The organism is Flavobacterium sp. ov086 (assembly GCF_900187965.1).
Classification (GTDB): domain Bacteria; phylum Bacteroidota; class Bacteroidia; order Flavobacteriales; family Flavobacteriaceae; genus Flavobacterium.
The window spans coordinates 1-43,110 of sequence record NZ_FZNL01000036.1 but is presented as its reverse complement, the minus strand read 5'-3'; the positions used below and the strand labels follow the sequence as shown (position 1 = coordinate 43,110).

The following is a 43,110-nucleotide window of genomic DNA, read 5'->3' as shown; positions in this document are numbered from 1 at the left end:
CTTTTGAAAAAATACCCGATCAAACTAATTTAATACTCCACTCAGACCAAGGATGGCAGTATCAAATGAAACAATATCAATATTTATTAAGACAAAAAGGAATCAGACAAAGTATGTCAAGAAAAGGAAATTGTCTTGACAACGCTGTAATAGAAAATTTCTTCGGAATAATAAAATCAGAACTTTTTTATCTTAAGAAATACAGTTCAGTTAGTGAATTAAAACAAGAAATAATTGAATATATAAATTACTATAATAACGATAGAATAAAACTAAATCTAAAAGGAATGAGCCCGATACAATATCGAGCTCATTATTATCAAACTTAATTATAAATTCGTCTAAACTTTTGGGTGCAGTCTAAATTTTGGGAGCTTTTTTGTTTTTATAAAGTTGTTATCGCTTTTTGAATTCTCGAAATAGTTTCTTCTTTTCCAATGATTTCAACAATATCAAATAGGTGAGGACCTTTAAGAGCTCCAACCAAACTCAAACGGAAGGGCTGCATAACTTTACCCATTCCAATTTCGTTTTTAGTTAACCAATCTTTCACGATAGTTTCAATATTTACTGATGTAAAATCTTCTATATTTTCAAGAACCGAAATTAATTCTTGCATTAATGTTGGAGTTTCTTCTTTCCAGTTTTTGCTTGCTTTTTCATCGTAAGATGTTGGAGCCTGGAAAAAGAAATCACTTAAATCCCAAAATTCAGAAACAAAATTTGCTCTTTCTTTAATTAATGAAACAATTCTTGTAACATCAAATTTAGAAATATCAACACCTTTTTCAATCAAAATAGGAGTGAAGTCCTTCGCTAAATCAGCATCATTTTGTTTGATTAAATGTTGGTGATTGAACCATTTGTTTTTCTCAGGATCAAATTTAGCTCCAGATTTATGAACTCTATTTAAGTCAAAAGATTCTACAAGTTCATCTAAAGAAAATAATTCTTTATCGGTTCCGTCATTCCAACCTAACAAAGCAAGGAAATTTATAACTGCTTCTGGGAAAAATCCATTTTCTCTGTAACCAGATGAAACACCTTCTTCGGTTTTCCATTCTAGTGGAAACACAGGAAATCCTAATTTATCACCATCTCTTTTTGATAATTTTCCGTTTCCAACGGGTTTTAAAATCAAAGGTAAATGTGCAAATTCAGGAGCATCCCAACCAAAAGCTCTGTATAATAAAACGTGAAGAGGCATAGATGGCAACCATTCTTCACCACGAATTACATGCGAAGTTTCCATCAAATGATCATCAACAATATTTGCTAAATGATATGTTGGCATTCCGTCACTTTTAAATAATACTTTATCGTCAAGAAGATTCGTTTCGAATTTTACATCACCACGAATGATATCTTTTAAGTGTAAAGTTTCATCAGTAGGAGTTTTAAAACGAATCACATAATGTTCTCCATTTGCAATTCTTTTAGAAACTTCGTCAGTAGAAATTACAAGAGAAGTGTCTAACTTTTCACGATTATGATGGTTATAAATAAATGTTTTTCCTTCGGCTTCATGTTGTTTTCTATGTGCATCTAAAGCTTCCGGAGTATCAAAAGCATAATATGCCCAACCGGAATTGATCAATTGATCAGCATATTGTTGGTACAATTCTTTACGATCACTTTGTCTGTATGGACCAAATTTTTCATTTTTTCCAACCGTTTCTTCGGGAGCAATTCCTAACCATTCGAGTGCTTCCATAATATAAGCTTCGGCACCGGGAACAAAACGAGTTTGATCAGTATCTTCAATTCTTAAATAAAAAACACCATTGTTTTTTTTGGCAAATAAATAATTAAATAAGGCAGTACGAACTCCGCCAATATGTAAAGGTCCTGTTGGACTTGGTGCAAAACGCACACGAACTTGCTTTGACATTTGTTTAAATTTTGATGCAAAGATACAATTCTAATTAGAGAATTAGAAAATGAGTTTTAATTAGATAATGTCTTGCTTTTAGCTTAATTGACTAATTTTCTCATTGATTATTATCTAATTAAAATTAGTACTTTTATGGGTTATAAATAAAAGAGATTCATTTTGAAAACAACATCTGGAATATATCAAAAATTAGAGGCATTTATAAAGAAATATTATATGAATGAATTGATAAAAGGAGGACTTCTTTTTATTGGTTTTGGATTATTGTATTTTCTGTTCACCCTTTTTGTTGAGTATTTTCTTTGGCTAAAACCGGTAGGAAGAACATTATTGTTTTGGATATTTATAGGAGTAGAGGTTTTCCTTTTGTTTCGATTTATTTTGTTTCCAATTTTTAAGTTATTCAAACTTCAAAAAGGGATTGATTATAATCAGGCTTCCAAAATTATTGGAGATCATTTTACAGAAGTTAGTGATAAACTAACTAACTTTTTACAATTGTCGGCTTCTGAGAATTCAGCAGAAAGTTCAGAGTTGATGTTGGCTTCAATAGAACAAAAAGCAAATTCATTGCAGCCAATTCCGTTTGGGAATGCGATCAATTTTAAAACTAATAAGAAGTATTTACCATTAGCAATAGTTCCGATTTTACTTTTTGTTGTGTTTTATATTTCAGGAAATAGCAATATAATATCTCAAAGTTTAAATAGAGTTGTACATTTTAATGCTACGTTTTTACCTCCGGCTCCTTTTAAATTTGTAGTTCTAAATCCTAATTTGCAAACAGAACAGAATAAAGATTTCCTTATCAAAATGGAATCTGTTGGAAATGTAGTTCCGGAGAATGTGATGATTCATATTGGTAATGAAAGTTATTTTATGGAATCTTCTCAACCAGGAAAGTTTGAATTTAAAATTGAAAAGCCAGTTGAGAATGTTGCTTTTTCTTTTGAAGGAAATTCAGTTTCATCTGATGAATATGAGTTGAAAGTTATCACAGTTCCGTCGATTGCAAACTTCGAAATGGTGTTGAATTTTCCATCTTATCTAAAGAAGAAATCTGAAACAATTCAAGGAACCGGAAATGCAATTGTGCCAGAAGGAACTTTAGTGACCTGGAAGATGAATACACAATCAACTCAAGAGATAGTTTGGAAGGATGAAAATGCTGCTTTTAAGTTCAATAAAGCCGAAAACGAGTTTAAATTGGCTAAGAATATCAGTCAAAATACAGAATATCAAATTCTTACCTCGAATAATAAGGTTAAAAATTACGAAAAACTGGATTATCAGCTCTCAGTTATCAAAGATCAGCACCCGACGATCATTGTTTCGCCAGCACCTGATAGTTTAAAGTTAGATAAAAATTATGTTTTAGGTAGGTTAGGTGACGACTATGGTTTGTCTAAACTTCAGGTAGTTTATTACGAACACAACAAACCAAACACTGCTAAGCGTGGAACGATTCCTGTGAAGTCTGGAGTATTTGATCAGTTTGTTTTTAATTTTCCAAGCAACCTTGCCGTTCAGGAAGGAGTGTCTTATGAATACTATTTTGAAGTTTTTGATAATGATGCACCTCATGGTTTTAAGAGTACAAAGTCTTCTGTTTTTTCTGATCGTGTTTCGACAACAGATGAAATTCATGATATAGAATTACAACAGCAAAATGACAATATCAATAGTTTAGAGAAGTCTTTGAAGAATCAAACAAAGCAGTTTTCTGAGATGGATAAGATTCAGAAAGCAGGAAAAGAGAAAGATAATTTAGAGTTTAAAGATCAGCAAAAAGTAAATGATTTTATCAAACGTCAGAAGCAACAAGACGAAATGATGAAACAATTTGCGGAGAAAATGAATAAGAACTTAGATAAATTTCAATCTGAAAAGAAAGATAAAACAGCTGATGATTTGCAAAAGCGTTTGGATAATGCTGAGAAAGATTTAGAGAAGAATCAGAAGTTGATGGACGAGTTAAAGAACTTAAATGATAAATTACAAAGCGAAGAATTGTTTGATAAAATGGAAAAGTTCAAACAAATCAGTAAGAACCAATCTCGCAACTTAGAGCAATTGGTTGAACTTACTAAACGTTTTTATGTATCTAAAAAAGCAGAACAAGTTGCTGAGAAATTAAATAAACTTGCGGATCAACAAGAGCAGCTTTCTAATAAAGAAAAAGAAAATACTCAGGAGAAACAGGAAGATATTAATAAAGCTTTTGATAAAATACAAGAAGATTTAAAAGACCTTAAAGAAGAAAATAAAACATTAAAAGCTCCTTTGGATATTCCGAATGATGCTTCAAAAGAAAAAGATGTAAAGAATGATTTAGAAAAAGCTTCTGAAGAATTGAGTAAAAAGAATTCTTCTTCGGCTAAACCAAAACAAAAAAGTGCTGCTAAGAAAATGAAAAGTATGGCAGAACAAATGCAGTCTGAAATGGAAGGTGGAGAACAAGATCAATTGGAAGAAGATGTTGCAATGCTTCGTCAGATTCTGGATAATCTTTTAGCGTTTTCTTTATCTGAAGAAGATGTGATGAAACAATTTAAATCTATGAAATTAGGTTCCTCGGCATATACAAAGAATATTAAAGTTCAACAGAATTTGAAACAACAGTTTAGATATGTTGATGATAGTTTGTTTGCAATGTCACTTCGTAATCCTAAAATTGCCGAAGATGTAACTAAAGAAATTGGTAACGTACAATATAATGTAGACAAAGCTATTGAAAGTCTAAGTGATGTTCAGGTTCCAAAAGGAGTTTCGCATCAGCAATATGCAGTTTCTTCTGCAAATAAATTAGCCGACTTTTTGAGTGATTTATTAAACAATATGCAGATGTCGATGTCTAAACCGGGATCGGGAAAACCAAAACCGGGTGATGGACAAGGAATGCAATTACCAGATATTATTCAAAAGCAAAAAGGTTTAGGAGAGAAAATGAAAGCTGGAATGAAACCTGGAGATAAACCCGGTGAAGGAAAAAGTGGAGAAGGAAAAGATAGTCAGGGAAAAGATGGAAAGGGAAAAAGCGGAGATGGTAAAGATGGAAAAGATGGACAGGGAAATAAAAGTGGGGGTAAGGGAAATGAAAATAAAGATGGTAATGACGGAGAAGGAGATGCAGAAGCAATCATGGAAATTTACAAAGAGCAAGTAAAACTTCGTGAAGCTTTACAAAAAGAATTAGCTAAGCAGGGATTAGACTCTCAGGGTAAATCTGTAATCGATCAAATGAAAGCTTCTGAAAAACAAATTTTAAATAAAGGTTTTAAGAATGAAAACTTGCAACGCATCCTTAATATTCAGCAGGAATTATTAAAATTAAATAATGCAGTTCAGCAACAAGGGCAAGATACCAAGCGTCAATCTGAAACTAATAAGGCTGAATTTTCTAATAGAACAAACGCTTTACCGAGTTCACTATTGGATTATTTAAACAGTGTAGAGATATTAAACAGACAATCACTACCTTTGCGCTCGAATTTTAATCAAAAAGTTCAAGAATATTTTAATACAAAATGATCAATTTTAATTACGAAACCGAATTTACTTTAGATAACGAACAAGTTTTTGCCGAATGGTTAAGCGCTGTAATTGTTTCTGAAAGTAAAAACGAAGGAGAGATAAATTACATTTTTTGTGATGATGAATATCTTCATAAGATAAATGTAGAATATCTAAATCACGATACTCTAACTGATATTATCAGTTTTGATTACACAGTTGGTAATGAACTAAACGGCGATATTTTTGTTTCTGTTGAAAGAGTAGCCGATAACGCAAAGGATTTTAATGTTTCTTTTGAAGAAGAATTGAAACGTGTTCTTGCTCACGGTATATTACATTACTGTGGTTATAAAGATAAAAGTGAAGCTGACGCAGAACTTATGCGTTCAAAAGAAGATGAGAAGATTGCAATGTTTCACGTGGAACAGTAATTAAACCACTTTTTAATTTTAAACTTATTTATGTTCCACGTGAAACATAAATAAGTTTTTTAAAGTAAAAATAAGTCAGTTGTTTCACGTGAAACATTTTTAAATTTAAATCTTTTCTTTGAGATTTCAAGAATTTAATTCGAGATGTTTCACGTGGAACGTTTAGAATTTTATCTCTTTAAATAGTTTTATGTGAAATAATTTTGCTGAATATAGGTAAAAGTGTTTCACGTGGAACATAAAGAAAACCGGTTTTTAAGTTTAAATTTGATTTTGAATTTTTAAAACGAAGCTTGGTTTTAGATCTGTTCCACGTGGAACAGATATGTTTTTTGAGATTAGAATGTGAAATTTTGACTGGTATTTTGTGAGTTTGCATCGTTCCACGTGGAACATGTTATTGCTTGCGAGATCAGAATTTAAGATTTGTAGATTGTAATTTGAATTTGAAAGATTTAAATTTTGCGCGTTAGCGCTGTTCCACGTGGAACAAAAATAGTAAAGAAGTTAATTCTGAGAATCGCCTTAAACGGTTTCCAGAGAATAATAAAACAAAATGTTTTTAGAAGAATACGATGTTATTGTAGTTGGTGCAGGTCATGCTGGATCTGAAGCCGCGGCAGCGGCCGCAAATTTAGGATCAAAAACTTTATTGGTTACGATGAGCCTGCAGAACATTGCACAGATGTCTTGCAACCCAGCGATGGGTGGAATAGCAAAAGGACAGATAGTGCGTGAAATTGATGCGTTGGGTGGATACTCAGGAATTGTTTCTGACCGAACTGCAATTCAATTCAAGATGTTGAACAAATCGAAAGGACCTGCAATGTGGTCGCCAAGAGTTCAAAGTGACCGAATGCGTTTTGCTGAAGAATGGAGAATGATGTTGGAGGGAACTCCAAATTTGGATTTCTACCAAGAGATGGTGAAAGGTTTGATTATTGAGGATGGAAAGTTAAAAGGAATCAAAACTTCATTGGGAGTTGAAATTCGATCTAAATCGGTTGTGTTGACAAACGGAACTTTCTTGAATGGTTTAATTCATATTGGAGAAAAACAATTCGGAGGAGGAAGAGCAGGCGAAAGTGCTGCAACCGGAATTACCGAAGATTTGGTTAAAGCAGGTTTTGAATCTGGAAGAATGAAAACTGGAACGCCACCACGAGTTGATGGACGTTCTTTGGATTATTCTAAAATGAACGAAGAAAAGGGAGATGCAAAACCGGATAAGTTTTCTTATTCGGATTTGACAACTCCTTTGACACATCAAAGATCTTGTCACATGACATACACGTCGTTGGACGTTCATGATATTTTGAGGGAGGGTTTTGATCGTTCTCCAATGTTCAACGGAAGAATCAAAAGTCTTGGGCCAAGATATTGCCCTTCGATAGAAGATAAGATAAATCGTTTTGCTGATAAAGAACGTCACCAATTATTTGTGGAGCCGGAAGGTTGGAATACTTGTGAGGTTTATGTGAACGGATTTTCGACTTCGCTTCCAGAGGATATTCAGTTTAAAGCTTTGCGTTCTGTTGTTGGTTTTGAGAATGTGAAATTCTTTCGTCCTGGTTATGCAATCGAATATGACTATTTTCCGCCAACGCAATTGAAACATACTTTGGAAACAAAGTTGGTTGAAGGTTTATATTTTGCCGGACAAATAAATGGGACAACAGGATATGAAGAAGCAGCTTCGCAAGGTTTGATGGCCGGTATAAATGCGCATTTGAAAGTGCATGAAAAAGCGCCGTTGATTTTGAAACGTGACGAAGCTTATATTGGAGTTTTGATTGACGACTTGATTACGAAAGGAACGGAAGAACCATATCGTATGTTTACGTCAAGAGCAGAGTATAGAACATTGTTGCGTCAAGATAATGCTGATTTCAGATTGACACCAATGTCTCACGAAATTGGTTTGGCTTCTGAAGCGCGTTTGCGTCGAATGGAAAAGAAATTGAACGAATCTGAAAAGATGGTTGCTTTCTTTAAAGAGACAAGTGTTTCGGTTGCTGAAACGAATCCTATTTTGGAAGCAAAAGAAACAGCTCCGATTACGCAAGGTGATAAAATGTTTAAAGTTTTTTCGCGTCCGCAAATTGATTTGGAGGATATGATGAAATTTGAAAAGGTAAAAGAGTATATTGAAACAAATGATGTTGATCAGGAAATTTTGGAACAAGCCGAAATTCAGGTCAAATATTCTGGTTATATCGAAAAGGAAAGAAATAACGCTGATAAACTTACTCGTTTAGAAGAAATGAAAATTCCGGAAAATTTCGATTACAATAAAATTAAATCAATGTCAATTGAAGCAAAACAAAAATTGAGCAAGATTCGTCCTGTTACAATTTCTCAAGCTTCAAGAATAAGCGGAGTATCACCAAGTGATATTTCCGTATTGTTGATTTATATGGGAAGGTAGAAAATTGTTTCAGGTTTCAAGTTTGTTGGAATGTGATATTTGAAATCATTGTTCCACGTGAAACTATTTTTAATTTGTTTTTATTTTTGTTTTTAAGACAAGATAAGATGTGTTTTGTTCCACGTGAAACAGATTTGTGTTTGATCTTTTTTGGTAATCTAAAATATGTTCCACGTGAAACGAATTTGAGATAGTTTGTCATTCCGAGGAACAAGGAATCTCCGTTGCAAGATCGACAAAGATTGGTTCTTTGATTGTGGAGTTTCTTGCGAAGATTCCTCGTTCCTCGGAACGACAAAAAGATAAAAGCTATAATGTTGCGATTATGAGAATTCTTAGAAAAGAAATTTTATCGGAAGAAGAAAAAGAAGTTTTACGCGAACTTTGGAATAATGAATATCCAGCAAGATTACATTTGAAAACAAGCGAAGATTTTGAATTGTATTTAAACGGACTTTCAAATACAAAACATTATTTGTTGCTTGATGAATCAAATGAAATAATTGGATGGACTTTTACTTTTTTGAGAGAAGGAGAAGATTGGTTTGCAATAATTATGAATAGTAAAATTCAGGGAAGGGGAAACGGATCACTTTTGATTAATGAAATAAAAAATAGAAATAATAGTTTGAATGGTTGGGTAGTTGATCATGAAAATGAAATAAAAGAAAATGGAGATTTTTATAAATCTCCAATGCCGTTTTATATTAAAAACGGTTTTACAATAATTACAGAGACAAGAATTGAAAATGAAAAAATGTCGGCTGTAAAAATAAATTGGAAGCGCTAAAAGAAAAAATAAATATTAAAAACAATAAGCCCTAAAAGTGGAAATTTCGCTTTTAGGGTTTGCTATGAAATTAAACCAAAATACCTATAATTAAAAAATGGACGTTTTAAACAAAAAACATTTTCTTACTGTAAAAGACCATTCTGTATCTAAAGAAATTTTCGAATTGTATTATGACGAAACTTTAGACATGTTGATTACATCTCCGCAACCAGATTTAGAAAATCTTGGAAGATATTATGAAAGCGAAGATTATATTTCTCACACAGACAACAAACGTTCGTTATTTGAAAAAGCATATCATTTTGTAAAAAATATTGCTTTAAAAAATAAATTGAATTTGATTAATTCAGAACAATCTCAAAAAGGCAGAATTTTAGATATTGGTGCCGGAACGGGAGATTTTTTATTGACAGCCAAAAATGACGGTTGGGAAACTGTTGGAGTAGAACCAAGCGAGCGAGCAAAAAATATTGCGATCCAAAAAGGAATTTCTTTTGTAGGTGAAATTAGCGTTCTCGAAAATAATTCTTTTGATGTCATTACAATGTGGCACGTTTTAGAACATGTTCCAAATTTGGAATTTCAAATTCAGGAATTGAAGCGTTTGCTTAAGCCAACTGGAACATTAATTGTTGCGGTTCCAAATTTCAAATCTTACGATGCAAAATATTATAATGAATTTTGGGCGGCTTATGATGTGCCAATTCATTTTTGGCATTTCTCAAAAAAAGCCATCAAATCACTTTTTGAAAAAGTAGATATGAAATTAGAAAAAGTGCTTCCAATGAAATTTGATTCTTTTTACGTGAGCTTATTATCGGAAAAATACAAAACTGGAAAAATGAATTACATCAGTGCTTTTTTTGTTGGATTAAAGTCAAATTTGAAAGCGGGCAGTACAAAAGAGTATTCATCGCACATTTATGTCCTAAAAAACAGCTAAAACGTAAAATAAGCGCATTTACGGCGCTTTTTTAGTTGTAGTGAGGAGAAATATCCTCTTTTTTGAGAAAACACCTCTAATTAAAGCTATAAAAGCCACTTTTGATAGTGGTTTTTTATGCTTTAATCGGGTTCCATAAATAAAAACAATACCATAAAAAACGAGTGTTTTTTGAAATTTTACGGCTGAATTTTTCTGATTTTAAATTTTGAAATCATAAAGATGAAAATTGTTAAAAATTTTGCTTTTATCAGAAATCGTATTTCTGATTTTCAAAAAAGCAGAATTTCAAAAATGCTGCTTCCCGAATTTTGTTTTAAAAATTCTAAGAACAGAAAAATGTTTTTTTGACCATTTTTTTTGCTTTGATCAATTTTAAAAAGATCACGTTAGAAAAAAGGATTCAACATGCATCTTACACTCTAAAAAACAGCTAAAACTTAAAATAAGCGCATTTACGGCATTTTCTCTGTAAAAACGAGGGTTTGTGTGGTCTTTTTTGAGAAAAAGGCTCTAATGAAAGCTATGAAAGCTGTTTTTAATAGTGATTTTTTATGGTAATATTTTGCCTTATAAATAAAACCAATATCATAAAATTGTAGCATTTTTTAAACTTTATGTTGATGCTATTTATTTTTTTATATTTTTGTCTTTCATACCAATAAAAAAATAGAAATTTAGAAATGAAAAAAGCATTAGTAATTATCGCACTTTCAATTTTAGTTGTTTCGTGTAATAAAGCAACAGAAGTTAAGGAAGTAAAAACAGCTTACGTAGATACTTCGGTTTTAATGAAAGAGTACACTGAAGCAAAAGATCTTGAAGCTAAATACAAAGCTCAAGCGGAAGAAAAAGGAAGACAGCTACAAGCGGAAATTACTCGTTTTAAACAAGACGCTGCTAGTTTTCAAAGTCAGGCACAAGCAAATGGACAAGCATGGGCACAACAAAAAGGTGCTGAATTGCAAAAAAGAGAACAACAATTGGGTTATGCTCAACAAGCGTTGTCTCAACAATTGCAACAAGAAAGTGGTGTTGAAATGGATTCTTTGGTAAGCGGAGTTAAAAAATTCATCAAAGATTACGGTAAGAAAAACGGTTATTCTTATATCTACGGGACAGGAGATGCTGCTTCTATTTTATATGCTGAAGAGAAATATGACATCACAAAAGATATCATTAAAGCTTTGAACGATAAATACAAAGCAGAGCCTAAAACAGACGAAAAACCGGCTGCTAAAGCAGGTGAAGAAGCTAAAAAATAATACCAAACTAACTAACTAAATTAAAAACCTAAATCTGTCAAGATTTAGGTTTTTTCTTTTATAAAAATGCGATACTTTTAGTTCTTCAATACACGCCCAATGCAAAACGTTTCAGAAGCTGCTGCTTACACCTTACAATTCATCAATCAAACGCAAAAATCTATTTTCCTGACCGGTAAAGCAGGAACAGGAAAAACTACGCTTTTACGCGAAATCATTGCTACGACGCACAAAAACACTGTTGTTGTCGCACCAACGGGTATTGCGGCGCTAAATGCCGGTGGAGTTACTATTCATTCCATGTTTCAATTGCCATTTTCGGCCTTTATTCCGTCTTATCAGGAGGCTTCTCAGTTTACAGAAACTGTGAAATTCGAGAATAAAGATACCCTTCGCAGACACTTCAAAATGAACAATGTCAAGCGAAATGTAATCAGAAATATGGAACTTTTGATTATTGATGAAGTCAGTATGTTGCGAGCTGATTTATTGGATGCTATTGATTTTATGATGCAGACAGTTCGTAGAAACACACAAGCTTTTGGTGGTGTTCAGGTGCTTTTTATTGGTGATTTATTGCAGCTTCCGCCCGTAATTAGGGATGAAGAATGGCGAACTTTACGGAATTATTACAAAGGAAAATTCTTTTTTCATTCGCATGTAATTCAGCAAAATCCGCCGTTGTACATTGAATTATCTAAGATTTATCGTCAAACCGATGACGCATTTATCTCGGTCTTGAACAATCTGAGAAACAATCAGATTACACCACAGGATATTCAGGTTTTAAATGAATATGTGAAGCCTGATTTCGACTTGAAAAACAATCCAGGATATATAACACTTACGACTCATAATGCTAAGGCTGATTCTATTAACGAGCAGGCAATAGGCGATTTAGCCGGAAATGAATATGCATATCAGCCTTTTATTGTTGGGGATTTTCCGGAAAAAATATTTCCTGTTGAAGAGAATTTGAAATTGAAAATTGGAGCACAAGTTATGTTTGTGAAGAACGATTTATCTTTTGAAAAACGATATTTCAACGGAAAAATGGGAGTTATAAAATCGCTTTCGCCCGAAGAAATTTTTGTGCATTTCCCTGAAGAAAATAAAACAATTGAAGTAGAGAAATACGAATGGAAAAACATTCGATACAAAGTAAACGATCTCACAAAAGAGGTTGAAGAAGAGGTTTTGGGCACATTTGCGCATTATCCAATCAAATTAGCGTGGGCAATTACGGTGCATAAAAGCCAGGGTTTAACTTTTGAGAAAGCAGCGCTCGATGTATCGCAAGTTTTTTTGCCCGGACAAGCATATGTTGCATTATCGCGTTTAACGTCCTTAAATGGGCTTATTTTGCTTTCTCCGCTACAGATGAATGGCATTTCGAACGATCAGGATGTGATGGATTATGCTTTGAATAAAGCAACTGAAGACGTTTTGAAACATTCGCTGCATTTTGAAACCAAGAATTTTATTCATAACTATTTGATCAACAGTTTTAACTGGGCAGATTTGGCACAAGAATGGCGAAATCATAGATTTAGTTACAACGAAAATGCTGCCGGATCTGAGAAATCGAAACATTCAGTTTGGGCACATAAACGTTTAGAAACTATTGACGGATTGATCGATCCTTCGCAAAAATTCGTTCATCAGCTTAATAAAATTTTCAATAAAGAAACCGTCGATTTGTTTTTCGTGCAGGAAAGGGTAGTGGCGGCGTATGATTATTTCTTTAAACCGATGGATAAGTTGGTTACTGATCTTTTACTAAAAATGGCCGAAATTCAGAAATTCAAAAAGGTAAAAGAGTTTTATGAAGAATTGACTTTTTTGGATGATTTGCAAACCAAAGCAGTTTTGCGTTTAATGAAGGCCAAATTGCTAATAGAAATTGTCGTTGCAGGTGAAACCATCTGTAAGGAAAAATTGTCGTCGACAGCGATTAAAAACTACAAATTAGACAAGGTTGCAAAGATCCGAGAGGAATTTAATATGGCTAACACCGATATTTTTAAAACTGAGGAGCCTGTAGTGCGTTATACTGCCCGTAGATCGGACAAGAATGAACCAAAGGCGGCAAAGAAAACTACCATAGAAGAAACGCATGATTTGTGGCTTGAAAAAAATTCGATACCCGATATTGCCAGAATCCGAAAGCTTACGGTGCAAACTGTTGAAATGCATTTTGTTAAACTAATTCAGGCGAAGAAAGTAGAGATTTCAGATGTTTTGTCCTATGATAAAATTCTGGCGTTACGTGAAGCTTTTCAGTTCTATCAGGAAGAATCCTTGAATCCATTAAAAGAAAAATATGGAGACGAATTTACCTGGGATGAACTTAAAATGTTCAAAGCCAGTATAAACTGATTTTGGTCCCGAGACTTCGGGATAGATTTTAGATTTTAGATTTTAGATTTTAGATTTTAGATTTTAGATTTTAGATTTTAGATTTTAGATTTTAGATTTTAGATTTTAGATTTTAGATTTTGTGTAAAAACATTATGTAAAATAGAGATTTTTTATTGAAAAGTGTTCCACGTTAAACATACAATCTTGATTTTAAATGATCGGGATATTTCTGCGGTAGGATTTTCGTTAATTCTGTCAATATTTAAGCCCTAATGTGGTAATAAAAAATTTTTCGAAGAGAGATTGCGTATTGGTAGAAATTAATTTATTTGTGTATTTTTTGTCCCGCAGGGCAATGTTATTAAATTAAGACTTAAACGCAATCTCTTTGCAATCTCAAAGCAAAGGGCAATTCACAAAACTTTGAGAACTTTATATAGTCCTTTGCGACCTTTGCGGTAAAATTTTCTTTGTCGAGTTACTTACGGGGCTTCGACTCCTCTCAGCATGATAAGATTGCATTTAAAAAAGATTAACTTAGTGACATTTCCCGTAGGGACAACACTTATTAACTAACACTTAAATTAATTAAAGATTTAGATATGAGAAAAAAAATAATATATTTTGGCGTTTTGATTTTTTGCAGTCAATTGGCTTTTAGCCAGGATTTAAAGGGAGAGTATCAAAAATTTGTCAAGAGTTTTATTGCCAATGTAAAAAGCAATAACAAAGAGGGAGTTGTGGCTTTTATTTCTTTTCCGTTAAGGCGGGATTATCCAATTCCGGAAGTTAAAAACAAAGTTGATTTTGTAAAAAGATACGATCAGATTTTTGACACTACTCTTAAAAATGAAATTATTAAATCTGATCCGGCAAAAGACTGGTCTGAAGTTGGTTGGCGAGGAATTATGCTTGGAAGCGGAGATATCTGGATGGATACAAACGGAAAATTAATCACAATTAATTACCAATCTCAGTATGAAATAGATCTTCAAAAGAAAATTATAGCAAATGAAAAAACAAAATTACATCCATCGATTGCAAAGTTTAAAACGCCAATGTATGTTTTAGAAACTTCTAAATTCAGAATAAGAATCGACGATTTAGGAAACGATAATTACCGTTACGCTTCCTGGTCGCTTAAGAATAGTATGGCAGATAAACCTGATTTACTGATTACTAACGGAAAATGGATTTCTGAAGGAACAGGTGGAAACAGTCATTTTGATTTTAAAAAAGGAGTTTATTTGTATGAATGTTATATCGTTCTTATGGGCACATCTGACTCTCCTCCGGCAACCCTGACGATTTATCAAAACGGAAAAACTATCCTTACTCAGAGCGCAAAAATAATTACTAAATAGAAGCAAACCTGTTCCACATGGAACGGGTTTTTTATTGGAGCAAAGACAATATTTAGCCCATATTTTATGTTTATCTATTTACTTGTGAGTAATTTAGTATGCTCAGATAAAATATAAATTTAGTATTTTTATAAAGAGTTTTGAGGATGAGATTAATAAGCGATTAAAAATATTTTAGAATGAAAACAAGAAATTTATTTTTAGCATTATTGATTTTTTGCAGTGGTATGGCTGGTGCGCAGGAATTAAAAGCAGAATATCAAAAGTTGGTTAAAAGCTTTATTGATAATATAAAAAATGACAATAAGGAAGCCCTTGGAGACTTGATTGTGTATCCGTTGGAGCGCGAGTATCCAATACCTGATATTGTCGATAAAACAGACTTTGTAAAACGTTATACAGAACTATTTGATTCAACTTTGAAAAATGAAATTACAAAGTCTAATCCTGAAAAAGACTGGTCTGATATGGGTTTACGCGGAATAATGTTAAATCACGGAAGTATTTGGATGGATATGGATGGCCGATTGACTGCAGTAAATTATCAATCTAAATTTGAAACCGATCTTAAGGATAAACTAATAGCTTCTCAAAAAAAAGAACTTGATTCAAGCATCGCTTTTTTTCAGAAACCTATATGTATTTTAGAAACCTCTAAATTTAAAATCAGAATTGATAATCTGGGACATAATAATTATCGTTTTGCTTCTTGGTCAATTGATAAAAAAATGAGTGAAAAGCCTGATTTAATTATATATAGAGGCGAACTTGTGGTAGAAGGAATAGGAGGGAATCATCAATATGAGTTCAAAAAAGACAATTACAAATATGAATGTGCATTCATCGTTTTGGGCGAAAAAAATTCTCCCCCGGCGAAACTTACAATTTATCAGGGAACTAAAGTAATACTGAAACAGGATGCTAAAATAATAGCAAAGTAAAAAAGTCCTATTAGCCATGGCTAATAGGACTTTTTTAGTCTAAAGTAAAGTTGCTTTAACTTTGTCTAAATCTTTTTGTTGATCGATTTGTTTTAGCTTAAGTTTTTGAATTTGAACTTCTTTTTGTTTTACCTTCAATTCTTGTTTTTGAGCTTCCTCTGCAGTAATCGAATTTGAATTAACTTTAGAATAAATCTTTTGATTATCAGATTCTAACTTGCTGATTTTCTGTTTTGTTTTGTCAAGATTCTTTTCTGAATTTTTCAGATCTTTTTGATGGCTTTCAACCTTTTTTTGTTCTTTTTTTAATCGGGATTGCTCGTCGTTAAGCTTTCTGTGAATTTCGTCAGATGATTTTTTGGCTTCCTGGTCGGCCTTTTTTGCCACAGCATCTTGCGCTTTTTGAGAGGTTACAATTTCCTGAGCGTAGAATTGCTGAGTAGAAATAAGAATAAAAAATGCGAAGAATAATTTTAGTTTATGATTCATGACTTTGTATTTATGTTCTTGTTAATGAAGAACAAAGGTAAAATCCAAAGCTGATTTACAGGATCATAAAAAGGTTTTTTATAGATAAAATAAGACAAAAAAAATCCTGTCCGAAGTGGCGGACAGGATTTTTTGTCTTATAGTGGTTGAACTAATATCCAGGCATCTGGATTTTCGCCTTTTTGTATTTCTTTTTGTGCTTTTTCAGCTTCTGCCATTGTAGCATAACTTCCATATAAAACAGGAAATAATCCATGTTTATTTTCACCAAGCATTCTTGCCTCATAGCCATCTTTTATCAGTTGATTATAAGCTTTTCTGGCGTTTTGTTCACTTCTGTAAGCACCGGCCATGATATGATATGGCATCACTTTGTTTTCAACCGTTTCAACTTTTGCAGAATCTACTGAAAGAGTCACAGCAGGAAGAGGATTTTGAATAAAAAAAGTAGCTTCTTGTATCTTGTTTTGTACTTTTTTCTGAACTGCACTTTCAACAATTAATGTTTTTGAAGCGATTTGGCTTTGGTACAAAGGATATCCAATACTACCGGTAATTCCAAGTCCTAAAACAAGAATTGCTGCATATTTTAATAACGGATTTGTTGCTCTGCTTTCTTCATCATTTTCATACAATGCTAGCGTTTCTCTTTCTGAAATTTTCTCGATTTTTTTCTCAAACATTTCTTTTTTAACTAACGGAGAAACAAATGGACTTAAACCAAAAGAGGTTGTTAGATAATTGGTTTGATCATTTGGTGTGAAAATTATATTTTTTTCAGAATTAAAGCGAATTTCACCAATTCCTTTTAGGTAAATAGTACCATTTTCTTCTAATGTTTTTTTCCAGCTAACAACTTCAAAAGCAATAGCACTTACAGCAAAACCGTAAGATGTTTTTTCTGCATTTGCGATGTGATTTGCCAGAAGTCCGTCATTGTTTTTTAGACGGCTGTTAAAAGAGATCATTTTTTTGGGTGGAAAAAACGAATTTGTGCTTTCATTAAGCTGCGCCGACTGAATTTCGGTCAAAAATGCTCCGAACCCGGGAACCGTTACACACTGATAACGATACAATAACTGTCCTATGTAAGTTTCGATTTTCATAGTAGCAAAGTTATGTAATGAATATAGTTATCAAAATTTTATTCACAATTTTTATTAACAATTCTTATTTTTTTATAGACAATTAGTTTTCAGTATTTTAATGAATATGTTATTAGTTTTCGAAAATTACACACAATGTAAATTATTGTTTTTATTAAGAAATTACTTTATTTTAACCATATTTGCAGTATTAATTTGTTATAGTTTTCTATTCTATTTTACATAATATTTTTGCAAGATGTCAGATCAGGAATTATTTTATTTATTAGCCTTATTAAAAGTCGATGGAGTGGGTGATATTATGGCCAAAAAACTGTTGACACATTGCGGAAATGCTGAGTCTGTTTTTAAAACTAAAATAAATCAAATTGCTGCTATTGATGGAGTTGGAACAGTTTTGTTAAAGAATTTACATGATAAAACTATTTTTGAAAAAGCCAATCAGGAAATTGAATTTATTAAATCGAATACCGTAAATGTTTCGTTTTTTCAGGATCAAAATTACCCTGATCGACTCAAATATTGTATCGATTCTCCGGTTTTGATTTTTTCTTCGGGAAATATCAATTTGAAAAATAAAAAAATTATTAGTATTGTAGGAACCCGCCAGATTACTTCATATGGAATGGAATTCTGTAAAAAGCTAATTGAAGATCTGGCGCCACTCGATCCGGTAATTGTAAGCGGTTTTGCGTATGGAGTTGATATTGCGGCACATCAGTTGGCAGTCGAAAATAACCTGCAAACAATAGGAGTTATAGCGCATGGACTGAATCAGGTTTATCCGAAAATGCACAAAAAATACGTTGCAAAAATGGAAGAAAACGGTGGTTTTATTACCGAATTCTGGAGCTCTTCAAATCCCGATAAGGAGAATTTTGTACGCCGGAATCGGATTGTTGCCGGTATGTCTGAAGCTACTATTGTGATAGAATCTGCAGATAAAGGCGGTTCGCTTATTACAGCAAATCTTGCAAATGATTATAATAGGGATGTTTTTGCCGTTCCTGGGCGCGTCACGGACAAATATAGTCAAGGGTGTAATAACTTAATTAAGACTCAAAAAGCGAACGTACTAACCACTGCAGCCGATTTGATTTATATTTTAAACTGGGACGTTAAAAACACGGCTAAATCAGTTCAGAAACAATTGTTCGTGGAGTTGGAACCAGATGAACAAAAGGTGTATGATTTTCTCTTAAAAAACGGAAAAGAATTATTGGATTTTATTGCACTGCAATGTGATTTTCCGATCTATAAAATATCAGGAATCCTTTTGAATATGGAGCTTAAAGGAGTAATTAGACCTTTGCCTGGAAAGTTGTTCGAGGCGATTTAATAAAAAATCAAGCAGTTTTATTTATGAGATTTGAAAATATTTATTAAAAACAGGATGATCGAAAGCGCACCAAAAATTGCTGAAACGGTAAAATTTTTGAAAGAAATAGAATAAAATGCTATTATAATTATCTCAAAATGAGCTAGGGAAATATAATAATTTGTCTTTCGCTTAAGAAGGAATACTATTAAATAACCAAAAATGAAAAGAATCTGAGAGATTGCTAAAAATGCGTTTAGTATGGCTTCATTCGAAATAAAATAAGCTGAACCAACAGTTTTGTTTATGGCAAAAGACCGTTCATTTCCAAATATATACGCTAATAAAAACTCTAATAGAAAAAGAGATATTAGGAGAAGAAACATGTATTTAGTAAATATTTTCTTCATGTATAAATTTGGTGCAAAAGAATTTAAAAGTGTAATATTTCTCCTTGTTTAGAGGTTTTTATTTTTTCAATAATTTCTTGACCATGCTCATAAGAATCACATTGAACAATAATTTTGTTTGGAGCATTTTTTATGTCATTTACAACTGCCAGATTTCCAGCCATCATAACTTGTATTTTTAAAGTTCCAATGATTTTTGGTCGAGTGATTTTCACAGATATTATTTTGATTTTTTAACTTGAAATAAACCCGACAGGTTTTTAAAACCTGTCGGGTTTAGAATATTATTTACCAAATCCAAGTACTTCACGAACTCTTGCCAAAACACCATCAGCAATAACAGAAGCTTTTGCGGCACCTTTTTTCAAGAGTGCATCAACTTCATCAAGGTTGTTGATGTAGTAATTGTATTTTTCTCTTTCTGTTTTAAATTTTTCTGTAATCAGTTCAAACAAAGCTTGTTTGGCGTGACCATAACCGTAATTTCCACCAAGATAATTCGCTCTCATTTCGGCGATTTGTTCTTCAGTTCCTAGTAAAGAATAAATTGCAAAAGCGTTACAAGTATCCGGATTTTTTGGTTCTTCAAGCGGAGTACTATCCGTTTCAATACTCATAACCTGCTTGCGAAGCGTTTTATCGTCAAGGAAAATATTGATAATATTATTGGCAGATTTACTCATTTTTCCACCATTTGTTCCCGGAATCAACATACTGTCTTCTTGAATTTTAGCTTCAGGAAGTACAAAAGTTTCACCCATTTGACTGTTAAAGCGAGAAGCTACAGAACGAGTGATTTCTATATGCTGCAATTGGTCTTTTCCAACCGGAACAAATTCGGCATCGTAAAGTAAAATATCAGCCGCCATTAACATCGGATAAGTAAAAAGTCCCGCGTTAACATCATCTAAACGATCAGCTTTATCTTTGAATGAATGTGCCAAAGTCAGCCTTTGAAACGGAAAAAAGCAACTCAAGTACCAGGTTAATTCAGCAGTTTGAGTTACATCAGATTGTCTGTAAAATGTAACTTTATCAGGATTCAGACCGCAAGCAAGCCAAGCCGCAGCGGTGCTGTATGTGTTTTCTCTTAATGTTTTACCGTCTTTAATTTGAGTAATCGAGTGTAAATCAGCTATAAAGAAATAAGATTCATTTGCAGGATCATTCGATAATTCAATTGCAGGAATAATTGCTCCTAATAAATTTCCCAAATGTGGCGTTCCAGTACTCTGAACGCCAGTAAGTATTTTTCTCATTCTAGTTTTTTCTTATTACTAATTGCAAAGTTCGTTTTTTTACTGCAAAGTGTACTAATTTTTTTTGCTGTTGTTTTCTAGATATGCTATTGCTTTTAAATAAATTGAGTTTTTAACCTCTGCGGTTTTTGTTGGGATGTTTTTTACCACGGAGTTTACAGAGTTTTCGCAGAGGTCTTAAAAGTATTTGTTGAGATGAGGCTCTGATTGTGATGAGCTCACAGAGGAATTGTGTATTATTTGGGATCATTTATGACTCTTCTTATACCATTTTTTAGAAGAATTTCGTTAAAGTTTATTAGCAATCCTAGTTTGTATTTCCCCAGTTTTAAGTAGGTTAGTGTTTGGGCGAGGTGTATTGTTGTTAATGATTCTACGCTTTTAATTTCGATTACAAATTTGTTTTCGACCAATAGATCAACGCGATAGCCACATTCTAGTTTTACTTGTTCAAAAATTAACGGCATTACTTTTTCTTTTTCTACAATAAGTCCGCGTTGTGTGATTTTATAATACAAGTATTCTTGATAAGCATTCTCTAATAAACCAGGTCCAAGTGCCTTATGAACTTCAATAGCTAAACCAATTACTATTGTTGATATTTCGTTTTCAGTCATTTATGTATTATTTTAACGCAGAATTTCATATAAAAATACTAATTTTTATAAACGTGTTAATCATATATTTCATATAAGTTGCTCAAAAACGAATAAAATTCAATTTATTATCGACATAAAGCTTTAAAGCCAGCTTAGAGAACTTATAAATTCAACTTAGACTTCTTTTCCTTTGCGAAAACCTTTGTGAACTCTGCGGTTAAAGAATAACATTGTAATAAACTTCCAGGAACGTAAATTCTTTTTGTAAAGTTCCTTTCCGTTTTCTTACATTTGAAACCATGAAAGGAATTAAAATTATTTTTTGGGTTTTGTGGCGCATTTGGTTCTATGTTTTAATGGCCATTCCGATATTGATTATGCTGCCGTTTTTGCTGATTTCTATTATATCAGAGAGTGGTTATCCCTATTTCTTTAAAATGGCCCGCATTTGGGCTAAATTCATCCTTTTTGGTATGGGTTTCTATTATAAAGTCGAGCGCGAACAGGAGCTAATAAAAAATAAAAGCTACATGATTGTGGCAAATCATACTTCAATAACAGATATTATGCTGATGTTGGCGATTGTTAAAAATCCATTTGTTTTTGTTGGGAAAAAAGAACTTTCGAAGATTCCGTTGTTTGGATTTTTCTATAAAAGAACCTGTATTTTGGTCGACAGAAATTCTTCGAAAAGTAAAAATGAAGTTTTTAAAAAGGCTCAAGACCGACTAAATCAAGGACTTAGTATTTGTATTTTTCCCGAAGGTGGAGTTCCTGATGATGAATCTATTTTTCTGGATGAGTTTAAAGATGGTGCTTTTCGATTGGCATTAGAACATCAAATTCCAATTGTTCCTATTGTTTTTGCCGATAATAAAGAACGTTTTTCGTATACTTTTTTAAGCGGAAGCCCCGGAAAAATGCGTGCAAAAATATTCCCTTTTGTGGAAACAGAAGGACTTGCAAGTGAAAACAGAAAAGAGCTTCGTGATAAAGTAAGACAGTTGATTTATAAAGGTTTACTAGAATTTAAAAAGTAAAATCTAAAAACGTAATAAAACGATAAAACCCGACAAACCGTAAGATTTGTCGGGTTTTCTTTTGAATTAAAAACCCCCGTCTTCTATTCAAAGATTATCGATGAATGATCTTTTCTGAAATAAAACGCAATACTTTTCTAATTTTTAATTTGGTTATTCGGCGGTTTTTATTGTACAACATTTCTATTTTCTCTCTCATGGTCAAAAATATTATATAGTTGATAATAAAGAGCTTGGTTAGAACTCAAGTTAACGTCATATAATACAGACCGAAATAAAGGAAAAAGGTTGCGTGAAAATTTAAAAAAATGAAATAAAAAATGGATAAAAACCCGTTAGCACCAAATAAACTAACGGATTTTTAGGGAACAAACCAACCAAATTTATTCTAAAAAAGGACCTATGATAGAGCGGTATTTATGGCCAAATACCAATTCAATCTTACGTCTAATTGTATAGATGGAAGAATTGTAAAAAGGTTGCGTCATTTTTTTTATTTTTTTTTGAAATAAAAAACCCGACAAGTTTTTGACCTGTCGGGTTTGAAATAAATGTATCAATAATTAGTTGATTTATAAAGTATTAAGCGTTTGCCAATTCTTTGATATACGCTTTAATTTTTAATTCTAATTCATCTGCTAATTCCGGATTGTCTTTGATTAAAGATTTTACAGCATCACGACCTTGTCCTAATTTTGTATCTCCGTAGCTAAACCAAGATCCTGCTTTTTTAACGATCTCGAATTCAACTGCTAAGTCAAGAATTTCTCCGGTTTTAGAAACTCCTTCACCGTACATAATGTCGAATTCGGCAGTTTTAAATGGCGGAGCCACTTTGTTTTTAACGATTTTTACTTTAGTTCTGTTACCAATAACGTTTTCACCGTCTTTAATTTGAGATGAACGACGGATATCGATACGTACAGAAGCATAGAATTTTAACGCGTTACCACCCGTTGTAGTTTCCGGGTTACCAAACATAACTCCAATTTTCTCTCTCAACTGGTTGATGAAGAAAACAGTACAGTTTGTTTTGCTGATAGTTCCCGTTAATTTTCTTAAAGCTTGTGACATCAAACGTGCGTGAAGACCCATTTTAGAATCTCCCATTTCACCTTCGATTTCGCTTTTTGGAGTTAAGGCAGCAACAGAGTCAATTACCACAATATCAATTGCTCCTGAACGAATTAAGTTCTCAGCAATTTCTAACGCTTGTTCTCCGTTATCTGGTTGAGAGATGATCAGGTTTTCGATATCTACGCCTAATTTCTCTGCATAATTTCTATCAAAAGCATGCTCAGCATCTATAAAAGCAGCAATTCCACCCGCTTTTTGAGCTTCTGCAATTGCGTGTAATGTTAATGTGGTTTTACCAGAAGATTCCGGACCATATATTTCAATGATTCTACCTCTAGGGTAACCGTTTACTCCAAGTGCTAAATCGACACCAAGAGAACCTGAAGAAATAGTTTCAACTTCTACAATGGCTTTGTCGCCCATTTTCATTACAGTTCCTTTACCGTAAGTTTTATCTAGTTTATCAAGCGTAAGTTGGAGCGCTTTTAATTTGGCTTCTTTTTCTGAACTCATCTCTTTTTTTTCTTTTACTTCTTTTACTTTTTCTTTCATCTAAAATTTTATAATTCTTTCATTTTCAAAAACAAACCAGAAATTAAATAACTTACTGATTTAGAATTTGTATCAGGCTTGTAATGGTGTAAAAATACTTCTTTTTTTGAAGTTTGATTGTTCCAAATTGTATCAAATTTTCACAAAATTGTACTACAAAAACAAAGCCTTTAATTCCGTTGCTTCTTCCGGTTTTATTTTTCCGGCAAGTAACAAACTCAATTGTTTACGACGCAAAGCAGCCTCAAAACGTTGAATTTCAAGATCCGTTTCCGGAGCAATTGCGGGCACTTCAACAGGTCTTCCGGTATCATCTACGGCAACAAATGTATAGATTGCCTCGTTAGCTTTAGTTCTGTTTCCTGATTCGCGGTCTTCAACCCAAACGTCGATAAAAACTTCCATTGAACTTTTGAAAGATCTTGAAACCTTTGCTTCAACCGTTACCACACTTCCTAAAGAAATTGCTCTGTTGAAAGCAACGTGATTTACAGATGCCGTAACCACAATTCGGCGTGAATGTCTGCGGGCTGCAATACTTGCTGCACGATCCATACGGGCTAATAGTTCGCCGCCAAAAAGGTTGTTTAAAGGATTTGTTTCGCTCGGTAAAACTAAATCGGTTAAGATTGTAAGGGATTCTGAAGGGTGTTTTGGATTCATTTTTTTAAATGTAAAATTTTATTTGTAGTCCGCATAAGCGAACAAATTTCTAATCTTTATTAATCAGTAAAATCTGAGACATGTTTTTTAGTTCAACCAATAAACAGCCATAACTGCTGGTATAAAATAAATAACGATGGTTCTCGCACCATCATAATCTTTGGCTAATCGTTGTCCGAAAAGCATCATTAACAAACAGATGCAGGAGAAAATAGCACCATAAAAACCAAATTCACGACCGCTGTTAGTCAATAATTGGATGGCTCCAACAATACATAAAATTCCGGAAATTAATTCTAAAATTAAAAGATGAAGTAGAGCAAGTGGTACTTGATTTTTAAGGATCGTTTTGGCAAAATGACCTTTAAGCCATTCGACATTATCTTTCCAATAAAATATTTTTTCATATCCTGATTGCAAGAACGTTAAAGCTAAAAAAGCTAAGAGTAAAATAGAGGCAACATTATTCATTTGTAAACTATTTTTTATGAATTAAACGAGTCAATTTTATGGATAAATCGGTAAGGATTATTTTTGCATTTCCGTTTCTTTCAATGTGATACATCGCATCTGAAAGTTCTTTGAAAATTTCGTGAATGTTATTTCCGTTTACGAATGGGGCAAAGTTTTCTAATTTGAATTTATCAACTTTTGGTTCAATGTAAACTAAAGTTGGTGCCTGATAATTAAGTAAAAGCGCCTGACGGAACATTTCGATACAAAACTGAATAAATTTTTTCTGGCTTTCGCGGCCCAAACCGGCAATTTCTTCGCTCCAGGAAATAAGATCCTGAATTGCAGCGGCATTTCCTTTGGCTCTAAAAGCGGCACGAACCCAATTGACAAACCATTGCTCAAAAGGATATTCTGAGTCGTCTTCTTTTAATAAATGCAAGGCTTTATTAAGATTTCCCTGTGCCTGATGCGCAATTTTATAAGCTGATTTCTCGTCTATATTTTCTTTGGAAATTAAAGCTTCAGCAATTACTTTTTCGGGTAAACCATTAAAGTGAATTACCTGACAGCGAGAACGAATGGTTTGTATTATATCTTCTTCATTTTCAGAAATCAGAATAAAAATCGTTTTATCCGAAGGTTCTTCCAATAATTTCAAAAGCTTATTTGATGCTGCGATATTCATTTTATCGGCCATCCAGATGATCATGATTTTGTAGCCGCCTTCGTAAGATTTCAGCGAAAGCGATTTTAAAACTTCGGTAGCATCTTCAACACGAATTTCGCCTTGTTTGTTTTGAACGCCCAACATTTTGTACCAGTCAAACAAACCTCCGTAAGGCATTTCCTGAATAAAAGTTCTCCAGTCCTGAATGAAGTCTAAACTTTTTGGTTTGGTTTTTACGTCCTCGGTAGTTACGGTTGGATAGATAAAATGTAAATCAGGATGTGAGATGTTTTGAAACTTCAAATTGCAGGAATCATTTCCGTTTGAGTTTTCATTTCCTGTATTGTTACACAAAATATATTGCGCATAGGCAATTGCTGTTGATAATGTACCACTTCCTTCTGGTCCGATGAATAATTGAGCATGCGGAATTCGTCCGGAAGATGCACTTTTTATCAAGTGACTTTTGATGTAATCTTGACCTAAAATTTGAGAAAATTGCATGAAGCAAAGATAGAAGAAAATGATACAGGCAAAAATTTTCGATCAAAAGTTTAGTGGTTGCTTTTCATTTCTGACGTTATTGGAGTTTTGAACGTAATTTTTTGACGTTTGTTAACTAACTTTTGTTAATAAAGAGACGAATCTGAGGAGATATTAAGACTTTTTTGTTAATAGTTTTTTGAATAAAACGACTAACGTAAGGTTTTTTTGGTTATTAATTTTAAAGAATTAGAAAAATATATAGCGAATATCTTACGGTTTTTATTTTAACAATTTTAACAAAAAGCCCGTTAAAACGCACATTTTCTCGACATAAGGTTGGTTTTTAAGGTTTTTTTAAGCTTTTTTTTTGAAAAAAGAAATCAATAAAGTTGCAATTTAAGTTAATTTATATATTTTTGTTTTCATCAACAACCAATTATATTTAGAATTTATGAAAGGGAAAATTATTTTATTAAGTGCACTTTTTTTCTTGACAACCGGAGCCATTTCGGCACAGGCAAAAAATGCTCCAAGAAGTATTATTAGTACAACTGCTCTTATTCGAAAATACCATGATCAGAAAGAATTAAGTGGTATGCAAAAAGGAGAACTTTTGGAACTGTACATTGAGCGTATTAAAGTTTTAGTAAAAACTCTTCCTTACATTGCATTGGTGACTAAACCAGGTGTTACGATGGCAGACTTAGGTATTCCGGACGATTCTGAACACAAAAAAGTTTTGGATGCTCAGGCCGTTGGTACAACAACTTTCCTGGATACGACAGTAGAATTTCAAAGAAAAATGATGCCGTATTCTGATAAAGGAAACTTGATTGCAGCAATTTTATTTTACGAAAGTACATTGAAATCATTACACGAGTTCAACGAATTGAATGAAATGTAATATTTAAAATATTTTTTAAAACCTTTTTGAAGATGTTTAGGTAGAAAATTGAAATTTTCTGCCCGTTTTGAAGAAGAGATAAAAAACAACTCGTTCTCGAAGTGTTCTGATTTATTTCAGAAAATTCGAGAGGAGTTTTTTCATTTACGCATACGCATACCCAAATTTATTATTAACCCCAAATAATACCTATCATGAAAAAAATTACTCAAATGATCTGCGTTCTTTTGACAGTTACTGCTATGAGTGCTCAACAAGAGAAAGGAATTATGGGCTACAACAATTGGTTGAACAATTGGACTGAATTTAAGCCTAACAAAGTAGAGTATGGAGAAGCAAACCAAATTTTAGCAGGAAACATTTCTGTTAATACTAAATTGCTGAAAAGGAATATTTATGTTTTACAAGGCAATGTTTATGTTACCAACAATGCTGTTTTAACAATTGAGCCAGGAACTTTAATTATTGGTGATTTCGAAACAAAAGGAACATTGGTAGTTACCAAAGGTGCACAACTTATTGCAGACGGTTTAGAAACTGACCCGGTTGTATTTACTTCTAACCGCAGCCAGAAAAAAGCTGGAGACTGGGGTGGAATTGTAATCCTTGGAGATGCGCCAATCAATAAATTTGGAAACGTTGGTTCTTATAACTTAGATCTTGACCCTACGCTTACTACTTATGGTGGTGACAATGCTGCAGGAAACTCAGGAGTTTTGAGATTTGTGAGAATCGAATTTGCTGGAAAAAAAGTAAAAGGTGTTGATACTTTCAATGGTTTAACTATTGCTGGTGTTGGATCTAAAACAATACTTGAAAACATTATGGTAAGCTACTCTGGTGGTGATTCATTTGCCTTTTTTGGAGGTGATGTAAACGCTACTAAACTAGTTTCTTATAAATCTATCAACGACGATTACAAATTTACTCAAGGTGTTCAATGTCGTTTATACAACTCATTAGCCGTTAGATCTTCTTACTTATCAAGTAATAAAGACGGTTCTCGTTGCATGGAAGTAAAATCATTTGAAAAGAAAAATGAAACTGATTTTACTAAAAAACAAACTTTAGTTGTTGCAACAAACATCACTATGCTTAATGATAGTGACAATATCAAAGCTGATATTCAGTCAGGTTTAGTAAAAGAGGCTGTTTATGTGGCTGAAAGTGCTTCTCTTGAAATGAAAAGAAGCGTAATTTCCGGATTTAATCCAGCAGTTTTATTAGATAGTAAAACAGAGATTAATGATGCCAATCTTAAGAAAATCAAATTCGAAGAAATGTACTTCAACTTATGTAACGGAAACATCTTTACAGAGTACAATTCTAACAACGAAGATTTAGAAAACTGGTACGGAAACACTGTGTTTTTCAATGTTATGGCACAAAGTGATAACAAAGAGACATTCATCGATATTTTTAATCCTAAAAAGCCAGATTTCAGACTACAATTAGGAAAAATCACAGCATCTAGCGGAAACCGATAAATAGATTTCGATTTTTATTTCAAGGCGTAAATTTTATTAATAAAGTCCCCAGACACAATTTATGTATTCGTCTCGTCCCGGACCCAAATAAAGATCAACACATAATGGCACTATCTACAAAAAAATATTTTATATATATAATATTTTTGGTTTCACCTATTTCGTTAAGTCTGTATGCACAAAGTACACTAGAAAGACCTACAATTTCTACTGATTCTAACTGTAAATTGGCTGCGTTTAATGTATTAAACCAAAAGAATGACATAGCTGTAAATAACATCAGCAAATTAGATAATTCTAATCATTGTATAGTAGGGCTATCCATCCCCAAGGATAGCTCTGCTGCTGCAACTGAAGTGAATAATCCGTCATCTAACTGTGACGAAAACTCATCAATTACATATACATACTCAGTTCTAGCAAAAGATATTATTGAGAATTATAAGTATGATTTTTCAGAAACATTCATTGATATTTTGTTCTTTGAGCGTATAGATTTAGCAAGAACTCGCACTATATGATTCAAAGAATTACGCTATCAGCATTTCGTATTATCCTTTTTTTTAGTATTTTCTTAGGTACTGAAATGACTTCTTATGCTCAGACAAAAGCTATAAATCCGCAAGTTTTATCGTTCGATAGGATTTGTGCAGACGCTACTACGGAGTATAATGCAACTTTTACTTATTCAGGTTTTCCAGCCGGAACTGTTTTCGAAGTAGAGCTTTCAACTAATAATTTTACAACTATTATTAAAGCAGGAACGATATCAGTTTCAGATCCTGCAGTGAATCAAAAGACTATAAAATTTTCAATTCCATCTGATCTTCCGGGTTCAGATACTTATAGCCTTAGAGTTTCTACAACAGGTTTTTCAAGTAGTAAATTTGTTTCTTTTGGATTAAAGAATTCTTTTCCAATTTATTACAAAGCACACGACAGACAATATACTATAAACAACTTCGACGGCACAGCAACATTTTGTGCCGGTGGAAGTTATTTGTTAACTATCGATCCGGATTCTACAACTCCACCAAATGATTCTCCTCTTAAGTTTTCTTTTTTAACTTATAACTGGTACAGAGACAACGGTGTTTCTACACCACCAACACTTGTAGCAGGAGCTACCGGACCAAGTTATAACGTTACAACTGCCGGAGTATATTATGTAGAAACTAATTACGGAACATGTACCTCTGAGTCTTACTCAAATCGTGTTACCGTTTCTTCATCTTCAGGTGGATCTTCTGTTATTGTAGATTCAAGTTTAGGAAATCCATTTTGTGCAAATGGTGATGATACAATTTTAACGGCAACGTCGGGTAACAAATACCAGTGGAAAAAAGACGGTGCTGTTATTACTGGAGCTACAAATCGTACTTATGCCACAAAAGAAGCTGGTAAATATAGCGTTGATGTTGATTTTGGCGGATGTATTGCAACAGGATCAATTGACCTTAAAAGCAATGGTTTTAACGCAAGTATTGACGTTGCCGATGAGTATAAATTGAAAGACGGTGAAATACTAGATGTCAACATTACTACAGATGCAACCAATCCAACTATTCAGTGGTTTTTAAACGGTAATGTTATACCGGGAGCAACAGGAACTAATTATAAAGTAGCTTCAATAGGAAATTACAAAGCAGTAATTTCTCAAACTGCAGGATGCGTTGTTACTAAAGAGTTTCTTTTTAAAATTAAATCTGAGACAGCATTAGTTACAGCTGTTATCCCTAACATACTTAAATTAAGCGGAGCGAATCCGTATTGGAATATTCCGGATGTATATAAAAGTGATACTACAAAAGTTATTATCATAAGTTCAAACGGTGACAAGGTTCTGGACGTCGTAAATTACCAAGGTGATTGGCCCCAGACGGCAATAGATTTTAAAAATGTAAATCCAGTATATTACTATGTCATTCAATCCGACACAGGTGAAAAAAAAGGATCAATAACTGTGATAAAATAATATGAAGAAAATTTTACTATTCATAACTTTATTTTACGGTTTTTCAAATGCACTCTATTCTCAGGACAAAAATGAGAATGGAGTTGTTTCGTTTTCGTTACCTATCAGAAATTCTTTAAAGTTTAATAGATATTTAATCAACCCAACGTTCAGTTTTGTTAGAGAAACAAGTGCTTATGCAAGTTTCTATAATAAAAGACAATGGACACAATTTGATAATGCTCCCAATACTTATTTAGCCAATTATTCAGGACGTTTTAGAGAGAATGAAGCCTTTGCTTTTGGTTTATTTCAACAAAATTATGGTTTAATGACTGTGTTTGGAGGAATTGGAAACTTTGCTCATAACATCGTTTTACAAGAAGACAGCAACCTTACTTTTGGTATGAATGTTGGCTTTTATAAAAGCGGTTTGGATCAGGGGAAAATAATTTCAGACGATCCGACTATCTTAAACGGAGAGTATCCATCAAATATGTTGCTTACAGTTAATCCCGGGATTAACTACGGAACTGCATTTCTTGATTTTGGATTATCGATCAACAATTTAATACTATACAATTTTGGATCAGGAATCGTAAAAGATGATCCGGAAAGAGCTATCGAATTACATGCAATGTACACTGGATACATTGATAGTTATGGTTTTTTTGAAAGAAGTAAATTTTCGGGAATTCTAAAGACAGAAGTAAAAAAAGATAAAACAGTTATATCTGGACTTGCCATGCTTACACTTCAACAAGGAGTTTGGGCACAAGCCGGATACAATACATTATATGGAGTTTCAGCAGGATTAGGAGTTAATATTTCTCCTAGTATTGCGATCGAATACAACTACGAAAGAGGAATGGGTAATTTCTCTAATCTTGGTGGTTCTCATGAGTTTGCTATCGCATATAAATTCAAAAACAGAAATTACTATTACGGAGATGACGAAGAAGGTTCTCTTTTAGACCCTGCTAAGGCAAAACCAGTAGCAGCTAAAAAAACTTCGGCTACGCCAGTTACCAGAGTTGATGGTGCAACTAAGGCAAAATTAGCTGCTGATGCAAAAGCTCAGGCTGATGCTGAAGCAAAACAAGTAAGACTTGCAGCTGCTGAAAAAGCTAAGGCTGATGCCGAAGCTGCAGCAAAAGCAAAATTAGAAGCAGACAATAAAGCCAAAGCAGATGCTGAAGCTATTAAAATAAAATTAGCTGCTGACGCAAAAGCTAAAGCTGATGCCGCAGCCGCTTCAAGAGCACAAACAGCTACTACAAACAGAGCAGTAGGAGCACAACAAAAAACACAAGCACAATTAACAGCTGACAAAGCAAGAGCCGATGCAGAAGCTCGCAGAGTTCAACTAGCTGCTGATAATAAAGCAAGAGTAGATGCAGCTGCAGCAGCGAGAGCGCAAGCAATTGCAAATAAATCAGGAGCTGCTAGTAAAGCACCACAAAAAACACAAGCACAACTTGCTGCAGATAAATCAAGAGCAGATGCTGAAGCTTTAAAAATAAAATTAGCTGCAGATGCTAAGGCTAAAGCCGATGCTGAAAATACTGCTAAAGCAAAAGCAGGAGTTGCTAATAAACCGGCAGCACCAAAAACACAAGCACAACTTGCAGCAGACAAAGCCAAAGCGGATGCTGAAGCCTTAAAAGCGAAGTTAGCCGCAGATAAATCTAAAGCAGATGCTGAGAGTGCTGCAAAAGCAAAAGCCGCTACACCACAAAAAACACAAGCAGAATTGACCGCTGAAAAAGCTAAGGCTGATGCCGAAGCTGCAGCTAAAAAATTAGAAGCTGATAATAAAGCTAAAGCAGATGCAGAAGCTCTGAAAGTTAAATTGGCTGCAGATGCAAAAGCTAAGGCTGATGCTGCTGAAGCAAAACGTAAAGCTGATGCCAAAGCGAAAGCAGAAGCTGCAGATTTACAATCAATCTTAGCGGCAGATGCAAAAGCAAAAGCTGATTCTGATGCATACCAGGCAAGACTAGCTGCAGAAGCGAAAATAAAAGCTGCTGAAGCTGCAAAAACTAAAGTAAGTATAGATGCAGCAAATAAGGCAAAACTTGCTGCTGCTGCAAAAGCAAAAGCTGCTGAAGATGCTGCATTAAAAGAAAAACTTGCTGCAGATGCTAAAATTAAAGCAGACGCTGAAGCAAGACAAGCAAGACTAGCTACGGAAGCAAAAGCGAAAGCTGATGCAGAAGCTCTAAAAATAAAACAAGCTACAGATGCAAAAGCAAAAGCAGATGAAGAAGTATTACAAGCAAAATTAGCTGCAGATGCGAAAGCTAAAGCAGATGCAGAAGCATTGCAGGCTAAATTGGCGGCTGATGCAAAAGCAAAAGCCGATGCAGAAGCATTACAAGCTAAGTTAGTTGCAGATGCAAAAGCGAAAGCGGATGCAGAAGCTCTTAAAGCAAAACAAGCAGCTGACGCAAAAGTTAAGGCAGATGAAGATGCACTGCAGGCAAAATTAGCTGCAGATGCTAAAGCAAAAGCTGACGCAGAAGCATTACAAGCGAAGTTAGTTGCAGATGCAAAAGCTAAGGCCGATGCAGAAACGCTTAAAGTAAAACAAGCTGCAGATGCAAAAGTTAAGGCAGATGAAGAAGCACGTCAGGCAAAATTAGCTGCAGATGCTAAAGCAAAAGCTGACGCAGAAGCATTACAAGCGAAGTTAGTTGCAGATGCAAAAGCTAAGGCCGATGCAGAAACGCTTAAAGTAAAACAAGCTGCAGATGCAAAAGTTAAGGCAGATGAAGAAGCACGTCAGGCAAAATTAGCTGCAGATGCTAAAGCAAAAGCTGACGCAGAAGCATTACAAGCGAAGTTAGTTGCAGATGCAAAAGCTAAGGCCGATGCAGAAACGCTTAAAGTAAAACAAGCTGCAGATGCAAAAGTTAAGGCAGATGAAGAAGCACGTCAGGCAAAATTAGCTGCAGATGCTAAAGCAAAAGCTGACGCAGAAGCATTACAAGCAAATTTAGTTGCAGATGCAAAAGCTAAGGCCGATGCAGAAACGCTTAAAGTAAAACAAGCTGCAGATGCAAAAGTTAAGGCAGATGAAGAAGCACGTCAGGCAAAATTAGCTGCAGATGCTAAAGCAAAAGCTGACGCAGAAGCATTACAAGCAAAATTAGCTGCAGATGCTAAAGCTAAAGCCGATGCAGATGCATTACAAGTGAAATTAGCTGCAGATGCTAAAGCTAAAGCCGATGCAGATGCATTGCAAGCTAAGTTAGCAGCCGATGTTAAAGCTAAAGCTGATGCAGAAGCATTACAAGCAAAATTAGCTGCAGATGCAAAAGCAAAAGCTGATATGGAAGCTTTACAAGCAAAACTAATAGCTGATGCAAGAGTAAAAGCCGATGCAGAAGCAACTGCAAAAGCTAAAGCTGATGCTGAAGCAAAACAATTACAATTAGCAGAAGAAGCACGTCAGGCAAAATTAGCTGCAGACGCAAAAGCTAAAGCCGATGCAGAAGCTCTTCAAGCGAAGTTAGCAGCGGATGCAAAAGCCAAAGCAGATGCAGAGGCACTTCAAGCGAAGTTAGCAGCTGATGCAAAAGCTAAAGCAGACGCAGAAGCACTTCAAGCAAAATTAGCCGCAGATGCAAAAGCCAAAGCAGATGCAGAGGCACTTCAAGCGAAGTTAGCAGCAGACGCAAAAGCTAAAGCAGATGCAGAAGCATTACAAGCAAAACTAGCAGCAGACGCAAAAGCTAAAGCAGATGCTGAAGCATTACAAGCAAAACTAGCTGCAGACGCAAAAGCAAAAGCAGACGCTGAAGCCTTACAAGCAAAACTAGCTGCAGACGCAAAAGTAAAAGCAGACGCTGAAGCCTTACAAGCAAAATTAGCAGCAGACGCAAAAGCTAAAGCAGATGCAGAAGCACTTCAAGCAAGACAAGTTGCCGAAGAAAAAGCAAAAGTTGAAGAAGAAGCACGCCAGGCAAAATTAGCTGCCGATGCAAAAGCAAAAGCTGATGCAGAAGCACAAGAAGCTAAATTGGCAGCCGATGCTAAAGCTAAAGCAGATATGATAGCATTACAAGCAAAATTACTTGCTGATGCAAAAGTAAAAGCTGACGCAGAAGCAACTGCAAAAGCAAAAGCGGATGAAGAAGCAAAACAATTGCAACTAGCAGAAGACGCACGTCAGGCAAAATTAGCAGCTGATGCTAAAACAAAAGCCGATGCTGAAGCATTACAAGCAAAATTAGCTGCAGATGCTAAAGCTAAAGCTGACGCAGATGCATTAAAAGCAAAACAAGCAACTGATGCAAAAGCTAAAGCTGAAGAAGATGCTATCAGAGCGAGACAAGCTGCTGAAGAAAAAGCTAAAGCAGATGCAGAAGCATTACAGATAAAATTAGCAGCCGATGCAAAAGCTAAAGCAGATGCAGAAGCTTTACAAGCTAAACTGGCCGAAGAAGCAGAATTAAAAGCTAAGCTTGCTGCAGATGCAGCTGCTGCAAAAGCTGCTTCAGCTCCAAAAGATGAAACAGCAAAAGCAATTGATAATCTGGCTTTATCTATAGAAAATTCTGGAAAAGCGCAAAGCGATATATTGGCACAGTTTAATGCAACAGTGGCTAACAAACAAAAAGACCTGAACGACTTAAGAGAAGAAAATGATTTAAGTGATAAAGGAATTTATAAAGAGCCTAAACCATTCAAAAGTGTTGCTGCAGAAAACAGTCAGTTAGAAGCATTGAAAAGTCAACTTGCTGATGCTAACAGAATTCAAAAAGCAGAGATTGATAAGTTGACTAATTTATATAACGAAAGACTTAAAAAGGTTCCAAATAAAAACGATGCTTTAAACAGAGCTTATTTAGAAAAAATAAACCAATTAAAAGCAGCACAAATAAAAGCAGAACAAGATAGTGCAGCTTTACTGGCGGATTTAGAACGTATTAAGGCAGAAACTGAAATCGAGAAAAAACGTAGAATTAAACGTGCCGCTTACGAAAATGATCAGGGAAGATATGCGCAGGACGTGGCCGCTCTTAAACGTATAAAAGAGACAACAAAATTAAGTACAACACCATTGACTGCAAATGATTTTGATTTTGGTGAAGACCAGTCGAATATGCAGATCATCAAGAATATCAAAAATTCTGAAAGTGGTTATTATTTGATTATTGCTGTTCACAGCAGTGCAGAGAAAAGAGATGAATTCCTGGCCAAAGCGGTTGCCGCAGGACGTTCAGATGTTAATTTCTTTTATAATGTAACAACAAGTAAATACTATATCTATTACGAGAAATTTGATGGTTTATCTGAAGCAACTAAGGCATTGGAAGCAAAAGGAAACAAACCATATAATGGAAAAATGGCTATTGTAAAAGTTGAAAATTAATAAGAATAAAATTTTGAAGTTTAGCCTTCTTTGTGAGTTAAGAAGGTTCATAATTATAAATGTTTAAGAGTGCTGTAATTTATTTTTTGATGCCCCTTGAGGAATAAAGTAAAAGCCAAAAACAAAAGAAGACCATGAAAAAACCTACTATTTTTAAAACGTTAATTGCAGTTGTATTTTTATTGCTAAGTTTTTCTTCTCATGCCCAGTTAAGAAAAGGCTTTACGACTAGATATACAACAAGTTTGAATGGAGATATTTTAGTTATTGGAAACAATAGCTTAAATAGAGATACTGGAAAAAACGGAGGAAGGCCTCTTGACAATTATGATGATCAGGGTAGTACTAGTAAGGTAAACGACAATTTCGATATGAAATATATCGATGTTGACAGTGAGACTTCTTTTAACTCAAGTTATGCAACATTAAAAATTCCGGATGCAAGTAAAAGTTGTTTCGAGATTGTATACGCTGCTTTATACTGGTCTGGAACCTATCAGGGTACTGATAGAAGTAAGATCAATCAGGTAAGATTAAAAACTCCTACAGCTACAACTTACAAGGATCTTACCGGGAGTGTACTTTGGGATGAAGGAGGTACAGGTGTTGCGACACCTTACGGTTCATTGCCATATGCTTGTTTTGTAGATATTACAGATGATGTTAAAGCTGCAAAAGAAGGTATCTATACCGTAGCCGATGTGATGTGTTCTGAAGGTAAATTTTCTCCGGGAGGTAACTCAGCAGGTTGGTCAATTTTTGTAATTTATAAAGATCCCTTATTACCTAGTAAATACATTACCAGTTTTGATGGTTTTAGTATTATTAGAAGCAGTGATCCACCATTAGATATTCCTATTTCTGGATTTAGAACAAATCCTTTTGGAAACGTAAATGTAAAATTAGCATTTAGCGCATTAGAGGGTGATAATCAATTGGAAGGAGATGGTCTTCAAATAATTGGTGGAAAACCATCAAGTGTATGGGGTGCAATTTCTTCATTAGCAAGACCAATTACACCAGCGATACCAGCGGGAGGACCTATATGGAATCCTACGCCAGCTGTTCCGGCTAAACCCAACTTTTTTAATAGTACCATAACAGATGGTGATGTTATTATGGGCGGTCGTAAGCCAAGTAGTAAAAACACATTAGGGTTTGATGCGGGTGTTGTAACTCTTGATAATAATGTAGGCGGGGTACAAAATAGTGTCATGCAAAATGATGAAACTAGTGCCACACTTAGAATCAATACATCTCAGGATTCATATTTCATGTTTTTTAATGCAATGTCGGTCGAGATTATTGCACCAAAAATTGTACTTAAAAAGAATGTTCTTAGTGATAAAGATGTAAATATTGGTTCGCAGCCAGTAACACTTAATCAGGAACTTAGATATGAGATTAAGTTTAAAAATGAGGGTAATGATGATGCCAAAAATTTCACAATTACAGACGTTATTCCTGACAATGTAATTTTTAATGGGGTTAGCGATATCTTAGTAATGGACCCAAGAATTACTGCTACCTATACTGCTGCAACAAGAACACTTGTGTTTTCAATTCCTGATGCTTTAGTTATTGCAAAAGGAGCAGAGTTTACACTTAAATTTAAGGTTAAAGTTGTAGACGATTGTAATGAGTTAATCGATGCATGTTCTAATGAAATTAAGAATACCGCCGTTTCTAAATACTATGGAGTAAAAAATACTACACCTGAAGGTTTTGGAGAAGGTAGTTATTCTACTATATCTTCTTGTAATGTTGGAGAACCTACATCTACAAATTTCTTGGTTGGTATAAAAGATTGCTTATTTAGTAGAAATGTTTCTTTATGCGGTACCGTAGTTTTAACAGCAGCAAATGGTTATTCAACCTATGTATGGAGAGATCCAAATGGTGTTATTTTTGGAGGTAACAATAGACAAGTAACTATTGATAAACCGGGAACTTATACTGTTAATAATAGTGGTGCTGCAAATTGTGAAGATATCCAACAGACATTTATAGTTACAGATTATCTGGCAAGCGCAAATAAAAACCCAATTAAAGGAGACAATATTGATCCTGCAACAGGAGTAGCTTATGGTTGCGTTAGAGATAACAAGCCGTTCCCTAAAATATTCTTGTGTGGCCTAAACGATAAGAGATTTATAGATACTCAGATTACGGGAGCTACAAGTATTACGTGGCAAGAAACAAAAGATGTAACCCCAAGCACTAATCCGGATAGCTGTCCTTATGAAGGAGCTACAAACTGGACTACAGTTGCAAACGGACCAACATTTACAGCAGACAGAGCTGGTGTATTCAGACTTGTCGTAAATTATGGTAATAATACATGTGTTGTTACGCATTACTTTAATGTTTACCAAAACTTACTTGATGCTACTGCTAAGAAACAAGATATTGTTTGTAATACAAAAGGATCAATTACGGTAACAAATCCGCTACCAAATACTGGATATGTTTACAGTTTGGACGGAACAAACTATCAGGCATCAAACATTTTTAATAATGTTGCAAAAGGTTCTTATACTGTAAGTATAAAACAAACAGTATTAGAAGTTGGACAAGTTTTTCCTTGTATATTCAAAGTAGATGTAAATGTTGAGCAGCTTGATTTTACAACAAAGCTTGACGCAACACATCCACTTTGTAATGGTGAACATGGAACTATTACGGCAACTATTAATAATGTTCCTGGTCAATATCAATTTATTCTTAGAAAGAAAGGCAGTACTGTCGAAATTCAAAACTCAGGTTTAATAAATAATAATATTATTACATTCAACGGTGTTGATCCGGGTGTTTATGAGGTTTTAATGTCTACAGCCAATAACGGATGTAGTGTTATTAAAGAAATAGAAGTTTTCGATTATCGTTTAACGGCTGTTGCTAATATTACTAAGGCACTTACAGCATGTAGTAATGGTGAAATTACAGTTTCTGTTACAGGTGGAACTCCAAGACCAGGTCCACCACCTTACTATTTATATTATGTAAATGGTAATACAAACTTTGTTACAGATCCTAAAATCCCTGTGACTGCAAGCGGTGATTATAATATCGTGGTTGTAGATGCAAATGGTTGTACAGTAAAAATACCAACGATAAAAGTTACTGATTTACCAAAACCAAAAGTAACATTCAAAGCAGATGATGTTAATTGTTATGGAGGTAATAGTGGTGTAATTAATGTAGATATTACTCCTGCAGATTCTGGTTATGCTGTTTCATATAGTGTAAATGGCGGAGCTTTTAGTTCAGTTGCTCCAATTACAAATTTGACACCAGATACTTATTCTATAGTAGTTAAGTACACTTATAATGGTGTTGAGTGTCTTGATCCTGCGGTAAACGTTACTATTAAAGGGCCTGATGCTGCTTTATCAGCTTCGGCAGGTGTATCTGAATTGGCAGGTTGTGGACCAACTGGATCGGAATTTCAAGGAAAAGTTAGAATTACAAATCCACAAGGAGGAACTCCGGGTTACACTTATAGTTTTGATGATCAAAAAACATGGTCACCAATAAACGAAGCTTTTGTTGATCCGGGTACTTATACTCTTTATATTAAAGATAGTAAAGGGTGTATTTTTGCAATGTCTGGTGTTGTTTTAGATGGTAAACCGGCTGACCCTACAATTGCACTTGATCCTACAGTTTATAATTGTGATGGAACAGGAAAAACTACTGCAACAGTTACAAATAGTGGTGGTAAAAATTATAGCTATGAATACTATATTGATGGTAAACCAAATACACCACTTACAAATAATATATTTAATAATGTTCTAACAGGTCCACATACAATTTCTGTAAAATATAAGTTATTAGATGCTGCAACTTATAGCAACTTATTACATGAAGATTTTGGAAAAGATACTTTTACCTACACAGACACTGCATCTCCAGATGGATCTTCTCCAGGGATTAATCCCGCGTTTTGTTGGGAAAGACAAATAGAAGCTACGAAGTGTAATGGTAATAGATTATTTGCTAATGGTGAATATACCGTTACAAGTAGTTTACGAAATGATCCTTACAGTGGATGGCAGAATCCAATAGATCATACTAGTGGTAGTAGAACAGGTGGTAGATATTTAGCAGTTGATGCTGGTACTGCAATTCCAAATAATGCTGTTCTTTATAGAAAAACAATTAAAGACATTATTCCAGGTCAGCCTATTCAGGTTAGATTCTTTGCTACTAATTTGTTGAAAATAGGAAATACACAACCAGATGCTTCACTTACGGTTGAATTGCAAAATGCTGCAGGAACTCCATTATCATCACAATCTACGGGAAAGATACCTAAGACTAATGGCTGGGTAGAATACAACAGATCAATTGACCCGGGAAGTAACACAACTTTAGATTTTGTATTACGATTGGAAATTTCTCAAGTCAACGGAATTGATTTTGCAGTTGATGATATAGAGGTATATCAATTGCCTAAGTCATGTATTACAGAGAAAAAATTCGATTTTAATATCGATAGCAATAAAGCATTTACTGTTCTGGAACCTGCAATTGAAAGTGTAGATTGTAGCGGAGGAAATACAGGTAAAATAACAATTACAGCTCAAAACTTTAATGGCAGCTTCCTTTATTCTATAGATGGAGGATCTAATTGGACTACTTCAACAACTTCACCTGTTATTATAGACAAGTTAGTTGCAAAAAGTTATTCAGTTATTGTAAAAAGTGATGCAGCAGGAACTTGTTCTAAATCATTCACAAAAGTAATTACAGAAAATCAACCAGTTACAGTAACTGCAAGTGTTACTACACTACCAACTTGTACTTCAGGAGCAACAATAACTGCTGAGGCCAAAGGCGGTGTAGGACCTTATACATATGCATTAAAATTAGCAGATGGTGTAACGGATGTAGCAGGATATGGATTCCCACATTCAGCAACTTTTGCTGGAGTGTCCAATGGAACTTACACAGTTGTAGCTCACGATTCAAAAGGTTGTACTTCGGCAGTTTCAACAGTGGTAATTGTTGACAAACCAGCTCCGCCGGTTGCAAGTTTAGATGCTACATCTGATTTATGTTATGATACTACCAATAAAGCAACCTTAGTTGTTACAGCTACTGGTACAGGAATATTAAATTACAGTTTAGATGGTGGGGCTTTTGATACCAATAATACTTTTACAAACGTTGGTGTTGGAACTCACAATATTGTGGTTAGAGACGGAAACAATTGTACCACACCAATAAACGGTATTATAATTAATGGTGAGCTGACGGCAAAAGGAAATGTTACCAAAACATTAGATTGTAACACTGTAGGTGCGACTATTAAAGTAGATATTAATGGTGGTAAAGCACCTTTTACATATAAATATAAACTTGGAGTAGGAGGAACTTATTCTGCAAGTGTAAACGTTACAGGAAACACATTTAATTATGCGGCTCCTGGTACAGGAACATATTATTTTGAAATTACAGATTCAAATACACCAAAAGCATGTGTAACAACAACATCTGTAACAGTTGATGCTATTACAAAACCAATTGCAAGTGCTGCACCTACAAATGTTACTTGTTTTGGAGGATCAACAGGAGAGGTTACATTAGGAGCTTCTGGTGGTTCAGGTAGTGGTTATTCATATAGTTTTAATGGTAGTGGTTTTACATCTACTATAAAATATACCAGTTTAAAAGCTGGAATTCCTTATAAATATCAGGTAAAAGATGATAAAGGGTGTATCTCTGATGAAGGATCAATTACTCTAACAGAGCCAGGCGCTGTTACAGGTTCTATAAAAGCTACCGATATTCAGTGTGGTACAACAGGAACTGTTGCTGCAATAGTTACGTTAACTGCTGGCGGAGGAACAGCACCATATAAATATAGTTTTACAGGACCTTCAAATTATGGAGACGGTAATACTTATTCAACGACAGTTTCAGGAGTAGTAAAAGGGTATATAATAGATAAAAATGGTTGTCAGTTGGGACCATTAAGCATTACCATTGATGCATTAGATCAAATTACAGATATTACAATTACAGATAATGGTTATGATTGTTCGACTACTCCTCCTGGAGGACATGTTAATATTGCAGCTGTAAAAGGTGGAGTTTCTGCACCAATTCGTTATCAGATTATTTCTGGACCGGCTGGATATAATAGTGCTGTTAATTCAGATGGAGAGTTTAAATCATTAACTCCTGGAGATTATATTTTTCAGGCAACAGATATTAAAACAGGTTGTACATTTCAAAAACCATATACTGTAAAAGGAGCTCCGGATATTGTAGCAGGAGGATCAGTACTTACTGCAATTAAATGTTTTGGAGGTACAGGAACAATTCAATTCACAGTAAACGGAGTAAAAGGAAAATACGATTATGTTATTACTGATAGTGCTTTAAATAGTATTCAAAACGGAAATAACATTGCCGGAACAACTACAACAATTACAGTTAGTTCAGCTTTAACTGCAGGTGACTATACTATTACAGCTACAGATAGAACAACAAAATGTCAGGCAATATATGTTGTAAAATTGACACAGCCTACTATAGGTGTTTCGGTTACAGCTACAGCTTCAAATATCACATGTAGCAAATTTACATCGACAATTACAGCAGTTGGACTAGGTGGAACCCCAGCTTACAAATATGCGGTTGTTAAACAAACTGCTTTAGATCCTGCAGTAACAGATTATGATCCAAGTGCAACTTTATCAGTAAATACTAATAATGGACTTGATGTAAACTGGGTTGTATTTGTAATGGATGCTAACGGATGTACAGCTAAATATCCGGTAAAAATCGATAAAGATCCAACACCAACAGTTACAGCAAAAGTAGACAACCAATGTGGAGGATCTGGAAACAGCTTCACTATCACGGCTACAGCTACTACACTAGGAACAGGAACATTGACTTACGGAATCAACGGAGTAAATGGAGCCTTCTCTACAAACAATGTTTTCAATGTAGGTCCTGGAACTTATACTGTTTGGGTAAAAGACGGTAATTTATGTCCGGCTTCTGCACCAGCAGTTACGGTTTATGATCAATTAACAGCTGGTACAGTTATAAAAGAACTGGATTGTTCACTAACGCCTAATGCGACAATTACGGTTACTCCTTCAGGAGGATTAGCGCCATATAAATATGAAGTTTCAACAAACGGAGGAACTAGTTATTCAGCAATGGCATCAAATGTTTATTCAACAGCAGTTGCAGGAACATTTAAAATAAAAGTAACCGATGCTAATTTATGTACGGTTATAGTAACTGAAACGATACTTTCTATTTCAAATCCAACAGCTTCAATTGTTACACAAAGTAATGT

Annotated in this window: 28 protein-coding genes; 18 read left to right on the top strand and 10 right to left on the bottom strand. The window is 34.2% G+C overall.

Features of this window, described 5'->3' with window-relative positions:
* Positions 1-329 (top strand): IS3 family transposase (locus CHB81_RS25200; RefSeq protein ID WP_141130459.1); only part of this gene is annotated, 329 nt, incomplete at its 5' end.
* Between the two features lie 56 nt (positions 330-385).
* Here the strand turns inward: CHB81_RS25200 and gltX are convergent.
* Positions 386-1,891: a glutamate--tRNA ligase gene (gltX, locus tag CHB81_RS25195; protein WP_089354578.1), complete on the bottom strand. Its 1,506-nt coding sequence runs from the start codon at positions 1,889-1,891 to the stop codon at positions 386-388.
* A gap of 162 nt (positions 1,892-2,053) precedes the next feature.
* Between gltX and CHB81_RS25190 the strand changes: the two genes are divergently transcribed.
* The 9 genes from CHB81_RS25190 (at position 2,054) to CHB81_RS25145 (ending at position 15,936) form a co-directional block, all read left to right on the top strand.
* The gene (locus CHB81_RS25190; RefSeq protein WP_089354577.1) at positions 2,054-5,425 is read left to right on the top strand and encodes a DUF4175 family protein; all 3,372 of its coding nucleotides are present in this window, start codon (positions 2,054-2,056) and stop codon (positions 5,423-5,425) included.
* Positions 5,422-5,841 (top strand): rRNA maturation RNase YbeY, encoded by a 420-nt coding sequence (gene ybeY, locus CHB81_RS25185; protein WP_089354576.1) that lies wholly within the window; start codon positions 5,422-5,424, stop codon positions 5,839-5,841. Before CHB81_RS25190 ends, ybeY begins: the two co-directional genes overlap by 4 nt.
* Positions 5,842-6,397: 556 nt before the next feature.
* On the top strand, positions 6,398-8,269 hold the full coding sequence (gene mnmG / locus CHB81_RS25180; RefSeq protein WP_089354575.1) for a tRNA uridine-5-carboxymethylaminomethyl(34) synthesis enzyme MnmG: 1,872 nt from the start codon (positions 6,398-6,400) through the stop codon (positions 8,267-8,269).
* 325 nt (positions 8,270-8,594) lie between these two features.
* Positions 8,595-9,059 carry a GNAT family N-acetyltransferase gene (locus CHB81_RS25170; protein ID WP_089354580.1) on the top strand — a complete coding sequence of 155 codons (465 nt, stop codon included), beginning with the start codon at positions 8,595-8,597 and terminating at the stop codon, positions 9,057-9,059.
* Between the two features lie 97 nt (positions 9,060-9,156).
* Positions 9,157-10,005 carry a bifunctional 2-polyprenyl-6-hydroxyphenol methylase/3-demethylubiquinol 3-O-methyltransferase UbiG gene (locus CHB81_RS25165; protein WP_089354573.1) on the top strand — a complete coding sequence of 283 codons (849 nt, stop codon included), beginning with the start codon at positions 9,157-9,159 and terminating at the stop codon, positions 10,003-10,005.
* A 683-nt stretch (positions 10,006-10,688) separates the two neighbouring features.
* Complete coding sequence (locus CHB81_RS25160; protein ID WP_089354572.1) at positions 10,689-11,270, top strand: OmpH family outer membrane protein; 582 nt, start codon at positions 10,689-10,691, stop codon at positions 11,268-11,270.
* A gap of 99 nt (positions 11,271-11,369) precedes the next feature.
* Entirely contained in the window at positions 11,370-13,649 is a 2,280-nt protein-coding gene (locus CHB81_RS25155) for a helix-turn-helix domain-containing protein (RefSeq protein ID WP_089354571.1), read from the top strand.
* A 584-nt stretch (positions 13,650-14,233) separates the two neighbouring features.
* Positions 14,234-14,995, top strand: coding sequence for a hypothetical protein (locus tag CHB81_RS25150; RefSeq protein ID WP_089354570.1), 762 nt, complete (start codon positions 14,234-14,236; stop codon positions 14,993-14,995).
* A 179-nt stretch (positions 14,996-15,174) separates the two neighbouring features.
* Positions 15,175-15,936: a hypothetical protein gene (locus CHB81_RS25145; RefSeq protein ID WP_089354569.1), complete on the top strand. Its 762-nt coding sequence runs from the start codon at positions 15,175-15,177 to the stop codon at positions 15,934-15,936.
* Between the two features lie 39 nt (positions 15,937-15,975).
* Here CHB81_RS25145 and CHB81_RS25140 read toward each other — a convergent pair whose 3' ends face one another.
* Complete coding sequence (locus CHB81_RS25140; protein WP_089354568.1) at positions 15,976-16,425, bottom strand: hypothetical protein; 450 nt, start codon at positions 16,423-16,425, stop codon at positions 15,976-15,978.
* Positions 16,426-16,562: 137 nt separating this feature from the next.
* Complete coding sequence (locus CHB81_RS25135) at positions 16,563-17,531, bottom strand: SPOR domain-containing protein (RefSeq protein WP_089354567.1); 969 nt, start codon at positions 17,529-17,531, stop codon at positions 16,563-16,565.
* A 238-nt stretch (positions 17,532-17,769) separates the two neighbouring features.
* Between CHB81_RS25135 and dprA the strand changes: the two genes are divergently transcribed.
* A complete protein-coding gene (gene dprA, locus CHB81_RS25130) occupies positions 17,770-18,870 on the top strand; it encodes a DNA-processing protein DprA (protein WP_089354566.1) in 1,101 nt (366 codons plus the stop codon).
* A 412-nt stretch (positions 18,871-19,282) separates the two neighbouring features.
* Here the strand turns inward: dprA and CHB81_RS25120 are convergent, their stop codons facing one another.
* From CHB81_RS25120 to CHB81_RS25110, 3 genes are all read right to left on the bottom strand, one after another.
* Complete coding sequence (locus CHB81_RS25120; protein ID WP_089354564.1) at positions 19,283-19,474, bottom strand: hypothetical protein; 192 nt, start codon at positions 19,472-19,474, stop codon at positions 19,283-19,285.
* Positions 19,475-19,543: 69 nt separating this feature from the next.
* A complete protein-coding gene (gene trpS / locus CHB81_RS25115) occupies positions 19,544-20,518 on the bottom strand; it encodes a tryptophan--tRNA ligase (RefSeq protein WP_089354563.1) in 975 nt (324 codons plus the stop codon).
* 236 nt (positions 20,519-20,754) lie between these two features.
* A complete protein-coding gene (locus CHB81_RS25110; RefSeq protein WP_089354562.1) occupies positions 20,755-21,135 on the bottom strand; it encodes a GxxExxY protein in 381 nt (126 codons plus the stop codon).
* Positions 21,136-21,416: 281 nt separating this feature from the next.
* On the opposite strand from CHB81_RS25110, the gene CHB81_RS25105 reads away from it, so the two are divergent.
* Positions 21,417-22,157: a 1-acyl-sn-glycerol-3-phosphate acyltransferase gene (locus tag CHB81_RS25105; protein ID WP_089354561.1), complete on the top strand. Its 741-nt coding sequence runs from the start codon at positions 21,417-21,419 to the stop codon at positions 22,155-22,157.
* Positions 22,158-22,739: 582 nt separating this feature from the next.
* On the opposite strand, the gene recA is transcribed toward CHB81_RS25105, so the two are convergent.
* The 4 genes from recA to CHB81_RS25085 all read right to left on the bottom strand — a co-directional run bounded on the left by recA (position 22,740) and on the right by CHB81_RS25085 (position 26,076).
* On the bottom strand, positions 22,740-23,747 hold the full coding sequence (gene recA, locus CHB81_RS25100; protein WP_089354579.1) for a recombinase RecA: 1,008 nt from the start codon (positions 23,745-23,747) through the stop codon (positions 22,740-22,742).
* 192 nt (positions 23,748-23,939) lie between these two features.
* A complete protein-coding gene (locus tag CHB81_RS25095) occupies positions 23,940-24,449 on the bottom strand; it encodes an acyl-CoA thioesterase (protein ID WP_089354560.1) in 510 nt (169 codons plus the stop codon).
* An 87-nt stretch (positions 24,450-24,536) separates the two neighbouring features.
* The gene (locus CHB81_RS25090) at positions 24,537-24,920 is read right to left on the bottom strand and encodes a DoxX family protein (protein ID WP_089354559.1); all 384 of its coding nucleotides are present in this window, start codon (positions 24,918-24,920) and stop codon (positions 24,537-24,539) included.
* A gap of 7 nt (positions 24,921-24,927) precedes the next feature.
* Positions 24,928-26,076 (bottom strand): DNA polymerase III subunit delta', encoded by a 1,149-nt coding sequence (locus CHB81_RS25085; protein ID WP_089354558.1) that lies wholly within the window; start codon positions 26,074-26,076, stop codon positions 24,928-24,930.
* Positions 26,077-26,509: 433 nt separating this feature from the next.
* Between CHB81_RS25085 and CHB81_RS25080 the strand changes: the two genes are divergently transcribed.
* From CHB81_RS25080 to CHB81_RS25055, 6 genes are all read left to right on the top strand, one after another.
* Positions 26,510-26,962: a hypothetical protein gene (locus CHB81_RS25080; RefSeq protein WP_089354557.1), complete on the top strand. Its 453-nt coding sequence runs from the start codon at positions 26,510-26,512 to the stop codon at positions 26,960-26,962.
* 194 nt (positions 26,963-27,156) lie between these two features.
* Positions 27,157-28,449 carry a hypothetical protein gene (locus CHB81_RS25075; RefSeq protein ID WP_089354556.1) on the top strand — a complete coding sequence of 431 codons (1,293 nt, stop codon included), beginning with the start codon at positions 27,157-27,159 and terminating at the stop codon, positions 28,447-28,449.
* Between the two features lie 104 nt (positions 28,450-28,553).
* Complete coding sequence (locus CHB81_RS25070) at positions 28,554-28,970, top strand: hypothetical protein (protein WP_089354555.1); 417 nt, start codon at positions 28,554-28,556, stop codon at positions 28,968-28,970.
* Complete coding sequence (gene sprC, locus CHB81_RS25065; protein WP_089354554.1) at positions 28,967-30,424, top strand: gliding motility protein SprC; 1,458 nt, start codon at positions 28,967-28,969, stop codon at positions 30,422-30,424. The genes CHB81_RS25070 and sprC overlap by 4 nt, the downstream gene beginning before the upstream one ends.
* A gap of 1 nt (position 30,425) precedes the next feature.
* Positions 30,426-35,783: a type IX secretion system membrane protein PorP/SprF gene (locus CHB81_RS25060; protein WP_089354553.1), complete on the top strand. Its 5,358-nt coding sequence runs from the start codon at positions 30,426-30,428 to the stop codon at positions 35,781-35,783.
* Between the two features lie 134 nt (positions 35,784-35,917).
* Positions 35,918-43,110: DUF11 domain-containing protein (locus tag CHB81_RS25055; protein ID WP_089354552.1), on the top strand; the 7,193-nt coding region annotated here is incomplete at its 3' end.

Coding starts and splice junctions, on each gene's coding strand:
- sprC (WP_089354554.1), top strand. CDS start 28,967: ATGATTCAAAGAATTACGCTATCAGCATTTCGTATTATCCTTTTTTTT.
- CHB81_RS25165 (WP_089354573.1), top strand. CDS start 9,157: ATGGACGTTTTAAACAAAAAACATTTTCTTACTGTAAAAGACCATTCT.
- CHB81_RS25150 (WP_089354570.1), top strand. CDS start 14,234: ATGAGAAAAAAAATAATATATTTTGGCGTTTTGATTTTTTGCAGTCAA.
- CHB81_RS25090 (WP_089354559.1), bottom strand. CDS start 24,920: ATGAATAATGTTGCCTCTATTTTACTCTTAGCTTTTTTAGCTTTAACG.
- CHB81_RS25170 (WP_089354580.1), top strand. CDS start 8,595: ATGAGAATTCTTAGAAAAGAAATTTTATCGGAAGAAGAAAAAGAAGTT.
- CHB81_RS25085 (WP_089354558.1), bottom strand. CDS start 26,076: ATGCAATTTTCTCAAATTTTAGGTCAAGATTACATCAAAAGTCACTTG.
- CHB81_RS25105 (WP_089354561.1), top strand. CDS start 21,417: ATGAAAGGAATTAAAATTATTTTTTGGGTTTTGTGGCGCATTTGGTTC.
- ybeY (WP_089354576.1), top strand. CDS start 5,422: ATGATCAATTTTAATTACGAAACCGAATTTACTTTAGATAACGAACAA.
- CHB81_RS25060 (WP_089354553.1), top strand. CDS start 30,426: ATGAAGAAAATTTTACTATTCATAACTTTATTTTACGGTTTTTCAAAT.
- CHB81_RS25075 (WP_089354556.1), top strand. CDS start 27,157: ATGAAAAAAATTACTCAAATGATCTGCGTTCTTTTGACAGTTACTGCT.
- CHB81_RS25095 (WP_089354560.1), bottom strand. CDS start 24,449: ATGAATCCAAAACACCCTTCAGAATCCCTTACAATCTTAACCGATTTA.
- CHB81_RS25160 (WP_089354572.1), top strand. CDS start 10,689: ATGAAAAAAGCATTAGTAATTATCGCACTTTCAATTTTAGTTGTTTCG.
- CHB81_RS25110 (WP_089354562.1), bottom strand. CDS start 21,135: ATGACTGAAAACGAAATATCAACAATAGTAATTGGTTTAGCTATTGAA.
- recA (WP_089354579.1), bottom strand. CDS start 23,747: ATGAGTTCAGAAAAAGAAGCCAAATTAAAAGCGCTCCAACTTACGCTT.
- CHB81_RS25070 (WP_089354555.1), top strand. CDS start 28,554: ATGGCACTATCTACAAAAAAATATTTTATATATATAATATTTTTGGTT.
- dprA (WP_089354566.1), top strand. CDS start 17,770: ATGTCAGATCAGGAATTATTTTATTTATTAGCCTTATTAAAAGTCGAT.
- CHB81_RS25155 (WP_089354571.1), top strand. CDS start 11,370: ATGCAAAACGTTTCAGAAGCTGCTGCTTACACCTTACAATTCATCAAT.
- CHB81_RS25080 (WP_089354557.1), top strand. CDS start 26,510: ATGAAAGGGAAAATTATTTTATTAAGTGCACTTTTTTTCTTGACAACC.
- trpS (WP_089354563.1), bottom strand. CDS start 20,518: ATGAGAAAAATACTTACTGGCGTTCAGAGTACTGGAACGCCACATTTG.
- CHB81_RS25140 (WP_089354568.1), bottom strand. CDS start 16,425: ATGAATCATAAACTAAAATTATTCTTCGCATTTTTTATTCTTATTTCT.
- mnmG (WP_089354575.1), top strand. CDS start 6,398: ATGTTTTTAGAAGAATACGATGTTATTGTAGTTGGTGCAGGTCATGCT.
- CHB81_RS25145 (WP_089354569.1), top strand. CDS start 15,175: ATGAAAACAAGAAATTTATTTTTAGCATTATTGATTTTTTGCAGTGGT.
- gltX (WP_089354578.1), bottom strand. CDS start 1,891: ATGTCAAAGCAAGTTCGTGTGCGTTTTGCACCAAGTCCAACAGGACCT.
- CHB81_RS25135 (WP_089354567.1), bottom strand. CDS start 17,531: ATGAAAATCGAAACTTACATAGGACAGTTATTGTATCGTTATCAGTGT.